Origin of the sequence: Virgibacillus oceani, assembly GCF_041521345.1 — a bacterium.
GTDB lineage: Bacteria > Bacillota > Bacilli > Bacillales > Amphibacillaceae > Virgibacillus_N > Virgibacillus_N oceani_A.
On record NZ_JBGOHB010000003.1, the window covers coordinates 57,672 to 115,342 of the forward strand.

General features: G+C 39.0%; 59 protein-coding genes, 2 pseudogenes and 1 riboswitch (1 of these 62 only partly in view). Of the genes and pseudogenes, 37 read left to right on the forward strand and 24 right to left on the reverse strand.

The window, feature by feature from the left end:
- Positions 1-178 precede the first annotated feature (178 nt).
- From spx to ACDX78_RS03505, 5 genes are all read left to right on the forward strand, one after another.
- Positions 179-589, forward strand: a complete 411-nt coding sequence (gene spx, locus ACDX78_RS03485) for a transcriptional regulator Spx (protein ID WP_486025398.1) — start codon at positions 179-181, stop codon at positions 587-589.
- A 226-nt stretch (positions 590-815) separates the two neighbouring features.
- A complete protein-coding gene (locus ACDX78_RS03490; protein WP_486025399.1) occupies positions 816-1,394 on the forward strand; it encodes an NADPH-dependent FMN reductase in 579 nt (192 codons plus the stop codon).
- Between the two features lie 598 nt (positions 1,395-1,992).
- Positions 1,993-2,898, forward strand: a complete 906-nt coding sequence (locus ACDX78_RS03495) for a hydroxymethylglutaryl-CoA lyase (RefSeq protein WP_486025401.1) — start codon at positions 1,993-1,995, stop codon at positions 2,896-2,898.
- 221 nt (positions 2,899-3,119) lie between these two features.
- On the forward strand, positions 3,120-3,509 hold the full coding sequence (locus ACDX78_RS03500; RefSeq protein ID WP_486025402.1) for an SDR family oxidoreductase: 390 nt from the start codon (positions 3,120-3,122) through the stop codon (positions 3,507-3,509).
- A gap of 213 nt (positions 3,510-3,722) precedes the next feature.
- Entirely contained in the window at positions 3,723-4,256 is a 534-nt protein-coding gene (locus ACDX78_RS03505) for a helix-turn-helix domain-containing protein (protein ID WP_486025619.1), read from the forward strand.
- Between the two features lie 297 nt (positions 4,257-4,553).
- Here ACDX78_RS03505 and ACDX78_RS03510 read toward each other — a convergent pair whose 3' ends face one another.
- Positions 4,554-6,401: a serine hydrolase domain-containing protein gene (locus ACDX78_RS03510; protein WP_486025404.1), complete on the reverse strand. Its 1,848-nt coding sequence runs from the start codon at positions 6,399-6,401 to the stop codon at positions 4,554-4,556.
- A 448-nt stretch (positions 6,402-6,849) separates the two neighbouring features.
- On the opposite strand from ACDX78_RS03510, the gene ACDX78_RS03515 reads away from it, so the two are divergent.
- The 6 genes from ACDX78_RS03515 to ACDX78_RS03540 all read left to right on the forward strand — a co-directional run bounded on the left by ACDX78_RS03515 (position 6,850) and on the right by ACDX78_RS03540 (position 13,811).
- Positions 6,850-7,497 (forward strand): hypothetical protein, encoded by a 648-nt coding sequence (locus ACDX78_RS03515; protein WP_486025406.1) that lies wholly within the window; start codon positions 6,850-6,852, stop codon positions 7,495-7,497.
- A gap of 5 nt (positions 7,498-7,502) precedes the next feature.
- Positions 7,503-8,216 (forward strand): ABC transporter ATP-binding protein, encoded by a 714-nt coding sequence (locus tag ACDX78_RS03520; RefSeq protein WP_486025407.1) that lies wholly within the window; start codon positions 7,503-7,505, stop codon positions 8,214-8,216.
- On the forward strand, positions 8,185-10,653 hold the full coding sequence (locus ACDX78_RS03525) for an ABC transporter permease (protein ID WP_486025409.1): 2,469 nt from the start codon (positions 8,185-8,187) through the stop codon (positions 10,651-10,653). The genes ACDX78_RS03520 and ACDX78_RS03525 overlap by 32 nt, the downstream gene beginning before the upstream one ends.
- 12 nt (positions 10,654-10,665) lie before the next feature.
- Positions 10,666-11,163, forward strand: coding sequence for a PadR family transcriptional regulator (locus ACDX78_RS03530; protein ID WP_486025410.1), 498 nt, complete (start codon positions 10,666-10,668; stop codon positions 11,161-11,163).
- Between the two features lie 247 nt (positions 11,164-11,410).
- On the forward strand, positions 11,411-12,394 hold the full coding sequence (locus ACDX78_RS03535) for an alpha/beta fold hydrolase (RefSeq protein ID WP_486025411.1): 984 nt from the start codon (positions 11,411-11,413) through the stop codon (positions 12,392-12,394).
- A gap of 55 nt (positions 12,395-12,449) precedes the next feature.
- On the forward strand, positions 12,450-13,811 hold the full coding sequence (locus ACDX78_RS03540) for a serine hydrolase domain-containing protein (RefSeq protein WP_486025413.1): 1,362 nt from the start codon (positions 12,450-12,452) through the stop codon (positions 13,809-13,811).
- Positions 13,812-14,046: 235 nt separating this feature from the next.
- Here the strand turns inward: ACDX78_RS03540 and ACDX78_RS03545 are convergent, their stop codons facing one another.
- Positions 14,047-14,334 carry a hypothetical protein gene (locus tag ACDX78_RS03545; RefSeq protein WP_486025415.1) on the reverse strand — a complete coding sequence of 96 codons (288 nt, stop codon included), beginning with the start codon at positions 14,332-14,334 and terminating at the stop codon, positions 14,047-14,049.
- 47 nt (positions 14,335-14,381) lie between these two features.
- Between ACDX78_RS03545 and ACDX78_RS03550 the strand changes: the two genes are divergently transcribed.
- The gene (locus tag ACDX78_RS03550) at positions 14,382-14,567 is read left to right on the forward strand and encodes a hypothetical protein (RefSeq protein WP_486025416.1); all 186 of its coding nucleotides are present in this window, start codon (positions 14,382-14,384) and stop codon (positions 14,565-14,567) included.
- A gap of 106 nt (positions 14,568-14,673) precedes the next feature.
- On the forward strand, positions 14,674-15,285 hold the full coding sequence (locus ACDX78_RS03555; protein ID WP_486025417.1) for a hypothetical protein: 612 nt from the start codon (positions 14,674-14,676) through the stop codon (positions 15,283-15,285).
- A gap of 467 nt (positions 15,286-15,752) precedes the next feature.
- On the opposite strand, the gene ACDX78_RS03560 is transcribed toward ACDX78_RS03555, so the two are convergent.
- Complete coding sequence (locus tag ACDX78_RS03560; RefSeq protein ID WP_486025419.1) at positions 15,753-16,142, reverse strand: hypothetical protein; 390 nt, start codon at positions 16,140-16,142, stop codon at positions 15,753-15,755.
- A 158-nt stretch (positions 16,143-16,300) separates the two neighbouring features.
- Between ACDX78_RS03560 and ACDX78_RS03565 the strand changes: the two genes are divergently transcribed.
- Positions 16,301-17,995, forward strand: coding sequence for a transglutaminase domain-containing protein (locus tag ACDX78_RS03565; RefSeq protein WP_486025421.1), 1,695 nt, complete (start codon positions 16,301-16,303; stop codon positions 17,993-17,995).
- Between the two features lie 349 nt (positions 17,996-18,344).
- Here ACDX78_RS03565 and ACDX78_RS03570 read toward each other — a convergent pair whose 3' ends face one another.
- Positions 18,345-18,998: a lysoplasmalogenase gene (locus ACDX78_RS03570; RefSeq protein ID WP_486025423.1), complete on the reverse strand. Its 654-nt coding sequence runs from the start codon at positions 18,996-18,998 to the stop codon at positions 18,345-18,347.
- Positions 18,999-19,053: 55 nt separating this feature from the next.
- Positions 19,054-19,668 carry a hypothetical protein gene (locus tag ACDX78_RS03575; protein WP_486025424.1) on the reverse strand — a complete coding sequence of 205 codons (615 nt, stop codon included), beginning with the start codon at positions 19,666-19,668 and terminating at the stop codon, positions 19,054-19,056.
- Between the two features lie 125 nt (positions 19,669-19,793).
- Between ACDX78_RS03575 and ACDX78_RS03580 the strand changes: the two genes are divergently transcribed.
- A complete protein-coding gene (locus tag ACDX78_RS03580; RefSeq protein ID WP_486025426.1) occupies positions 19,794-20,474 on the forward strand; it encodes a phosphoribosylaminoimidazolesuccinocarboxamide synthase in 681 nt (226 codons plus the stop codon).
- Between the two features lie 198 nt (positions 20,475-20,672).
- Positions 20,673-22,088: a YfcC family protein gene (locus tag ACDX78_RS03585; protein ID WP_486025427.1), complete on the forward strand. Its 1,416-nt coding sequence runs from the start codon at positions 20,673-20,675 to the stop codon at positions 22,086-22,088.
- A 333-nt stretch (positions 22,089-22,421) separates the two neighbouring features.
- On the opposite strand, the gene ACDX78_RS03590 is transcribed toward ACDX78_RS03585, so the two are convergent.
- Together ACDX78_RS03590 and ACDX78_RS03595 are read right to left on the reverse strand one after the other, a co-directional pair.
- Entirely contained in the window at positions 22,422-22,880 is a 459-nt protein-coding gene (locus tag ACDX78_RS03590; protein ID WP_486025429.1) for an SRPBCC family protein, read from the reverse strand.
- A gap of 83 nt (positions 22,881-22,963) precedes the next feature.
- The gene (locus tag ACDX78_RS03595) at positions 22,964-23,395 is read right to left on the reverse strand and encodes a DinB family protein (protein WP_486025431.1); all 432 of its coding nucleotides are present in this window, start codon (positions 23,393-23,395) and stop codon (positions 22,964-22,966) included.
- A gap of 289 nt (positions 23,396-23,684) precedes the next feature.
- A riboswitch (SAM riboswitch) is annotated at positions 23,685-23,787 on the forward strand.
- Between the two features lie 76 nt (positions 23,788-23,863).
- On the opposite strand from ACDX78_RS03595, the gene metA reads away from it, so the two are divergent.
- Complete coding sequence (metA, locus tag ACDX78_RS03600; protein WP_486025433.1) at positions 23,864-24,772, forward strand: homoserine O-acetyltransferase MetA; 909 nt, start codon at positions 23,864-23,866, stop codon at positions 24,770-24,772.
- Positions 24,773-25,080: 308 nt separating this feature from the next.
- Entirely contained in the window at positions 25,081-25,461 is a 381-nt protein-coding gene (locus ACDX78_RS03605; protein WP_486025434.1) for a VOC family protein, read from the forward strand.
- A 225-nt stretch (positions 25,462-25,686) separates the two neighbouring features.
- Here the strand turns inward: ACDX78_RS03605 and ACDX78_RS03610 are convergent.
- The 5 genes and pseudogenes from ACDX78_RS03610 to ACDX78_RS03630 form a co-directional block, all read right to left on the reverse strand.
- Positions 25,687-26,572: pseudogene (locus ACDX78_RS03610) on the reverse strand (ISL3 family transposase); the annotation flags it as partial.
- Positions 26,573-27,013: 441 nt separating this feature from the next.
- A complete protein-coding gene (locus ACDX78_RS03615; protein ID WP_486025436.1) occupies positions 27,014-27,997 on the reverse strand; it encodes a BtrH N-terminal domain-containing protein in 984 nt (327 codons plus the stop codon).
- Positions 27,991-28,563 carry a PadR family transcriptional regulator gene (locus ACDX78_RS03620; RefSeq protein WP_486025437.1) on the reverse strand — a complete coding sequence of 191 codons (573 nt, stop codon included), beginning with the start codon at positions 28,561-28,563 and terminating at the stop codon, positions 27,991-27,993. The genes ACDX78_RS03615 and ACDX78_RS03620 overlap by 7 nt, the downstream gene beginning before the upstream one ends.
- Positions 28,564-28,855: 292 nt before the next feature.
- Positions 28,856-29,392 (reverse strand): DUF6944 family repetitive protein, encoded by a 537-nt coding sequence (locus ACDX78_RS03625; protein WP_486025439.1) that lies wholly within the window; start codon positions 29,390-29,392, stop codon positions 28,856-28,858.
- Between the two features lie 223 nt (positions 29,393-29,615).
- Positions 29,616-30,443: an aminoglycoside 6-adenylyltransferase gene (locus ACDX78_RS03630; RefSeq protein ID WP_486025441.1), complete on the reverse strand. Its 828-nt coding sequence runs from the start codon at positions 30,441-30,443 to the stop codon at positions 29,616-29,618.
- A gap of 226 nt (positions 30,444-30,669) precedes the next feature.
- On the opposite strand from ACDX78_RS03630, the gene ACDX78_RS03635 reads away from it, so the two are divergent.
- The 8 genes from ACDX78_RS03635 (at position 30,670) to ACDX78_RS03670 (ending at position 39,955) form a co-directional block, all read left to right on the forward strand.
- Complete coding sequence (locus ACDX78_RS03635) at positions 30,670-31,491, forward strand: CPBP family intramembrane glutamic endopeptidase (RefSeq protein ID WP_486025442.1); 822 nt, start codon at positions 30,670-30,672, stop codon at positions 31,489-31,491.
- A gap of 645 nt (positions 31,492-32,136) precedes the next feature.
- A complete protein-coding gene (locus ACDX78_RS03640; protein ID WP_486025621.1) occupies positions 32,137-32,616 on the forward strand; it encodes an rRNA adenine N-6-methyltransferase family protein in 480 nt (159 codons plus the stop codon).
- Between the two features lie 322 nt (positions 32,617-32,938).
- A complete protein-coding gene (locus ACDX78_RS03645; protein ID WP_486025444.1) occupies positions 32,939-33,346 on the forward strand; it encodes a VOC family protein in 408 nt (135 codons plus the stop codon).
- A gap of 33 nt (positions 33,347-33,379) precedes the next feature.
- On the forward strand, positions 33,380-33,934 hold the full coding sequence (locus ACDX78_RS03650; protein WP_486025445.1) for a dihydrofolate reductase family protein: 555 nt from the start codon (positions 33,380-33,382) through the stop codon (positions 33,932-33,934).
- 261 nt (positions 33,935-34,195) lie between these two features.
- Positions 34,196-34,804 carry a dihydrofolate reductase family protein gene (locus tag ACDX78_RS03655; RefSeq protein ID WP_486025446.1) on the forward strand — a complete coding sequence of 203 codons (609 nt, stop codon included), beginning with the start codon at positions 34,196-34,198 and terminating at the stop codon, positions 34,802-34,804.
- A gap of 245 nt (positions 34,805-35,049) precedes the next feature.
- Positions 35,050-36,438 (forward strand): RNA-guided endonuclease InsQ/TnpB family protein, encoded by a 1,389-nt coding sequence (locus ACDX78_RS03660; RefSeq protein WP_486025448.1) that lies wholly within the window; start codon positions 35,050-35,052, stop codon positions 36,436-36,438.
- Between the two features lie 1,046 nt (positions 36,439-37,484).
- Positions 37,485-38,195 carry a DNA alkylation repair protein gene (locus tag ACDX78_RS03665; protein WP_486025449.1) on the forward strand — a complete coding sequence of 237 codons (711 nt, stop codon included), beginning with the start codon at positions 37,485-37,487 and terminating at the stop codon, positions 38,193-38,195.
- 824 nt (positions 38,196-39,019) lie between these two features.
- Complete coding sequence (locus ACDX78_RS03670) at positions 39,020-39,955, forward strand: DUF4349 domain-containing protein (protein WP_486025451.1); 936 nt, start codon at positions 39,020-39,022, stop codon at positions 39,953-39,955.
- Positions 39,956-40,003: 48 nt separating this feature from the next.
- Here the strand turns inward: ACDX78_RS03670 and ACDX78_RS03675 are convergent, their stop codons facing one another.
- Complete coding sequence (locus tag ACDX78_RS03675; protein ID WP_486025453.1) at positions 40,004-41,254, reverse strand: TraB/GumN family protein; 1,251 nt, start codon at positions 41,252-41,254, stop codon at positions 40,004-40,006.
- Between the two features lie 175 nt (positions 41,255-41,429).
- Between ACDX78_RS03675 and ACDX78_RS03680 the strand changes: the two genes are divergently transcribed.
- Positions 41,430-42,461 (forward strand): S66 family peptidase, encoded by a 1,032-nt coding sequence (locus ACDX78_RS03680; protein ID WP_486025454.1) that lies wholly within the window; start codon positions 41,430-41,432, stop codon positions 42,459-42,461.
- 43 nt (positions 42,462-42,504) lie between these two features.
- Here ACDX78_RS03680 and ACDX78_RS03685 read toward each other — a convergent pair whose 3' ends face one another.
- Positions 42,505-42,828 carry a Uma2 family endonuclease gene (locus ACDX78_RS03685; protein WP_486025622.1) on the reverse strand — a complete coding sequence of 108 codons (324 nt, stop codon included), beginning with the start codon at positions 42,826-42,828 and terminating at the stop codon, positions 42,505-42,507.
- The gene (locus ACDX78_RS03690; protein WP_486025456.1) at positions 42,795-43,019 is read right to left on the reverse strand and encodes a hypothetical protein; all 225 of its coding nucleotides are present in this window, start codon (positions 43,017-43,019) and stop codon (positions 42,795-42,797) included. The genes ACDX78_RS03685 and ACDX78_RS03690 overlap by 34 nt, the downstream gene beginning before the upstream one ends.
- A 234-nt stretch (positions 43,020-43,253) precedes the next feature.
- On the opposite strand from ACDX78_RS03690, the gene ACDX78_RS03695 reads away from it, so the two are divergent.
- Positions 43,254-44,240 (forward strand): ring-cleaving dioxygenase, encoded by a 987-nt coding sequence (locus ACDX78_RS03695; protein WP_486025457.1) that lies wholly within the window; start codon positions 43,254-43,256, stop codon positions 44,238-44,240.
- Between the two features lie 70 nt (positions 44,241-44,310).
- On the opposite strand, the gene ACDX78_RS03700 is transcribed toward ACDX78_RS03695, so the two are convergent.
- From ACDX78_RS03700 to ACDX78_RS03715, 4 genes are read right to left on the reverse strand one after another with little or no spacing between them, the layout of a single operon-like run.
- Positions 44,311-44,475 (reverse strand): hypothetical protein, encoded by a 165-nt coding sequence (locus ACDX78_RS03700; protein ID WP_486025459.1) that lies wholly within the window; start codon positions 44,473-44,475, stop codon positions 44,311-44,313.
- Between the two features lie 12 nt (positions 44,476-44,487).
- Positions 44,488-45,510, reverse strand: a complete 1,023-nt coding sequence (locus tag ACDX78_RS03705; RefSeq protein WP_486025460.1) for a TolB family protein — start codon at positions 45,508-45,510, stop codon at positions 44,488-44,490.
- Positions 45,511-45,540: 30 nt separating this feature from the next.
- Positions 45,541-46,407: a permease prefix domain 1-containing protein gene (locus ACDX78_RS03710; RefSeq protein ID WP_486025462.1), complete on the reverse strand. Its 867-nt coding sequence runs from the start codon at positions 46,405-46,407 to the stop codon at positions 45,541-45,543.
- The gene (locus ACDX78_RS03715; protein ID WP_486025464.1) at positions 46,404-46,727 is read right to left on the reverse strand and encodes a PadR family transcriptional regulator; all 324 of its coding nucleotides are present in this window, start codon (positions 46,725-46,727) and stop codon (positions 46,404-46,406) included. The genes ACDX78_RS03710 and ACDX78_RS03715 overlap by 4 nt, the downstream gene beginning before the upstream one ends.
- Before the next feature lie 391 nt (positions 46,728-47,118).
- Here ACDX78_RS03715 and ACDX78_RS03720 point away from each other — a divergent pair, with 391 nt between their 5' ends.
- The 4 genes from ACDX78_RS03720 (at position 47,119) to ACDX78_RS03735 (ending at position 49,149) form a co-directional block, all read left to right on the forward strand.
- The gene (locus ACDX78_RS03720; protein WP_486025624.1) at positions 47,119-47,529 is read left to right on the forward strand and encodes an RNA polymerase sigma factor; all 411 of its coding nucleotides are present in this window, start codon (positions 47,119-47,121) and stop codon (positions 47,527-47,529) included.
- A 10-nt stretch (positions 47,530-47,539) separates the two neighbouring features.
- Positions 47,540-48,031, forward strand: a complete 492-nt coding sequence (locus tag ACDX78_RS03725; protein ID WP_486025466.1) for a hypothetical protein — start codon at positions 47,540-47,542, stop codon at positions 48,029-48,031.
- 16 nt (positions 48,032-48,047) lie between these two features.
- A complete protein-coding gene (locus ACDX78_RS03730) occupies positions 48,048-48,716 on the forward strand; it encodes a hypothetical protein (RefSeq protein ID WP_486025467.1) in 669 nt (222 codons plus the stop codon).
- A 130-nt stretch (positions 48,717-48,846) separates the two neighbouring features.
- Positions 48,847-49,149, forward strand: a complete 303-nt coding sequence (locus tag ACDX78_RS03735) for a hypothetical protein (protein ID WP_486025468.1) — start codon at positions 48,847-48,849, stop codon at positions 49,147-49,149.
- Between the two features lie 289 nt (positions 49,150-49,438).
- Here ACDX78_RS03735 and ACDX78_RS03740 read toward each other — a convergent pair whose 3' ends face one another.
- The 3 genes from ACDX78_RS03740 to ACDX78_RS03750 form a co-directional block, all read right to left on the reverse strand.
- Entirely contained in the window at positions 49,439-50,053 is a 615-nt protein-coding gene (locus ACDX78_RS03740; RefSeq protein ID WP_486025469.1) for a class I SAM-dependent methyltransferase, read from the reverse strand.
- A gap of 327 nt (positions 50,054-50,380) precedes the next feature.
- Positions 50,381-51,307 (reverse strand): heme o synthase, encoded by a 927-nt coding sequence (gene cyoE / locus ACDX78_RS03745; protein ID WP_486025471.1) that lies wholly within the window; start codon positions 51,305-51,307, stop codon positions 50,381-50,383.
- Between the two features lie 198 nt (positions 51,308-51,505).
- Positions 51,506-52,069 (reverse strand): hypothetical protein, encoded by a 564-nt coding sequence (locus tag ACDX78_RS03750; RefSeq protein ID WP_486025473.1) that lies wholly within the window; start codon positions 52,067-52,069, stop codon positions 51,506-51,508.
- 439 nt (positions 52,070-52,508) lie between these two features.
- Here ACDX78_RS03750 and ACDX78_RS03755 point away from each other — a divergent pair, with 439 nt between their 5' ends.
- A complete protein-coding gene (locus tag ACDX78_RS03755; protein WP_486025474.1) occupies positions 52,509-52,892 on the forward strand; it encodes an RDD family protein in 384 nt (127 codons plus the stop codon).
- Between the two features lie 127 nt (positions 52,893-53,019).
- On the opposite strand, the gene ACDX78_RS03760 is transcribed toward ACDX78_RS03755, so the two are convergent.
- The gene (locus ACDX78_RS03760; RefSeq protein WP_486025476.1) at positions 53,020-54,495 is read right to left on the reverse strand and encodes a flavin monoamine oxidase family protein; all 1,476 of its coding nucleotides are present in this window, start codon (positions 54,493-54,495) and stop codon (positions 53,020-53,022) included.
- A 146-nt stretch (positions 54,496-54,641) separates the two neighbouring features.
- Here ACDX78_RS03760 and ACDX78_RS03765 point away from each other — a divergent pair, with 146 nt between their 5' ends.
- A complete protein-coding gene (locus ACDX78_RS03765; RefSeq protein ID WP_486025477.1) occupies positions 54,642-54,857 on the forward strand; it encodes a CDGSH iron-sulfur domain-containing protein in 216 nt (71 codons plus the stop codon).
- Positions 54,858-54,937: 80 nt separating this feature from the next.
- Here the strand turns inward: ACDX78_RS03765 and ACDX78_RS03770 are convergent, their stop codons facing one another.
- Positions 54,938-55,738, reverse strand: a complete 801-nt coding sequence (locus ACDX78_RS03770) for an N-acetylmuramoyl-L-alanine amidase (RefSeq protein WP_486025479.1) — start codon at positions 55,736-55,738, stop codon at positions 54,938-54,940.
- Between the two features lie 229 nt (positions 55,739-55,967).
- Here ACDX78_RS03770 and ACDX78_RS03775 point away from each other — a divergent pair, with 229 nt between their 5' ends.
- From ACDX78_RS03775 to ACDX78_RS03785, 3 genes and pseudogenes are all read left to right on the forward strand, one after another.
- Positions 55,968-56,810 (forward strand): DUF1028 domain-containing protein, encoded by an 843-nt coding sequence (locus ACDX78_RS03775; RefSeq protein ID WP_486025480.1) that lies wholly within the window; start codon positions 55,968-55,970, stop codon positions 56,808-56,810.
- A 164-nt stretch (positions 56,811-56,974) separates the two neighbouring features.
- Positions 56,975-57,481 (forward strand): annotated as a pseudogene (locus tag ACDX78_RS03780) (GNAT family N-acetyltransferase); the annotation flags it as partial.
- Between the two features lie 110 nt (positions 57,482-57,591).
- Positions 57,592-57,671 carry the start of a hypothetical protein gene (locus ACDX78_RS03785; protein WP_486025626.1) on the forward strand. Its footprint extends 232 nt past the window's final position, so the window shows 80 of its 312 coding nt (coding positions 1-80); the start codon lies at positions 57,592-57,594; its stop codon lies off the right edge, out of view.

Genomic DNA, 57,671 nt, shown 5'->3' on the forward strand with positions numbered 1-57,671 from the left:
GAGACTGTAAAGGAAAAGAGGGGCATGTTTTTAGCAGATAATCATCTGCATAAGTACAGCAAGTATTTGCTGCAGCGGCCTTTAGACAGGCTGGTTTTTTCAATAAAATCGTATGTGAAAAATGTACAAAACATTGGAAAGCCTGGTAAGAAAAATAAATAGAGACGAGGTATGATACATGACAGTGAGGTTATTTGGAACACCATGTTCATCAACGAGAAAGGCAAAAGAATGGCTGGATCAGCACGGAATCAGCTATATGGAACGTAATATTCTCAGGCAGCCTTTAACCATTGGGGAACTTCATTCGATTCTACGAATGACCTTGGAAGGGACAGATGAAATTATTGCAACAAGATCAAAAGTGTACAAAGATCTTAATATTGATCTTGACTCACTTCCGCTGAAAGAATTACTCAACATTATACAACTACACCCCAGTCTTATGCGCAGTCCCATTATCATAGATGAGAAACGAATTCAGGTTGGTTATCATGAGGACGATATCCGTCAGTTTGTCCCAAGAAAAGAACGTAAGAATCAATGGCTTCAGTGGCAAATGAATAATGTACAAATAGCAAAAGGGTAGATTAATCCGCAATAAAAGAATATGCTTCTCAGGTGGAAGGCCTGCTTTGCGATAAGAAGCGGGTCTTTAAATATCTCATTAGTTACTTTTTATAACTGAGTGAAAATTAATAAGCGGTTTCTATTGCATATTATTTTTTAAGGTGTTATCATATGTATTGTTGAAAAAATGAATTCAAAAATGATGAATTCAGTATAACAACAGACTGCGAGGAGGAATTTTTCACATGTTAAAGATCGGGATTGTTTTAGGAAGTGTACGTAAAGGACGTAACGGAGAGGCTGTAACAAACTGGGTGTATGATTTTGCGACGAAACGTAATGACAAAGATGTGTCCTACGAAATCGTAGACCTTGCTGATTATAAATTGCCAATGCTGGGAGAAGCACTTCCGGAAGAGGCTCAGGCAGAAGCAGACCAAACCATCAAAGCTTGGTCAGAAAAAATGGATTCTTTCGATGGCTATATCATCGTAGCCCCGGAATATAACCACGCTGTAGGGGGTGCGCTCAAAAACGCACTTGACTTCTTGAAGCCGGAAGTTGCAAACAAAGCAGCAGGTCTGGTTGGATACGGAAGTTTAGGCGGAACCCGTGCACATGAAAACCTTCGTTTAATCTTTGGAGAGCTTCAAGTTGCAGATGTTCAAACAGCAGTTACATTCTCACTGATGACCGACTTTGTTGACTTTACCGAGTTCAAACCAGCTGATTTCCATGCAAACAATGCAAATGGCATGCTGGATCAAGTTATTGCATGGAGCACAGCGCTGAAGACAGTAAGAAAAGAAAAAACATTGAACTAAATAGATGATTGAGAAGCAATATCAGGAAATGCGTCTTTCCAGGTATTGCTTTTTTGTTGTGGAAATACAGATCTATCAAGGTTTCATACAATAGGGTACTTGAGAAGTGTTGCCAATGTCTTTTGCATGAAGCATTCCTCCAAAAATGTAATCGAGGAGCGTTATCAGAGCCCCCATCCTCAAAATTTCGCTCAAAAAGGTACTCGAGAACCGCTGTCGAACATTTCATTATTGCATTTTCTAACAACTGTTGATGTAAAAGGTGCTGTTTGAAAAAAACATGCGTAAGTTCCGTGATCCACCTTCGAACCTATACTTTATGCATATCTTAATAAATTAAGCTGACGTCACAATCACCCAATTAATTACAAATCAACAAAATAACATTTGCATATTCCGAAAATTTATTATATAGTATATTCAACAAGGTTGAATATAAATAAACGTGAGTGAATATAATTGTTATAAAGTAGAGTGAAAAGGGAATTAGTAAAGAGGAGTCTTACGTAAATATCAAGTAAACCAGTAACAAATGAGCTGAAAGCGCATTCAATATAATATGAAATTTTACAGTAATAAAACCCTGGGAGGGATAAAAATGGGACGATGGCCGGAATTTGTACAGATTAAAGAAGTTGGACCACGGGATGGTTTGCAAAATGAGAAGAAGCGGATATCAACAGCCGACAAAGTGAATTGGATCAATATGCTTTCTGACTCCGGTGTGAAGGAAATTGAATATTCTTCGTTTGTTCACCCGAAATGGATACCAGCACTTGCAGATGCGCATGAGGTTGGTAAAAAAATAAAGCGTAACCCGGATGTTCGTTACTCAGCGCTCGTGCCAAACATAAAGGGTCTGGATTTGGCGCTGGAAACCGGTATTGACGGAGCGTCTGTATTTATGTCGGCAAGTGAGGCGCACAACAAGAGAAATATCAACAAATCGATCGATGAAACATTTCCGGTTTTGGGAGAAGTGATCCAGGAAGCAAAGAAAGCGGGAAAGCATGTCACCGGATATGTATCCACTGTCTTTGACTGTCCGTATGAAGGAAAGATTTCCCCTGAAGCGGTCATTCGTGTTAGTGATCAGCTGCTGGAATATGGCGTAGATGACCTGTCGCTTGGAGATACCATTGGCACGGCGGTTCCTTCCCAGGTAGAAGAGCTGCTTGAATCCATGATGGAACGATATTCCAAGGATCAGCTCATCATGCATTTCCATGATACAAGAGGCATGGCTATCGCCAATATCATGACATCGATGGAATATGGCATTACTAGATTTGATAGCGCAGTTGGTGGACTTGGAGGTTGCCCCTATGCGCCCGGTGCCGCAGGAAATGTGGCTACCAACGATATTTTATATCTCATGCATGGTCTCGGGATTAAAACAGGAATTTGTGAGAAAAAACTTCAGGAAGCAGCGCTTTATATCCAGAATAAGCTAGATAAGAATCTGCCCAGCAAATCGGTAGCTTATGCTGCTGCCCAGCAATAAAAAAGAGATTAAACCGCCACTTTATTTGTTCCTGAAAAAATGAAGGGGCGGTTTTTTGCTGTTTGCACTCCTCTCAAAATGAAATAGTTGGTATCGTGCTTTTAAAAATGGAATGGAGACAGTAAAATATACAGTGTTTATGATAATCTCAAAGTTAAAAAAGGAGTTAAAATCAATGAAAACACACCCAATATTAGATGGAAAAGTAGCCGTTATAACAGGTGCTGCAATGGGGTGGCGGATACATTATTAATATTTTTTCTGTGAACGGGTTCCGGCTCCAGCCAAAAACGTCTGCATATGTAGCTGCAAAACATGGGGTGGTAGGTTTAACAACAAATGGCCCCTTGGAATATGGCAAACATAATATTCGCATTAACTCCGATGCTCCTGGAGGGGTAGATACACCGATGTTACGAGGTGTTTTAGAGCTGTTTGGTTTTGATCCGGTTAAATATGCGAAACAACTTAGTGTGCTGGAAAGGTTTGCACAGCTAGAGGTTTCCCAAGCTACCGTGTGGTTAGCTTCTGATTATTCTTCCTATGTAACTGGGAAAACCATCCATGTAGATAAAGAGGTTATACAAGTATGTAATGTATTCAAAAAATGAACCTCCTATAAAGTATAGGGGGTTTTTGTGTTTATTGGATATTTACATGAAGTGTCATTATATTTTTTTCAAAAAGAAAAGGATCACCTGACCTAGAACTGACTTACTTCCCTTTTCCCTCTGCAATCCTGCTTTTCTGTGATATAATGACCTTTAATGATTTCCGTCTGAAAGGGGAGAATCCCGATAGATTTACATAATATTGGCAGAAAAATAAAACAAGCCCGGCTGGGGAATAAAAAAACGCAGCAGCAAATTGCAGATGAATGTGGTATATCTAAGAGTTTACTTTCGAAAATCGAGAATGGTCAAACAGCATCTGCCGTAGCAACATTATCCAAAATCAGTGATGCGCTGGGGGTTTCCTTGCCCTGGGTACTTGACAACCATCCGGAAACCGATCTTATGCTGCTCCCAAAATCGGAGAGACAGTTAAAAGTAGGCGATGAAAACATGGGATATTCTTTTGAACTATTGGCAAACCGAACGAAATTTTCCAGCATTGAACCAACGATCGTGCATGTAACACCAAAAGATACGAACTTGAGGCACGAACCTTACACCCACTCACAGGATGAGTTTATTTATATTTTGGAAGGCACAATTGAACTGCTTTATGATGATGAAAAATACAAGATGGAACAAGGTGACACTGCTTATTTTAAGGGGAAAAAGACGCATCTCTTCGTTCCTGTTGACAACAATGGCGCAAAGGTTCTTACTATTTTTATCGATACAGATGAATGAAAATAAAAAGCTGCTGTATAATCTGATAATGAATACAGCAGCTTTTTCATTTTCAAATAGTTAATTCTACTTTCAAGGATCTACAGAAACCATTTAAAATTGCCATAAAGCTTATGTTTGTATCTTTCGAGTCGTTTGATTTTCCTGAAAGTTAAAATGGAACATAACCAAACAAATACAAACAACCATTCGTGACTCTCTCTTTCATTATCAATAATATTGTTCATGGTCATCCCTCCCGGTATAAATGAGATTTTGAAACTTAATTTAGCCCCTCTTAGAATCCCTGCTCAACCCTTATGAATACAATTGCCAAATAACCAGCCAAACAATTAAAATAATACTGCTGACAACGGATAGCAGGTGCCCGAACTTCTGCACTTTGGATAATCGTGATTTTTTCCAAGTAACAATGATCATGACAAGGAAAACAAGGCTGGTCGCCGTAAAAATATAATTCAATACGGAATGGAATAAGAGTTCCGAATAAGACCGAGTTGGATTCATCAACATCCGAATCGCTAAGACAAAAACATTCAGCACAATCGCTGCTCCCGAAAGATTCAATAGCCAATTCCACTTTGTTATTGATGCCATTTTTTTCTTTCTTCTCCACGTCAGGAATGCACGCACCATTAAGACAAACGGTGAAATGAGAAAATATACAGCGCACCAGATAAACAGTCCCATGGTGATATAAAGAAAGGCTTTACTTTTTTCCATGGGCAAATAATCGGAATAAGAAGTAGAAATTTGTTCAACTGCTCCGTCTGTCACTTGGAAATACATCACATTGTTCGGGATAAAAGCATTGTGTCCGCTTGTCATTTTATAAACATAAGGACTTGTTTGTACATAATTGGCTGTAAGTCCCGAAACACTGACTTCAATCTCATTATCATTTATGGATTTGATATTCAAAGGAATAAGATAATAATAATACAGATTCATAAATCCGCTGTGCATGCTGCGGGCTGTTAAATAACTCCCTTCTGTAACTGATGAATTTGGCAGCTTTTCCTCTACTGTTTTATCCCCATCTCCAACCAATTCATGAATCAAGTCAAATGAAAGATCTATTTCGTCTGCTTGATTGGTTAATACAATCACTGCAAAATTATCCTCTGGGACAATATGAAAATTACTGGAAAAAGCACCGGTACTTCCTGAATGCGTTAATCCTTTATACTGGCCATCATATTCCCAAAATCCATGGGCAACCCCAGGGACACCCTCATGGACAGAATAACTTGATGAAAGCAGTTCTGATAATGTTTTATCTGCCCTTAATAAAGGAGATGTTTCATCGTTTGCAGGCATTAGTGCGGTTGCAAACTTTGCTAAGTCTACAGCTGTTCCGTTGATTCCACCGCTGGGATACAGGGAAATATAAAAAGGGTCGGATTCCCTGAATTTGGTTGGTTCATCTAATATGTATCCTTTTGTTTTATTTTGACGAATTTCCTCATTGTCCTCCACAGGAAGATGTATCGTTGAATGATTCATTCCCAATTTTGAAAAAATATTATCGGACACATAGTCGTAAAATTCCTGGCCTGTAATTTGTTCAATAATAAAAGCAGCCAATGATGTAGCGTAATTGGAGTAAGCTACCACTTCCCCGGGTTTATAAACTTGTTCTGGTTCCGTCAATTTCAAAGCTTCTTCTAAGATGGTCAAATGTTCCGGAGAGTTATAAAGCAAATCATGGATGTTTTCTTCAAAACCGGCATTGTGATTCATTAGGTTTAGCATTGAAATGGGATAATCATAGTTTAACTTTGTTAGAAATCCTTCAGGTAAATAGGTCCGTATGTCTTCGTTTAAGTCAATTCTGTCCTGTTCTGCCAGCTGCATCACAGCAACCCAAACAAACAATTTGGTTATAGAACCCCATTCAAGAACAGAAGTGCTTGCATCCATTGGAATTTGGGCTTCCATATCTGCATAACCATACCCTTTTGATAAGATGATGCTGTCGTCTTTAACAACGACAATACTTGCACCTGGCACAGTCTTTCCAATGTAGTCTTCCGAGTAATCATCCAGAAAATCTTCCAATTCTGTAAGTGGAATACCAGAAGGCGTGGTATTTTCATCTGCAAATAAAGGAATTGGAAAAAAGGAATAACACAGTAGAAACATAAATACGAAAGCAACAACTCTTTTAATCTTAAATCCTCTCCCTGAAAAATCGTTTATATATGTATTGTATCGACTATGTGTGCTGCAGTATGAAATCTTATTCTTTTGGTGACCGAGAAAGTATTTGGAGGGAATGATAAAAATCTTCCCTGGCTATAATGACAACAGATTTGTAAGCCAAAGTCAGGCAGAGGAGGATATCCAAAAAGGATAAATCAAGTTTATCACATACAAAGTGTAATTACATGTGCCATATTGAATATTGTGTTATCCCTGAATATAGACGGAGCATCCATATAAAAAAATTCAGGAAGAGGTTCGGGAAATAATTAGAGAACTATATTCCTCTCCCAATTATTATTTCAAAAAACCTATTGACTTACATACCCAGCATCTATATACTCAGTAAATAGATACTCAGTATATATTGATGGGAGCTATAAACATAATGATGGATACACTGCTCACATACCAGTGGGAAATTTTCATAACAGCTGAAATATTGTCACTGGCTGCATTGCTCCTTTTTGGGGCAGTTCGTTACATTTTCGGGAAACGTAGATTCAGTCTGCTGTTTCTTGCAATCTTTGTCGTGTTATTGATTCTTGAAGCAGCACTTGCTATATTGATTTATCAGGAAACCGGGGAGATTTCCAACTTCCAGATTATTATTACCATCTTTGTGATTTATGCCTGCACGTTTGGAATATTTGATTTTATGAAACTGGATCGCTGGATGCGTAAAAAAGTTGGAGACTGGCGTGGAGTTGACCTGCTGTCAGATAAAGATAGAAAGATCATGCGCAGGCAAAAAGATCCTAAATATGTGGCAAGGAAATATCGCTTGTCTTCAATTGTACATCTTACCGTATTTAGTATTATTCAATTAATCTTTTGGACGTATGGAACGAGCGGAATCGATGAGATGACCGCTTATATAACGGATTTTTCATGGATAGGGGCAGAAAATGCGGAAGGAACGCCATATGCCAATGATACTATTTATGGTATTTCCATGGTTTGGGGTATTGTTTTCGTTGTTGACTTTATTTATTCATGGTCGTATACCATCTCTCCATCAAAATCGAAAGGGTGAATTTTATGATTAATGTTGCCGGTTTAAAAAAAGATTATAAGACAGGGAAAGAAACGGTGCCTGTCCTAAAAGGGGTTGATCTCACTATAGAAGAAGGGGAATTCGTTTGTATTATTGGACCAAGTGGTTCGGGCAAAACAACCTTGCTTCATTTACTGGGAGGCTTAGATACGCCTGCGTCAGGAGCTATTCATTTAAATGGTTCGGAATTAACGTCTAAAAGTGAAAAACAGCGTACGATAATAAGACGGAATCAAATTGGGTTAGTCTTTCAAAATTATCAGCTGCTCCCGACGTTAACGGTCTATGAAAATATTATTTTTCCACTCCATGCTGATGGGAAGAAAGCAACGCACAACGAGGTTCAGGTGCTTCTAGATGCTGTGGGTTTAGATGGGTTTCAGAAAAGATTTCCCCACGAGTTGAGTGGTGGTCAGCAGCAGCGTGTGGCAATTGCCAGAGCGTTAATTCACGAGCCTGCAATTCTGTTAGCTGATGAACCAACAGGGAACTTGGATCGTCAGCGTTCAAGTGACATATTGGATTTACTGGAAAAGTTTCATCAAGAACGGAAACAAACCATCGTCATGGTGACCCATGATATGTTTGCGGCTGGATATGCAGATCGAATTATTTTATTTAAAGATGGTGTCATTGAAGCAGAAGTGAAAAGAGAGGATGACGATTATGCTAAGTTCCTTGCTCGTTTCATGGCGTAATATTACACGTCATAAAAAGCGTTTCTTTTTCACGCTGGCTGCCCTTGTTCTTGGTGTCGCTGTGATGACGAGCATGCTCATTTCAAAGTCTACGTTCTCTAATATAATCGATGAGCAGGAACAGTTAAATGCAGGTGATGCCGACTTTTGGATTCAAAGTAATGATGATGCTTTTTTGGAAATTGACCTGGCGTGGTTACAAGAACAAGCAGAAGTAGAAGAGAAGGTGACGTTATTCAACCAAACAGGCTTTGCGGAGATGGAAACAGATCATCCATCCCAATCCTCTGTCCGATTCACAGGGATTTCTGATTTTGATAATCGTCTTATCGAATTATCTGTAAGCGAGGGAGATGTCACAAAAGAAGGACTCATTATAACGGAAAATACAGCAGCGCTTTTCGAAAAAGAAATTGGAGATCAAATTTCTTTTCAGGATATGGGAAGTTTAGAGATTACAGCTATAGTTCAAGAAGGAGGTATGTTAAATAGTCCAGAAACTGGGGAGGCTGCAATGTTTCAGGATGCTCAAGTGATGATCCCATTAGACACACTTCAACAATGGACCGGTATGGAAGATCGGATTTCCAATGTAAGATTTAAAGTAAATGAAGACACAGATGAGGACCAGGTTTTAGCAAACTATCAATCAGAATTGGAAGGGTCAAATTTATTTGTTCAGCCAATTGTTACGGATAGTCAGCAAAATAATGATTTGTCAGGTCTTTATTATGTATTCGACCTCATTGCTATACTGGCCATCTTCATCAGCTCATTTATCGCTTTTAATATGATCAATACGAGTATTATTGAACGAAAGAGAGAAATCGGGGTCATGAAAAGCCTCGGGTACACAGGTGGAAATGTAGTAAGGCTTATTGGAAAAGAATTGACTTTTCTGGCTGTGATTGGAACTGGTGTGGGTTTGGGACTTGGAATCTGGTTCGGATTATATTTTCAGGAAATATTGGTTTCGTCAATTGTCACTCAAAATATTGACTATGATGTCGTCATCTCGGGACCAGTGATTATATCTGCCATTGTCGGAATCCTATTCCCGTTTTTAGCAGCGGCGTGGCCCATGTACAAAGCAGGAAAAACGCCGATTTTACAAGCGATGTTTGATACAGGTGCAACGCACAATCGGTTTAACCAACTCAGTAAATGGAGAATCATTTTAGGGATTATTTTTACTGGAATTGGACTCATCGATAATATTTGGGCATTTTTGTTTTTATTCGTCGGGCTTGTGCTGTTGTTCCCATTGTGGGTGAGAGGTGTGCAAATCATTGTTCGCCCTGTGTTGACATTCTTATTCCGTTTCTCGGGAAAGCAAGCACTCCGTTCCATCAAACAATTTGAAAAAAGAAATGCAAATACGGCAGCAATGCTCGCGATTGGTGTGAGTTTGGCCCTGTTTATGAGTGCTGCATTGGCATCATTACCCGATGGCATGGAGGATGAAGTTGAAGCAACCTTTGGCGGGGATATCATTGTTGAAAAAGAAACACCATGGATGGATGCTGATCTGGAAATTGCAAGAGGGATGGAAGGTGTAGAGTCTGTAAATCCGTATACAGTAATCCCTAATGTGACATGGTATACAAAATCGGGGGGACTGCGGGAGTTTTCCATCATGTCTTTTTCCGATATAGACAGTGCAGATACCTTTGCAGTAGCAGAAGAAGCGGACGGAGATAGTGATGACCCTTATATTTACATCGGGGAGCGAGCCCTTATGGAATGGGGTGGCGATGTAGGAGATACCTTTACGCTGAATACCCCGGCAGGTGCGCAAGGCTTTTTCGTCAAAGGCAGCGTCCAAACCTCCCATAACACAAGTTATATTGCCTTTGCAGAGGAAACTGTAGTGAAAAATGAACTCAACTGGCCGCATGACTATCATCTTGCGCTGGATGCAGTGGATGAGGCGGCAATTTCAGATGTGGCATTTGCTTTGGAAAGTACTTTTGGCGAGGAAATCAGCAATCTAAATACGATTACTTTAACCAAAGAACAATATACTAGTGGGGTAACAGAAATGGAAGAGTTGATGCAAGGCTTGTTATTATTAATTATTGCCATTTCAGCCATTGGGATTAGCAACACATTATTTATGAATACGATGGAACGAGTAAAAGAAATAGGAACAATGAGGGCGATTGGTTTTACAAGAAGGCAAGTCCAATTTATGATTATAGCAGAAGGTTTATTTATCGGTATTGCTGGAGTGATTGTTGGGGTGCTGTATGGAATTTTAGTTATTTTTCTGAATTCTATTTCAGATGATGCAATGGGATTATTAGACTTTGTCATTCCTTGGAATAGTTTACTCTTAGCCATTGCAGGCGGAATTTTGTTTGCACTGATTGCATCATGGCTGCCAAGCAATTCAGCATCACGTATATCTATTAAAGAGGCGATCAATTATGAGTAAGTGGGGATATTCATGTCAGTAAAACATTCATTGCTCGCCTTATTATACGAAAAATCCAGACACGGCTATGAGTTAAAAACCGGATTTGAAGAACTCGTTCAAGGAATGTGGCCATTAAATGCCGGTCAAGTATATACGACCCTAGACCGTTTGGAACGGGATTTATTAATAGAATCGCCCGGTCATGACAAGAAGGACAGAAAGCTATATACGATTACGCAAGTGGGTAAAGAGGAACTTTGGTCCTGGTTGGAAAAGCCCGTGGAAAGATCCTTGTTGAAGGATGAATTTTACTTTAAGTTTCTTTGTGCCAGTCATGTATCCTACGAAAACAAGCTGAACATGATTAAAAACCAGAAGGAAACAATGTTAAAAGACATTTTGCACCTGACACAATTAAGAAAACAAATGAACCAGTCGGGAAATGAGACAATGAAAATGTTGGTGGAAGGTGCTTTGCTGCATTTGGAGGCGGATATTAAGTGGCTGGATATGATTGTGGAGGAATAAAATAGGTATTGGTTTTTCAAAAAAAGTTGTTTTGCAGTTTTACAATAAAATTATTTGAATTGTCCGTAGTGTTTTTCAACAAAAAATCCTAGCGGAATGAAACCTTATGCAAGAATTATCGTAAGTAAATAGAGAACTGTGCCTGAATTACATTATGAAACTATATTGAAGAAGATAAAATAAATCAAGGACTACACAGTTATTCGAAAAAGCATTGATTAATCATTATTTCCTAGGAGGAAGACCAATGTTTAAAAGCTGGACTCCCCCAATCCGAGATGAAGAAGGAAAGGTTATGGAAAATAGTATCGCTGCACTGGAATCTGTTTGGATAGGAGAGATCAAACAATGGGTTCTCATTCGTGGAGTAAATAAAAACCATCCTGTGCTACTTTTTCTTCATGGAGGACCGGGCTCTGCGCAAATCGGTTTTATTCGGAAATATGAACAAGAGCTGGAAAAACATTTTATTGTAGTCAATTGGGATCAGCGAGGAGCTGGTAAATCAGGAAGGAAGGTCGATTCATCGACCATGAATTTAACGCAATTTGTCGAGGATACCCACGAGTTAATTACCTATTTGCTGTCAAGGTTTGGGCAGAAAAAACTATTTCTTACAGGGCATTCATGGGGCAGTATATTAGGCGTACTTACAGCCCAACAGCATCCTAAAAGCATTTATGCCTACCTTGGCATTTCTCAATTGGTTAATATCGAATTGAACGAACAAATTAGTTATGCTTATGCTTTTGAGAAAGCACGGGAAGCCAATCATCAAAAAGCCATGACAGCTCTATCTAAAATTGGTGCTCCTCCTTATCCAAATTTTAAAGCCATGATGGAACAACGAAAATGGCTGCTGAAATTTTTGCCAATGGAACTTTCATCTGACTATTTACTGCGTGCGATCCCATTATCGACGGAATATAGATTGACAGACTGGTTTTTCTTCTTCAAAAATGTTCTGTGGTCAAATAAGGTGCTTTGGGACGAATTCCTGGCGGTTAATCTCTTTGAAAAAGTTCCTGCATTATCCGTGCCTGTCTATTTGTGCGAAGGAAGCCACGATTATCAAGCGCCATTTGAACTTGCGGAGCAATACATCGAGAAATTAAGAGCGCCATTAAAGGAAATCTTTTGGTTCGAACATTCAGGCCACTCACCGCATATTAGTGAATCCAAACGATTTTCCGAGGTTTGTCTGCGAATTAAATATGCTCATGAAACATAGCTAAAGTATTGAGCAAATGAAGTTTCTTATACGTAATTTAAAAGGAGGAGTAAATGTGGAAAAAGAAATCTACGAAGGGTTTGCTGAATCGCTCATAGACACCCATCAAACCCCAGGAGCAATTATTGCATTGAACAACCAACGTTACGAAAAAGGCTTTGGCTATCGGGATCAGGAAAATGAGTTGCCTGTTACAGCTGACACGATCTTTGGCATTGGCAGTATTACAAAGTCAATGACTTGTATGGCGATACTTCAGCTACAAGAGGCTGGTAAACTATCTATCCATGACACTATTAAAACGTATATACCCGAGATTACGTTCAAAGGAAGTGATGATATCACACTTCATCACGTGATGACCCATACATCCGGTATGCCCCCATTGAATACGCTCTTTTACGCGAATAAGCAATCAATGGAGCGGGATGGTTCATTCGACCTGCAGATTAAGCTGGGCGTCCCCCTTGATCGAGAGCAAGATAGCATTGATACTTACGGGGATCTTATCAACTATCTAAATACCACTCAATTAGACCTTCTTGATCAACCTGGAAGATCATTCAGCTATTCGAACGATGGCTATGCACTGCTAGGTATTATTATTGAACGTGTTAGTGGACAGCTGTATGAACGTTATATGGAGGATAACATCTTTCAACCTCTCGGGATGAAAAATAGTTTTTTTCAACTTGATCGCATTGATGAGCGGGCAGCACGCCTGTACAGCGTTGATCCAACTGCCGATAAGCCAGCGGTTGAATACTCACCTGAATGGTGGGATGCTCCTGCAATGTGGGCAGCCGGTTATGTGAAGTCGACGGCCAATGATATGCTTCGTTTTGGAGATGTCTTTTTGAACGACGGAAATGGTATTTTAACTCCAGAAAGCCTTGATGTGTTAACTTCCAAGCATATTGAAATTGAACCCGGTGTGTATTATGGCTACGGGCTCATTGTCATACCTGACTTTTTTGGAACAACGCTTATTGAGCATGGCGGAGGTATTAAAGGCGTGTCGGCACAGTTTGCAGTATTGCCTGAGAAAGACATTGCTGCCATTTGTTTAACGAATATTGCCGGTGCACCTGCTGAAGCTCTTTTAAAAGGGGCTGTACAAAGTGAAATCGGTATTGAACCTGATAAAGCAGCAATTGAATATGACGATTACGAACTTACTGAGGCAGACCGGCATGCAATCATCGGTACTTATCAGTCTAATGAGGGTCAAATAATCAAAGTCTATGAAAAAAATGCTTCCATTTTTGTGGACTACCAAGGAACCGAAATTCCAACCCGTTCAGTGGGCAAAAGAGCTATCACAATTTCAATGCATGGAACCGAGTACTTGCTGCAGTTTACAGATAATCGTCTTCATTTTGGGTTTAGGCAACTCTTAAAAAATAATAATGAGTAAATAACTAAATTTTCCTAGGATACTTAGAAATTGACTTACTCAACAAGTTCAGCACAATTAAATTCATTTGCTTTTAACATCCGAAAGCCGCATTTTTCGATCGAAAAATGCGGCTGTTTTTAAAATAGTTGTTCGTTTTTACACTGTTAATCGAATATTAGTTTCAGATTTGTTATTCAATAATTAGCCCGATAAATGAAAAAGTCTTACACCATGTTAAAAATTCACCAAACAATTAAAACGCAAAAATAAAGTAGAATGACAAATGCAAAATTAAAACCACCATCACGATTCCCAAACCAAAGATACTTAGTGACGGCAAAACATGAACGGAAGCAAAAACATCGGGAATAAAGACAGCATGACCGATATAGAATATCGCGGCAACAAGCAAAATGACTGCCCATTCCGGAAAACGCTCGCTTAAAGTAACTTTGTAATAATCCATGCGAGCAGCGTGGCCACTGATAATGTAAGGGAACCATTGAGAATTGATATCGATAAAGGATTGCAGTGCGTTCATTCATTTCTTCCATGGTCATATCCGCGAGCAGTTGTCCTTTACCAATAATGACAACTCGGTCAGCAACGGCTTTGCAAGACCAGCCAATACTTGAAGAACTGTGCGATGCCTGCTTTATCCACGGAAAAGCTGCAGACATGCAAGTGGAGAAAAGACACACTTACTATGATTTAATGGCAACAGATGTGATTGAAGGTATTTCCTATGTATATCTCAGCATGGATGACATTTAAATTCAATTACAGGAAGGCTGTTAGCAATGAAAAAATTACCTGAACTTAGGTGAAAAAGTGATTGCGACTGTCATGTAAAGCTGTTATTTTAGAGTGGGGTGAGCATATGGGGAAGATACTTATATTATCGATATCAGCCATGATGACATTTGTTTTCAGTGCCTGTGATAGTGATAATTCAGATTCAGGTATGATTACTGAGGCTGACTTGACAGAACGGGAAAACGCAATCCTTTCGATCACTGCAGAGCAATCCTTTGTATTTGATTACAGTACGGACGGGGAGTATGAAGAGCTGACTGTCTGGGTGGAAAAATATGAGTTTGGCGAACTGGTTGATGATCGGCTTAACCTTCTAAATATGGCAATCGAGGAAGATGGCTCCATAATATTGGCAACTTCCGGGGAAACGGATACGGAAAATCAGCTTTCCTTTCACAATGGAATCAGCACGAATGGTAATGTAGGCGTATCGCGGAATGAGACGACACTACCGGATGAAACCTTCGCTGGCATATGGGGCAGTAATCCGCATGAAATGGATCCTGCTGAAGGAGAGCTGGTTTTTGCTAGCATTTTGTATTCTAGTGAGGAAGGTGGCTCGAGTTCACTTCCTATGAATTTCTATGAGGACGTGGATGAGCACATAAATGAGCTTGAAGAATATGATATTGCTTTTCTGTTGAAGGGTGAGTTTAATAGGGTAGAAGGTGAGTAAAATGATTTCTCTTTTTTTATATTTGAAATTGGTACTATGACTGCTGTCTCCAGGGGGCATGGTATATATGAACTTTTAAAATAATGAAACAGTAAAGAAACGAAGCATCAGCCAAATTGCAATGATTGCAGTGAATTTCATAGTTACAGTCGGGATAGCTACTTTTTTGATCTATTATGCAGGCAATTGGATTGCAGGCTTAATTCAATGGGAGTGGGCCGGTTCGGCTGTTTTCTTCCTTATCGTTATAATCGTAATGACCTTTGCTATTTATTCATTTAACAAGTTGACAGGGAAGATAATGAATGGCGTGTTTTGATCTACATAAATTTGTGTGACTTATGCATTATTCGTTTGGTGAGAGATTATTTTACTGAAACTGCTCTACTATCAATGGATAAAATAATACGAGTAAATAAAAACCAGAAAGAGAGCCCTCTCCTTCTGGTTTAAATATAAATCCACTTTCACGCCTCTTTCACCACAATCGCCTGTGTCAATTTCGTATTTTTACAGTCTTCAAAAGGCTCCTTCTCCACCAATCCCAATTTGATGGCTGCTTCCAGCTTTTCCGTATCAGGCGTTTTTTCCACAATAACAAAATCCTTCAAATTTAGCTCTTCCAGTTTTTCTATCGTTTCTTCTTTATTATACTGAACAGAGCTGCGGATCTGTCGGGAAGCCTGGTAAGGGCCAAGTGTTATGCTGCCTTTTTGTTTTTCTCCTGCATGTTCATCAAAATAACCATGAAGTTTCTTTTTCAGTTGATTCATTTCTTTTTCTATCTCTGTTTTTTGCTGACGCAATGTATAATATCTTTCTAAATCCTCTTTTGTGATCTCTATCTGCTTATTCATATGAAATACCTCCACCATCATCCGGATAGTTCATTTTTATGTTGTGGTGGAACAATTATGACAAGAAAAGATGGAGACTGTTCAAAAAGCAAGTAGTGACATGGCGTGCACTCCATAGTATGATAATAATAGAAAATTCGAAATGGGGAAGGGATTGGATGAGATACAGGAAGATCTTTTATTTGCCAGTAATTTTACTGTTAGTCTTTGCCATAACGGGTTGTGCACCGGGTGAAGAACAACCTGATGAGGTGGTCGATGAAGGGGAACAAGTGATAGCGAAAGAAGAACCTAAGGAAGCAGAAATCGAAAATATCCAGCTTACTGACTATGCAGAGGAAGTCGGTTTTTCCCTTACATCACCGGAGCAGGACAATTTCACGGTAAACACAATAATCAGTCTGGAAGGCGCCATCACGGAAGCGAATAATCTGACTAGTGATCATTTATGGGTAGTGCTTACAGGAGAAGAAGCGTTAGAGGAATTTCCCCAGGATGAATTCAATTACTATGTAAAAATAGAAGATGGCACTTTTTCTCACGATCTGAATTTACATCAAGGCGCAGGGGATTATGAGGTGAGTGTCAGGGCACCTAGTAACAATTTAAATGAAGAAGTTTATTACGAAATGGCAAGCTTTCAGGTAACGAATGAAGATGAAGCGATCGCGATGGATGTCCAATATACGGAATACGGTGTGTTCAACGATGTTCAATTGCAAAGCCCTGAATTGGGATGGCAGCAGGGTGTGGAGGAAAGTGTTTTAATCGAAGGGACTGTTCCTGAAGACCATGCTGGAGATATGGTGCTTGTCCAGGTAGAAAAGGATAATGAGGATAGACAAATTATGTTCCCTATTGAGGATAGCGTGTTTCAAGGCAAGGTTCCTTTATATTTTGGCGAGGGAATTCATCATGTGAGCGTACAAAGCTATGATGAAGCGGAAGGCCTCTATTATGAAGCAGCTTCTTTTTATGCTGATAATCAGGCTGCAGCAGAATTTGCTCAAATGGAAAAATTTAATCAGTACATAGATCGTGGTGTAACATTGCATGAACCGGCTTGGGACACAAACACGATGCAATCGAATCAGGAATATCGTATAGCGGGAGAGATTGATCCCGATATGCCTGGTGCAGAAGCAATCACACATATAATCGTGACTGTGAAAAAGCTGGATGCTGAAGATGAAGAAGCAGGGTATGTTATTCCCATAGAAAATTATCAATTTGATGGAATGGCATACTTCCGTTTTGGTTCAGGGAATTATGAAGTTATCGTCAATGTACCCGATCATGAAAGGCAGAATCAATCCATGTTTTACTTTGAAGGTGTCGCGCGAATCCAGCATGAAGTGATCGACATCCCTGATGAAAGGGGCCTCCTGCCGTCACGCGGGATTGAATCTGAGCACCCGACCATTATAGAACAAGCGGAAGAGATTACCTCAGGTCTGACAAGTCAGCGGGAAAAAGCAAAAGCAATCTATCAATTTGTTGCGCAGCACGTAGCCTATGATGTGGAAAAAGCAGAGGCGGATATTTTCAACATTGACGATAGTGCTTTATCCACCCTTGAGTCAGGTGTTGGCATTTGTCAGGATTATGCATTCCTGGCAACCGCTTTATTTCGGGCCATTGGTATGGAAGCACATTATGTGGAAGGCTATGCCGGAGAACGACATGCCTGGGTGGAAGTCATGGTTGATGGAGAATGGCTGGAAATGGACCCGACCTGGGGTGCCGGCTATGTACAGGACGGAGAGTTTCATTTTCATTATAATGAAGACTATTTTGACCCGGATCCGGCATTTCTCGCTGAAACCCATACAAGGGAAGGGATTATGTATTAGGAAAAATGCTGGAGCGTTTCTTGAAGGTCAGAGGTTAGAGACCAGAATTAAGAATTGTGGATATCTTTACGGTGGGACGAGAATTTAGCGTAGTCCCAAATCGGCGGCTGGCTGATTTCATTATGTTAGTCTCTTCATTTAACTAGCAGATGAAAATTATAAAGCGAACGAGGGGAAATAAAGCATCGTCGTTCGATCGTTCATAAGCGGTATATGCGACCGAAAGAAAATAAAGCATCTTCGTTCGGGAGTTCATAAGTCGTACAAGTGACCGAATGGAAATAAAATATCGTCGTTTGGTACTACATAAGCTGTAGGGCAGATGCCACAGGGTGTCTGCCCTTAGTGTTTACCACACAATACGACGCTTCTGTCCACGAATCGTGCCAAGACTATGAGCAATTAAAAATTGTGCCGTATAATAAGGCACCATAACGAGTACTCCGGAATTGGCAATCGGTGAAACAAACATATTCCAGGCCAGAATGGAATCGGAAATAACAAAAAGAACTCCACCCAAAATAGCCCATAAATTGCCTGTCATCACTGCCGCCCAAGCCATGAATGCAATGACAATAATGTACAGAATTACAGGCACCATCAAACCTTCCTCACCGCCGTTGTTTAGTGCAGTGACCATTTCTCTTCCAATTAAAATGGCATATCCCGCAATCGGAATAATCATCGCAAAACGAATCCATGAAAATGTCCAGCGGGCTAGAAACCCTGCAGTATAAAATAAGTGACCAATAAGAAAAGCTATCAGCCCGATAATAAACCAGTGCAATGTAGCATCCCCGATAATGGAAAAGATCAGCCCGGTGATAATTAGCCATTGTGAGATTGATTTTTCTATGAATAGCTGGCGAAATGCATACATAATGATCATGATCATCGGAATGAGTTTGAAAAATAACGTGAAAATAAATGGCTGATCCGGAATGATAAATAAATAAACGACACTCATCACGAGAATAAGCATTGGCAGTCGGTTGGTCGGCATATGGTCACATCCTTTGTATTATCGTATTGAATCGTTTTTTGAAAATATCATTTCATTAACGGAAAATATACCTGAAAAGCGAATCTTTCGTAAACTCCCCTTTAATCCCGGGTTTGGTTAAAAAATAGTCCACAATCTCTTCCTCAGCGAGACCGACTTCTTTTAGCCCGCGCGAAATCATAGATAAATAAGTAGGTGGGGGAGTAGTGAAATCATAGTCCCCCATTGCATTAGAGCTAGTAAATGTAAACATGGGAGCATCTTCTGCTTCTCCCAAATAAAGCACTCTGCCATACCATCCAGCCGTTAAGTCAACGTAGCCCCTCTCAATAATATCTTTCACATTAATATTTAGGGAATCCATATTGTTTTCCTGTTCCACGACTTCCCCGAATTGCTCATCCGTAATCAGGTACTTTCTTGCAAATGTAGTAGCATTATGATCTTTTTGATGACCAATAAAAGCAACCCCGCCTTTGCCCCACTTGCTTTTTTCTCTCATGAAGTATAAAGGGAAGGGGAGCTTGGTTTTTTCTACTCTTTTCGGTGAAGTCTGATTCACGCAGCCCCTCTCCACTTTATTGGAACCTTCAGGTATGCCGCCTTCAATATAACAGGAAAAACGGCTTTCGCTGATGTTGGAACCGTAGCTCACATACCATACATCCAACACTTAACCCCCTTCTACTTAAAATTAAGATTACATCATGTGTTGCTCTTATGATAACATAAAAGATATGACGAATAACGTATCGTACAGTCATGAAAATCAGAAGAAAAAGTGAGGAGTCGGCCATGAAACGTTTGTATGCTGGAAAGACAAAAGACGTATACCAACTGGAAGACGGAAATTACTTATTAAAATTCAAAGATGATGTCACCGGTGAAGATGGTGTCTTTGATCCCGGCGCTAATACAGTCGGTCTTACAATGGAAGGTGCGGGTCGAGCAGGACTAAAAATGACTAAATACTTTTTTGAAAGGTTAAAAGAAAAAGGAGTCCCCACTCATTTCATTGATGCAAATATAGAAGATACGACGATGACCGTCATTCCAGCTTCTGTATTTGGAGAAGGGCTGGAAGTCATCTGCCGTTATCGGGTCGTAGGCAGTTTTTTCCGCCGCTACGGGAAATATGCAGAAGAAGGACAAGCATTGGATGCTTTTGTAGAAGTCACTTTAAAAGATGATGACCGTCAAGACCCCCCAATTAGTGAAGATGCCCTAGATATGCTGGGTATTTTAACAAAAGAAGAATATGAAACGCTTAAAGCATTGACGGTAAAAGTCTCGAACATTATAAAAAAAGCATTTGCTGAAAAAGGAATCGAGCTCTACGACATTAAACTGGAATTTGGCAGGGATAAAAATAATAATATCCTGCTTATCGATGAAATTTCCGGCGGTAATATGAGGGCTTATAAAGGTGGAAAATACATTGAACCATTGAAATTGCAAAAAATAGTAGCGCCGTAAAAGCAATCACTCACAACACAGGACAAAGGGAATGTTCCCTTTGTCCTGTGTTGTGGTTTCATAAAGATGGATAATATCAAAATTAATAATAAAAAAGAAAAGTTTTGAATACATTACTTCATTTATGTTTGACAAAATGAAATTTTTATCTATAATTATAAATATTATTTTTATAAAGAGGGGTTAGGGGGACATGTTATGGCAAAAAAACCAACAAATAAAGAAACGAAAAAGAAACGTTGGTTAAAAGTTCCGCATGTTTTTGTCTTGTTATTTATCATTGTTTTATTTGCAGTGGCTTTAACGTACATTATTCCTGCAGGTGAATTCGAACGGGCGGAGGATCCGGAAACAGGAAGAGAACTCGTTCAGGAAGAATCCTACCAATACGTTGACCAACAGCCGGTTAGCATTTTTGAAATCCCCGGATTATTTATAACGGGGTTGAATGAAGCCGCAGATATTATCCTTTTTATTTTTGTAGTGGGAGGAGCGTTTCAAATAATTACAGCCACAGGCTTATTTGATACGGTGGTTAAAAAGATTGCCGCCTTGCTTGGAAATAAGCAAGTACTCATTATACCTATATTCTTAATTGTTTTTTCCATTGGCGGATTTACAATAGGAATGACTGTGGAAGGTCTGGCGCTGGTCCCTCTTGCAATAGCGCTGGCAAGATCGCTCGGTTATGATTCGATCACTGGTTTATCGATGGTTTTTATTGGGATGTATTCCGGGTTTATAGCCGGGTTAATGAATCCTTTCAACGTGGGGGTTGCCCAGCAGATTGCGGAAGTGCCTATATATTCAGGGATGTGGCTGAGGGCAATACTTCTGATTGTCCTATTAATTGTCGCAAGCATTTATATTATTCGTTATGCAAAGAAAGTAAAGAAGGATCCATCCAATAGTATTGTGTATGATATGGAATTAAATGCAAAAGACGAGCATTATGAATTGGAAGATGTCCAGTTCCAACCAAGACATTATTTTGTCCTTCTTACGGTTATGACAGGGCTTGGTGTGCTGGTTTGGGGCGTCATGACTGAAGCCTGGTATATAAATGACATTGCAGCTCTCTTTCTTGCTATCGGTATTATTGGCGGTCTAGTTGCCAAACTTTCGCCGAGCCGGATTGCAGAGGAATTTATCATCGGAGCAAAAGCATTTACATTAGGTGCGCTAATTGTTGGTGTGGCTAGAGCAATTCCTGTGGCGTTAGAAGACGGCATGATCATTGATTCGGTCATTAACGGACTGGCTAATTTTGTCGTGATTTTGCCGGAGAGCGTACAGGTTTTAGGAGTATATGGCATCCAGACGATTATTAATTTCTTTATTAATTCCGGCTCCGGTCAGGCGGCTGCCACGATGCCGATTATTGCCCCGCTGGGTGATTTGGTTGGCATTACAAGACAAACAGGGGTACTGGCATTTCAATTGGGAGACGGATTTACGAATCTTATCTTTCCTACAGGTACGACACTAATGGCCTACCTTGCAGCATCTGGTGTTCCCTATGAAAAATGGGTGAAATTCATTTGGCCGCTGGTTCTGATTTTTCTTGTTATAGGAGGTATCTTTGTGGTGTTTGCACAAACGATTGGATACTAAAAATGTTTCCTTCCCCCTCTCGGCCTTAAGACGGAACTCTCCCTACTTATAAAGTAGGGTTTTTTTGTGCAGAAAAATCAATCTCCATGCCGAAGTTAAAAAGCTGCAAACAGGGTAAACTTTAAGTAGAAAATAAAACATGAGAGGAATGGTGTTACATGTATAACGATATTTATAGAAGTGCTGCAGCGGATAATGTGAGGGATATGAGGAAAAGAGCCATGGAACATCGGCTTTATTTGAATACAAAAAAAGAAAAAAAGTCTGGCTTCTCAAAGAGATTATTTGGATTTCGAAAAGGAGCGTAATTAAAACAAGAGATAGCAATTCATGCTATCCCTTGTTTTCTTTATTTATCTCTCTGATTCTTTCGGCAACTGCCCTGGTTAAATCCGTCGCTGTTTTTGGAACAAAGGATGTGAGTACAGGGTTAATTACTGGTGCTTTCAAGCCGGTTGCCGTAATATCCAGGTTTCCGGTCATTTTTGTATTCGTTTCGTCCAATGCGACGCCTTCAAAATATCCGCTGCCAGTAAACTTTTCATTTTTTCCTTTTAAATCAAAGGTCACTTTGGTAGGCTCCTCCCAGTTGGTAATCGTGACCTGCAGCTTAATTTTTCGTCTCAGAATACCGATATCCCCGTAAAATTCCCAGTTTGACTGTGTATCATTAAGAATGTCATGATCAATATAACCAGGAACCAAAGGAGCCCAATTATTCATATCGCTTACGAAATCCCAAATATTGTGTATGGAAACGTTTATTTCTTCTTGGTGTGTTCCGCTAGGCATAGTGCATTTCCTCCTCTTTTGCAGTAGTATATATTACTTCGTTCCCTATTTATTTGCTGGCTGAAACTTCACCACAACTAATGTCATCTCAAACCCCAATCCTGCTCCCATTGCCTGGGAAGAGAGAATCCTGCCTGTTTCAAAGCAACATAATACTGCCCCTGATGAATCCCTTCATGCTGGATTGCTGTACCTTGTAATTCGATGATAGACAAATATTCTGTCCCCATTTTTATGTATTCAAAATTTGTCTGTTCAAATGCAGCAGCTAAAGTATCCCTGCTTTTTTCCAATTCAAGCATTATATCTTCTGTCACTGGTAATTTTCCAGGAAATTGGATGGCTCCGGAGATGAGTCCTTCACGGTATACATTCCTTACTCGAATAATATGGATAAACAGTTTCCTCAATGTGCCTAATTCAGGTATAAGTTTATTATTCCACTTGTCTTCCGGGATGTCCTTTGCTAAGGTATTAGTCATGTTGGCGGCATATAAAAAAGCTTTTATATTCATACTTTTCCGCTCCTTTTAAAGAAAGAACATACCATGCATGATTCAATCTTCAGGTCTATTCTATACAGATGTGCTAAAGTTTATGTATATCGTTATATAATGTGTTGAGTCAAAATGGGTTGTCCATTTTGGTTTCCGTGTATCGAACTTTGTTTGTTTTACCAAACGTTTATATTAAGTATAAATCATTGAACTCAAACGGAAAAGATACTTTTTTAAATGGAAGATCCCTATTTTTGTAATCCTCTTTCTTTTTGCCATAATTTCATATATACTGTAACTAATCGAATAGTTATTCAGAGTGACTGAGAGACTTGGCTCAATGACGTCACAGCAACCTACGAATAGTAAGGTGCTAAAACCAACAAAGCGGATGCTTTGGCTGATAAAATGGGAACTCCCTTTTGGCAATCAAAGCTAAAGAGGGATTTTTTTATTTTAGTAAGCAATCTAAAGGAGAGATTTTCTTTGCCAATCAATATACCAAAAACACTCCCTGCAACAGAGGAATTGAAGCAGGAAAAGATATTTGTGATGGATGAGGAGCGGGCGAAAACACAGGATATCCGTGCACTGAATATCCTTATGCTCAACCTGATGCCGGAAAAAGAAAGAACCGAGCTGCAGCTGCTGCGTGTATTGGGAAATACCCCATTGCAGGTGAATGTCACCTTTCTGCGTATGGCATCACATGAATCGAAAAATGCCAGTAAATCACACCTGGATACATTTTATACGACCTTTGATCAAATCAAAGACCGCCGTTTTGACGGAATGATTATCACCGGCGCCCCGATTGAACATTTGCCATTTGAAGAAGTGGATTATTGGGAAGAACTAACGAAAATCATGGACTGGACAAAAGAGCATGTGACTTCTGTGATGCATATTTGCTGGGGAGCACAGGCTGCTTTGTATCACCATTACGGAATTGGTAAACACGAACTACAGAAAAAATGTTTTGGCATTTTCGACCATCAACTTACCGATCCAACGGTAAAACTGGTGCGTGGTTTTGATGAAGCGTACCGTGCTCCACATTCACGCTATACCTCCGTGTCGATGGAGGAAGTGAAGAATCATCCTGATCTCACGTTGCTCTCGTTATCGGAGGAAGCAGGCGTATTTATGGTCATGTCCAAGGACGAAAAGCATATTATGCTCACAGGACACCTGGAATATGATGCGACAACACTGGCTGAAGAATACCAGCGAGATATCGAGAAAGGTGTAGATATAGAAATTCCACAGCATTATTTTCCGGGTGGTGATGCAAACAGGCGTCCGCTCAACACATGGCGTTCCCATACACATTTGCTGTTCTCAAATTGGCTGAATTATTATGTGTATCAGGAAACACCTTATGAGTGGGATTGACTTTTATTGTAGGGGTCTTTAGATTTAGTCTCGATAAACAACGTTTTCTCCAATATTTATAACGATCTCTGCCCTCGTTTGGGTTAGCTGTGTCCCATATTCAGTAAAATTCTTCTTTGAGTTCATGTGTTAGGTTACAATAAAGTCCTTTACTGAACAATAATGTTTACTTTACAAAAAGGTTCTTTACTCAGGCTGTTATTATGAGATAATCATTATCTCTATTTATACTTTTAGCAATCTAGAAGAAGTCCGATCAGATATATGTGATAATCTTAAGATAATCTAATCTCAGAGGAGTGTTTTCAATGAAAAATCAAGCAACACCATATTTTCTGTTCGATGGAAATGCTAGGGAAGCATTAGAATTTTATAAGGAAGTATTTGAGGGAGACGTGTCAGATATTCAAACTTTCGGTGAGGCTGACTACCCGACCCCTCCAGAAGCGAATGACAGAATTATTCATGCCCGATTTAAAAAAGACGATTTATTCATAATGTTGTCCGACACATTTCCAGGCCAGGAGGTCAAGACGGGCAATCATATTTCATTAGCTCTAGAATTAGAAAGTGAAGAAGAAATTCAAAAATTATATAATGCACTGAGTCAAAAAGGTTCAGTGTTAATGGAGTTACAGGATACTTTTTGGGGGGCGAAATACGCTAAATTAAAGATAGCTTCGGGGTGATTTGGGATCTGAATTACACACAATCCTAATCTGACACATGAATTGTGTAGGTGGATATATGAAGCAGATCAAAACAATAACGGTGGAAAAAGTAAATATCTTTTTTGTCATTAATTTGGTGTGAGATCTTCAGGTTAAAGTCAAAAGTAAACAACTATTTTTTGAAACAGCCGCATTTTTCAACGGAAGAATGCGGCTTTCGGCTGTTGAAAGCAAACAACTTTATTTGTTCCGAACATCATGAGCTTCCTTTAGTTCAGGGATATTACCTAACCAACAAGTTTCCAAAAGGAATGCGTCTCGTTCATTCAAGACATGTTTACGTTTGAGAAGAATATATCTCTCACGCATTAGAGTACGCCTTTCTTTGGCAGTCATATTGCTTTAAGTGATTTTCTAACGTTGTCTACGGATTGATTAGCCATACGAACTACATGAAATTTATCTATAACTACTTTAGCCTGTGGTAAGACAGTATTTACTGCATCTTTGTAAGGCTTCCACATATCCATTTTGACGTATTCAACGTAATGCGTATCACTAATTTCTGAAAGTCGTTGTATTACAGTTTCTTTCTTACGGTTAGGCTTAATATCAAAAATAGTTTTTTGTTCAACATTGGTCAGTACAAGACGGGGTTTACGGATAATATGTATTTCATCTATTCCAAACCATTTAGGAGTATCAAATCGTTATTCTCGTTCTTTGAATGCCACATGATCTTTAAAAACGTTTCTAACGGTCTTCTCATCTACTCCAACGCTTTCGGCTACTTCCACAAAGATCTTAGACATGGATTGTTCTTCAATGGACTATAACAACCTTTTAGTTATACTACGCTTTTCATCAATGGATATAAGTCTTTCCCAAAATGTGGAACCACACTCACAACATTTGTAACGTCTACGATTTACTTGTAAGCCTACTGCTTTAAACGAATAGGCAAGTCCATGATCAGTTGTTTTCGTGAACTGTGTTTGTACAGTTTGTTAAAACCGCATTCAGGACAATGTTCAGGTGTGGTTTGATGGCTTCCACTTAAACATCATGTCGGTTTCATTTTCGGTGGTTCTATTGTTTTAAAGTCTGGTAGGAATAATAGGTCTGACAAATTGTTCATCCTTTACTACTCTGTGGTGTTAAGGTATCAAGTATTGATTTGATTTCGAAATCAGTATTGTTAAATATTTATTGTGACCACAATTTGCTCTTAGAACATCCCATAAACCAAACCATTTATATAATGGCTGATCGGAAAATAGTGCGGAAATGTTCCTTTTGTAGACTTTGCTTAACTAATGCAACCCGTTAATTGAACGTGAAAGTGATACTTATTCAACAATCGCGCGCCGTTTGTATAAACGTTTAGTAAAAGAAGTTGCAGTTATTTTCTCTCCGTATAAACGGATCAATATAACTAAAAAATTGTTGCTGTGAAATTTCTTTAAATTGAGTGTGAGAATCAACTCCTCTATATTTCCGCTACGTTTATTAGCTCACCAGTTATCATGAATCCAATTTTCTAAAAACTCATTTTTTGAAAGCATTGCAGTCAACTGATTTTTGATAGTTGATTCATTGCTTCATATTCTTTGTTTGATAACTCTAAAAGAATATCAGAAGCCTGATTTAGGAATAGTAATTCATGAGTCTCTCCAGCCTTTTTGATAAGCTTGGATACCTCCTCCCACATAGGTGCGATTTCAGTAAATAGATTATATCCATTTTGTAAAGGAGCATGATCAACTATACTCAAACATTCTTTTAAGAAATCTCTGTACATATTTCTAAATAGGGAACCTCCAGTTCCTCCCCGCTCCATTAGTGTGGCTGCTAACACTAAGTCATCCTCAATATTTTCACTTCTCTCAAACCACTTCTTAATCTCTACACTTGTTTTCTTAATACCTTTATAGCCCAAATTTTTGATAGGAGGATTCATATAATCTAAAGCGTTATTTTTGATTGCTTTTATAATCACATCCTTTAAATTTGGTATATCCTCTTTTTTCTTAATGGTATAAGATAGATTTTTTGAAGACATTGGACCTTTTTCGTTTCTTGCCAATGCCAAATTTTCAAGACTTGTTTTTACCATACCACCCTGTTGCTTTGTATCAACCAGGTAGGCAAAACTATCGTCATATCTATACATAGCCACATAATGACCAGCAAAATGTACCTTATTAGTGAAATAATCCAAGTAATAACTGTCAAGCTTTAATCCTACAATCATTCCTTTATCTATGTTCTGTTTAACATTTTCCCAAGCTTTATTTTTGGAAGAAGTCTCTTTTACCTCCATTTGAAGGTTTAAATTATTTACAATGTTACGGGTAAGAAGATCTGGTTTCACTCTTCCTCCAATAAACGGAAAGTCCATATTTTTCATATCCCAATATATATAACCTAATCCTTCACCAATGCCAAACAACATCGCTTCAGACATTTCAATCCCTAAACTTTTCAACAAACTTCCGGTAGCGGTAGTTTCACAATGTTGGCCAGTAAAAGGCGAGAAATTTTTTATTAACATTTATCCATCTCCTTATCATTATTTTTTTCCAATAAATCTTTTATTAAGATGTCCATAAACTCCATTTCATTTTTAATTAATAAAAGAGGGTGCCTGAATAATGCTTGCACGTGAAAAGGTAGACTTATTCCGCCTTGTGTCTCAAATTTTTTATTAATGTTTTTTGCCACTTCAGAAAGGAAATCTTTTCTTTTTTGGAGTGCTTCCAAAACTTCCTCTGTGGTTAAGAAGGGCATACTCGCAAGAGCTAAATCGAATCTGTTATCTCTTTCTCGTGTAGATGATAGAAATTCTAAAGTATTCTTTTTTAGTAATTTTGCACCTGTATCTGTTACTTCAAATTTCCTTGGCGTTGGTCCTCTACCTTGTTTTGATGTATCTAAATAGGAATTTACAAGGTGCTTTTTACTTAATTTTTTTAAACCAACATAAATAGATGTAGACCCAATATCTCCCCACTCCCTATAACCTCGCTCTATTATTAACTGATTAATTTCATAACCAGAAACCTTCTTCTGTTCAGAGATAATCTGTAAAAGCATAAACTCAACGTTAGTGATTTCCATAAAATATCCTTTCTTATATTATACTATGACGTAATATTACACCTGTGTAATATTAAAGTCAATGAAAATTTGTTAATGAAAATGACAATCCCTTAGCGCAAGATTATATTTAAAAGTATCACTCGTATTTGATTGATACTATTGATTGACACAACATTCCACCAGATAATCCTCCGAAATTTAATTGATATTTACATTATACTATAGGGATTCATATTTAGTTGACATATCAGGTTTTAACGTTTTTAGTCAAGAAGTCTCCCACTTCAAGCGTAGCTAAGTGGCGAGTAGTTCACTTTTTACTTTGAACCAGAGCTTGAATTAAGGCGCCAATGGCTTGTATCCAGCTGCCAACAAAATTAATATTTTGTCCCTGTTTACCTTTCAGCTGGATAATGCCTGATAAACCTTGCAAAGCATTTCCAATCGATTGAAGCAAGGCGCCGTAAATGTTATATAGCGTATTCATAGAGATCTCATTTGTATCCAATAAATCTGGAAGGGACATGCCGCTTCCGACAGATTGGAGCAAATTTCCTTTTATCGTTAATTCTGCCTTCGTTTCTTCATTAAATTGAATTAATATTCCGCTAACAACGGTGGAATTTCCAATAGCTTGCAGCTGGTTACCGAGTTTATTTAAAGTAATATTTTTTTCGCTGTCGGCAGCTAAAGCACTGCCTGTGGCTTGCATTACATTTCCTAATAAATCTAAATTAGTCTGCATCGTTTCATTAAATCTGGAAGCAGGGGTACTTGCTATAGCGGAAAGAATGGTACCTATGGCTGAATCCCATGAGCCAAATAATGCTTTAAGATTATTATCCATGTTAACGCCCTGCCTTAAGATATTTAATAATAATCTATTCTAATGAGCGCGATTTGTAACCGCTAATGACTATCGCCGCACCTTCCGATGATTTTGTGTTTCCTTAAATATCTTGTTCTTAGTCCATTTGCTTTGGATCATGGCAGAGAATCAGCATGCCATCAAATTTTCAGGGTGAAATTAATATATTTTATCTGCATCCAATGGTAATGTTTGAACATGTTCAAGGTGCTTCGTCATCTTCTATTGGATAGGTGAAACTCAGCTCTTCAGCAATTTCCATTGCAATCGCCCTAAACAACTCACAGGCCATGAATATGGATTCCCAAAAACCTCCATATTCATGATTTGCGTAGGTTTTTTCATACATATGCCAATATTCCTCAGGAAGATACTGTTTAAAATACTTACCCATTTTTCCAACAGAAACCTGAAAATCATGTTTGTTTCCAACCCACCAGGAGACCACCTCATCCAATCTTTTTCTAACAGCACAATCAAACATTTGCTTTGCATATGGCAGTTCATCCCGCCATATTCCTTTTGCCACGTTTTGCAGGCACCACCAAAAGTCATTGCATGAGCTTGAGAATTCTGCTTTTGTTGGCATTGGGACATGGTAATCAATATCCGTGGGAGGGGGAATGAACTGCAAAATACCATCTTTATCCAATAAAGGAGCTGTCAGCTTTTCACTAACATAGTTTTCCTTCACAGCCTCTCTTGTTTCAATATGCAGGTCAATTCGGTTTCCGTCTGTAAAAAGCATTAAGTAACCATAAGATTGATCAAAATTCACTGGTTTATCGAGTAACTGGTCATTTTTATCCGGTTCCTGGATCATCAGCAAATCCCCAAAAATGTTTATCCAATTCCTATCTCTGATAAAGGGTGCTGTCTCCGTTACCACATAAACAATATCATAGTCCTGAAAAATATCTTTTGGCACATCAGGATTTGTCCTCGAACCATTCATGTATACCGCCCGAATTCGCTCGTCATCGTTCGCGGTATTGATGATCAGGTCCATCATTTCTTTTTCTGTTCTCATTACATTCCCCTCCGAAAATTAGTTGCGTGGACGGCAGTTTAGTGTGTTTTTCCATCCATCTTGTTCCATACCTGTGTAAAAGATTATTTTCATTTTAACATAGGCTTGCCTGATAACTGAACTAGTGCTAATGAAGGATAGAATTTCATCCTGTGGTCTGAAGATTAGGGGCTCCAAGAATAATATAATTCATTACAAACGAATAACTGAAAAGGAATGGATTATTTTGAAAGAGAAAAAAGCATTAAAGAGCCCATTGGTCAGTTTTATTATCACTAGTTATGTAATATTTCTTGTACTTTTTATGATAATCGGCATAAGTATGGTTTTAGGTGCGTCTGAGAGCATGACAAGCATGTTGCAAATTATTTCTGCATGGTCATCAACCTTTGCATTTGTTTTTTTATTTAAAAAGATCTATCCGGGGGTACGATTAAGGGATTTTGTGAAAGGTCAATTTGCTGAAAGAATAAGCTTTTCGGTTCTCGGCACCGCAGTGATTATTCAAATTATCATTATTGCTGTGACTATATTTCTGCTATCTATTGATACTCAAAACTTATCATTATCATTTACTAGTGTCGGACTATTGATTATTGCATTCCTGGATAATTTAGTAAGAGGGCCTTTAGGTGAAGAATTGGGTTGGAGAGGATATGCATTAAATGAACTTCAAAAAAAGTACTCCCCTTTGAAGTCAGCCCTCATAGTAGGTGTCTTATGGGGATTTTGGCACACGCCACTTTGGTTTGCCTCGGGCTATACGGGATTGGATTTAATTAAGTACATCGTGCTTTTTATGATTGGAATTATATCATTTTCGATTATCGTAACGCTGTTTTATAACCTTAATAAAAACCTTATGGTACCGATTATTATTCACCAGCTATTTAATTTTTCTCTGGTGTTGATTCAAGGAGATTTATTAGACATTTTGGTATATGTTATGCTTTCTTATTTTGTTGTCTCTATGATTTTAATTGTTATCAATCCAAAGGAAGTTCTATATAAAAAAGGTACATATACAGCATTTGACTTTCATAAATGAACAGTATATAAAGTACTTTGAAATTTGTTAATGGAGGGGATTATAAAAATGCAATCAAACAGACTTCATTTCGTAATATTGAACACGCGTAATAAAATACGTTCAATGACTCTGTAAGCGATCAGAGTAAACGGGATAAGTTTGTCCATTTTTAATAATTCTCAATAAGTGTATAGATAAGGAGAAAGGTGGATCATTCTGTCTTTCTCTTTTTTATTGGTATAGGAAATTATAACTTTTAGGGTCTGTGGATATTTTTTTATAGGAATAGCCACGTCCAGCTCCAGCGCCCAGCGACTAGCTGACTTCCTTCACCTCCGTGCGATAAGTCAACATCGGCTCCTTTGAGGTAAAGGAAGGCCGACTAAATACGGCCTTGCCGGCCAACGTCGGCATACCCCCGATGCGGGGGCATGTTTCCTTTATCTCCTCCGGCTCAGTCCAGTCCGTACGTCGCTAAACGGGCGCTTGCGCCTTTGTTCTTCACGAAATATGGTATAGGGGTTATTTATGCCTTATTGCGGTTTGTTTTTATATTTTCAGTCTTCCCCTTTCCTTTGATCACGAACAGAATGTCGTGATTTTTTAATGTAAAGGGAGGAAAATGAAAATGAGAAAAACGAAGCATAGGTCATTACAACACCTATATTAAAAATGCTGTTAAGTAATCCTAAAAGTAGTTTCCAGCGTGGGGTGATTGTAATGGAAAGAGGTGATGCAAAAAGGTTTACTGCAAAACGCTTTAAAGATCCTTATGTATTGGCATGGCGGATGTGGTTTGATCTACGACTGGAAAAAGGTGTGCCAAAGGAAAATCTTTCACCTCCAGCGAAAGTAGATTCAGCTATACTAAGTATAAAACGGAAGAATGAGCCAATGATCGCTTACAAAGATGCATTGCTTTTTCAAAACTTGACAAGCCATATCTTGAAATATCCACAGGCGCCATTAGGTATGGCATTACGAAGAATATTTACCGTGCCACAGTTAAAACTTTTAATAAAAAATCTGGGTGTGAATAATGAATTTACCGTAGGGAGTTTAAATGAAAAGCAGTGGGTAATTGTTTTCAAAACGATGATTCGTTATATTCCACAATCATCCTGGCCAAAAAGAAAAAAATAATAAGAAAGGTGCACACGAGCCTGTGGTTTCTTGAGTTTTATTATTTAGTTCTTCAATAAGATTGTTGAAGAACATGGTTATCCTTTATATAAAACCAAACAATAATCTACTGAGAAAGAATCCATTTTGATCAAAAATTTTCAAGGTGGATTTTTTTGTATGTTTTTGTTGTAGTAGCTTTAGTTAATATCGGAAAGAGTGCTTATTCAAAAAAGTGTTTGAGTCCAAGAAGAGATCCTAATACAGCAATCGATAAGAAATGATATAGAGATGGCCATGATATGATGAAGTAGTAAATTGAATCGAAAGGGAGGAAAAAACAATGACAGTACAAGTTACCCCGTATTTAATGATGGATGGAAATGCAAAGGAAGCAATTCAGTTTTATGAACAAACATTAGATGCTCAAATTCTCACAATCATTACATACGGAGAAATGCCTGATCTTCCGTCTGAAGATTTAGAGGGTTTAGTAGCGCATGCGAAATTAAAGATTGGAGAATCAGAATTAATGTTCTCTGATAGTCCCAGTTCTATGCCTGTTGTACAGGGAAATCAGGTGACTATTTGCATTACGACCCAGGATATGGAAAAGTCAAAGAGATTCTTTGAGGCGTTAGCACATGAAGGAGTAGTCAAAATGCCGTTCCAAGAAACTTCATTTAGTGCTGCTTATGGAAGCTTAACAGACAAATTTGGTGTAACATTTCTCATTGATACGGAAAGTTAGAACTGAAGCAGCAAAGGAATGGAGGGAAAAATAATGAGGAAGATCATTAGTCAAATGATGATATCGCTTGATGGTTTCATCGAAGGAGCGAATCAGGAGTTGGACTGGCATCATGTTGAGGAGGAATATCATAATTATGCGGGAGAGTTACTTCATTCTGTTGATGCTATTTTGTACGGGAGAAAGACTTATCAACACATGAAAGGCTTTTGGCCTACTGACTTTGCAAACGAGAAATTTCCGGTTATCGCTGAAAGAATGAACTATTTGCCTAAAATCGTGTTTTCAAGCACGTTGCATGATGTTGATTGGAAAGACACAACCCTCATCAAGGAGAAAGTGGAGGATTATATTATGGAACTTAAGCATCAGTCGGGGAAAGATTTGATCATCTTAGGCAGCTCAGACCTCGTATCCTTTTTAACAAACATTGGTTTGGTTGATGAATACCATGTAATAGTCAATCCGGTCATATTAGGTGGAGGCAAGTCCTATTTCCATAACATCAAGGATCGAAAGCCATTAAATTTGGTGAGAACTAAGGTGTTCCAATCCGGTAATGTCTTACTGAACTATGAATTGGCATGAATTATATGAAAGGCGGCATGAAATTCGAAACTAAGAATCGGAATTAGTGCTTTTTGACAGTCCTAAAATGATGCTTGTTGAACAGAAAAATTTAGTTACTGTTTGTGTTTCAATCAAAGATTAATGATTAAAAGATACATTGAGGCTTTAGGACATGAAGGCACAGCAGTCAAATTTGGTGTAACTTTTCTCACTGATACGGAAAGTCATAATGAAGCAGCAAAAGGTGTTTTACCACAATTATTAAGGAGGAGATATTAAATGGGGAAAGTTATTCTCGATATTTCTATGTCACTTGATGGTTTTATTACAGGTCCAAATGATAACAGGAAGCAGCCACTCGGAGAAGGGGGCATGGCGATTCAAAACTGGTTGTTTAGTGGGGATCAGCCGAGTCGATATAATGATTTTTTCAGGTTATCCAGTACAAACAGAGAACTGTTTGATAGTACTATTCCAAATACAGGAGCCATGATTGTAGGCAGAAGAACGTTTGACATTGTAAATGGATGGGAGGGCAATCATCCAATTAAAGATGTACCAGTTTTTGTGGTCACACATGAACCACCAGAAAGTTATATTGAAGGGAATACCAAGTTTGTTTTTGTAACAGGCGGAATTGAAAATGCTGTTAAGCAAGCAAAAGAAGCTGCAAACGGTAAAAATGTAAGTATCGGAACTGCCAGTATCGCTCAACAGTGTATTAAGGTGGGTGTGCTTGAGGAAATGCATCTTCATGTAGCACCTACTCTCATTGGAAAAGGAATTCGCTTGTTTGATCATATAGGAACGGAACAAATAAAATTAGAAAGTCAACAAGTCACAGACGGTACCGATGTGACACATCTTAAATATAGGCTCTTATACTAAAGGTGGTTCTATCAACCCCAGTCGAGAGTACCCCATCCTCAAGGAACCATGTGAGTAGGGTGGGGGTGAATCGACTTCGGATCAGGGTTGGTTTATGCCAATTCAAATGATCCGACTTCCCGATCGAGAACGTCTGTGCTATAATAAAAAGAACATATATTTTTTGTGGGAGGTGAAGTCTCATCAAAAAGAATCAAACGTTTTATTATAAAACGGACCAAATCTGGATCAAGCCGGGTCATCGCATGCACCCATACTTGAACCAAATGTGCCAAAATGCAAAAAATATGTATAATGCAGTAAACTTTTATATCAGACAGGTTTTTACGGGATTAAAAGGTGAAAACACACTGCATCCCTTACAACAAGAAGTTTTGGAAACCATCCGTCAAAACTTAGAGCCAATGAACGAAAAACAGCAACAAGCTTATCAGCGCAGGCTGGAAAAAGAAAGTAAAAAGCCTGTTGAAAAGCAAAAAGAAGTCACATGCAACCTATTTGAAGCACCAACAAAAGAAAAACCATATCTTCATTATAACTTTCTAAACAGCTTATTTCATGTAATTAAACAACCAGATTATCTTTCCCTACCAATACAGAGCAGTCAATGGGTAATGAAAGCCGTTTTTCAAAATTGGAAAAGTTTTTATGCCAGTTTAAGAGATTACAAAGATCACCCGGTAAAGTACAACGCCAGACCTCGCATCCCAGGCTACTCCCGCACCTCAGCGAAAGATATTATTTTCACCAACCAGGACTGCTGCATCAAAGAACAGAAATATTTAAAGTTCCCGAAGACAAAACTAAAACTTAACATTGGCAAATTGGGAATGGCAGAAGGAAAATTAATGCAAGTGCGCATCATTCCCAAGTATGGTCACTATGTGGTGGAATTAGTAAGAAAAGTAGAATATGACGCGATAAAACCAACGGATAGCAATAGATGTATGGCACTGGATTTGGGTATAAATAACCTTGTTTCCGGTGTGACAAATACGGGTACATCTCCCTTTATAATAAAAGGCGGAAATGTAAAATCGATCAATCAATATTACAACAAACAAAAAGCGCATTTATTGGGGGTTCTTCGTCATGGTAAGACATCAAATGAAGGACCTTTCACATCAAAACGATTGGAACGGCTTCATCAGGTTAGGCACCGAAAGCTAAAGGACATCTTTCATAAAGCCAGCCATAAAATTGTGAATCTTGCCTTGGAAGAAAAGGTAGACACAATTATTATCGGAAAAAACGAAGGCTGGAAGCAAAAAATAAATATTGGTAAAACGAGTAATCAATCATTTGTCAGCATTCCGCATGCCATGCTGATCAACATGATTACATACAAGGCGGAAAAAGGTGGGATTCGTGTCATCACGATAGAAGAATCGTACACATCAAAAGCGAGTTATATAGATGGGGATGATATCCCTGTATATAATGACACGAAGGGTACTCCTGTGTTCACTGGAAAACGAGTGAAACGTGGGCTTTATCGTACTTGTAAAGGATCACTGTTAAATGCCGATATTAACGGAGCGGCGAACATATTTAGAAAATTTGTGGGCAAGTCACCAAAAAAACAAGTGCTGACTGCGGACTCCGTAAATGTTTGGCAACCCAGAATTATTTAAAAGAAGTACCAAAGGCGAGACCGATGGTATAGAGGGGCTGGGTGTAAATAGTTCACCAATGTGACAGCTCCACTGACGTTAAGCGGGAATGTGTCGATACGTTAGAAACCCCCACTTCAAATTTTTGAATAGAAAATTAAGTGGTGGGAATATTCATCCATTTGGCCTTGCTGATATACTTAAAGCGTTAATTATAGTCGATGGAGGGCATTGCTCCACTTTATACACCATTTTCCGGTGCTATGTTACGATGTTAAAAAGTACTACATACTTAAATGAGTATTGTGCCCCTTCTTTGCCAATAGTATCTTTAATTGTGTGAAATTACGATACTTCAGAAACGGACAACTTATCCGATAACATAAGGATCATTACAAAAATTAAAATATTATTGGTAAACGAGTACATGAAGGTTTGCAGAGTAAAAAACCGAATATTCCGATTGCCTTAAATATCTAGATGAAAAAGAATTTAACGAAAACCAATAGAGCAGCAAGACTGGGATTTTCTTTATAGTACTCTTTGGAATAAAGAAGGAAGAAGACTGACAGGTACTCAAACGGTATTTAGTCGTTTAGGAGTTCAAAAATGGTTTGAGGAAATATCATGGTATACTAACAGGATCAATCTACTTAAATGTTTTCAGGAAAATAATCAGATGTTACAGTTCCTCAAGAGGATGAAGATCATGAAGTCAGGGCTATGAAGCTGCCCGGTCTTGGATCAGAAGATGACGACCGTTCCGCAATTAAAACACCCGACCTGTTTCTCTGTCTTTCTACAGGACAGAACTTTTATTCCATAACGAGAACTTATATCTTCATGGTTTATTGGAAAAGACTCCAGTTGCATCCTCAAATTGGTTTACTCGCCTTTTAATAAGCATATTGTTATAGAAACCGAACAGCCTGAGGAAATCAAGCAACAATTGATGCTTCTTTGTCAGCATCTGAAAGCTGCTTATCTCTAGACTTTGTCTGAGGCTGCCATGCTAAAATATGATAATAAAAAAGTGCACTTTCGCACATAGAAACGGGGTTTAACAAATGACAAATTATACTGCTGAACGTTTTATTCAGGAGTTGAAGCAACATCAAAATGAAGCGGGAATAGAAAATATGAAGAAGTTTTTCAAGGACTCGGATAAAAACACGAAATGTTTTGGCCTGAAAATGCGCACCGTGTTCCAAACTGCAAAACAATTTATGAATATGCCTTTAACGGAAATCGAACTGCTTTTAGAAAGTGATTATTATGAAGTGAGGATGGGAGCAGTAAGCATTATGGATTTTCAAGCAAAGGCAAAGAAGCTCTCCGATGATCATAAGCAGGCATTGTACGAACTGTATATACGAAGACACGACAGAATCAACAATTGGGACTTCGTTGATCGTGCAGCTCCTTCTGTTGTCGGGTCATTTTTGCTTGATAAACCGAAAGAAGCGCTCTATGAGATGGCGAGGTCACTCAATATTTGGGAAAGGAGAACAGCCATGGTAAGCACCTTGAGCTTTATCAAAGCGGGCAATACGGAGGATACATTTGCAATCGCTGAGATACTGGTGAATGATTCTGAGGAATTAATCAACAAGGCTGTTGGCAGTCTTATACGTGAAGCGGGCAAAAAAGATGAAGATAAGCTGAGATCCTTCCTGAATAAACACGCTCGCACCATGCCTAGAATTACCTTAAGATACGCTTTAGAGAAGTTGGATAAAAGTAAAAGGGAATACTATTTAAATTTAAAAAAAAGTTAGCGATAGCATAAAGAAGCGGCAAATGATGAAAACTTTATGCTGATAGAGGAACTTCTGGCTCAGAAAGAGGCATCACAATTGTAACTGGCTGTTTACGTGGGAGAAACGTTCGGAAAGGATAGCCTCATTTATTAGCAATAATAGATTTCTGTATTTAGAAATCTCATGACTTTAGTCATATGAGGAACAATCATGAGACAGGCGCTTAAATGGCGTCTTTTTTCATTTTTATGCTTTATTGAATCAATATCATAATGAAAAACCAGTATTGAAATGCGAACAAAGTTGATTTCCCCTAAAGGCGGACGTTTTCCGCGGGCGATGCCTCATCCTTCTCGCTTTGCTGCGGGGTCTACGGCAATCGCTGTACCCACAAATCTTTACGGTGGGGCGAGCATTTAGCGCAGTCCCAGAAGTCGCCGCCCCTCCCTTTGATCAGAATTAGCGCGATATGAACGAATGATTCAATGTATTTCCATATGAATGTTCGGATATTTAATTGGAATAAACAATGATGAAATTAGCTCATATTACGGAAAAAATCATTCTCAAAGGAAGTGTAAAAATGATAAACCAAATGCATACCAATGTAAATACTAGTACGTAAGCAACAGTGCCAAGTATTTACCTTAATCTGTCAGACAAGAATACTAGCTGTTTTCATTTTCATACGGAAGATAACTTTGTTTAACTTTTCTCTGTATGTAGCTCTTTTAAATTATTTTAGTTTTGTATATCTATATTAATTTGAAAAATCGGCCATCATGTAACTTTTTTTGAGTAATTTCGTCTATATCAAATGAGGGAAGTAAGGGGTGGTCAATTTGAAAAAAATAATAACGGTACTGATACTTATTTTTGGTATTGGTATGCTATTGGTATCCTGCAGTAACGAGGATGAAGATCAGACAGCTGATTATAATGTATCTACAGAGAGCTATGAAAAAAGTGTGCAGGACGATGGGGCTACTTCAGGAACAGAGGAAGTAGAAATAGCTGATGTGGGGCAGGAGGATGAGGATTCAGGTGAAAGCAGTGATCTGCCTGAAGATGCAGAGGCAGGTCAACAGGACAGGAAAATCATTTATACGGCGGATATGCGGATTGAAGTCAGCGATTATCAGGAATCACTCCATAGTCTCCAGTCGAGTATTTCCGAATACGCCGGTTATCTCGTGGAATCCTCGATGTATGAAGAAAACGAAAACAGTTTAACAAGTGGTTTTATAACTGCACGTATCCCACAGGAGCATTTTGATGAATTTATTGAAGTAGTAGAGGATGGCAGTGACAGGGTGGTGGATAGTACTGTTTCCGGGCAGGATGTAACAGAGGAATACATTGATTTGGAGTCGCGGCTGAACTCAAAAGAAGTGGTGGAGGAGCGTCTGCTTTCTTTCATGGAACAAGCGGAAGAAACAGAGGATCTTTTAGCAATTTCCGATGACTTGGCAAATATTCAGGAAGAAATAGAAGAGATTACCGGACGGATGAATTACTTGCAGGATAAAACGGATCTGGCCACCGTGACAATACATATTGAGGAGAGAGATGTAAGGATATCCGGGGTTGGTGAAAATGATTTAAACACATGGGAAAAGACACAGGAGCAGTTTATGAAGAGCATTAATTTTCTGATCTCCGCTTTTTCCGGTTTGTTTGTTTTCTTGGTTGGCAACCTGCCGCTAATATTGCTGCTCGGGGTAATCGGGCTGATTGCATTTTTGATAGTAAGAAAACGAATGAAACGTGATGCGTAACTAAACAGGACGAGGAACATCCTTCCTCGTCCTGTTTAATTTCCACCACTAATGTATATGCTCTGCCTCGTACCCATCTTCTTCCAAAATAGATATGATGTGGGGTTCTTCAATTAAATGCAGGGTTCCAACGATAACAAAGTAGGTTAGATCATTTTCTTCTTCCAAAAATTCGGAGATTGTTTCTGCCATACCGTAGTTACGGTCATCATTTATTGCTTTCATAAATGCTTCATCTTCTTCCGACATTTCTACACCTTCATCAATAGTTGTGAGAGCAAGAAGTGCTTCAATGTCTCCTTCTGCATAAGCAGAAAGCAATGCCTGCATCTCCTCGTCATAGTCTTCCAGATCGATGAAAATATCTTTCAGCATCTCTATCTGATATTCATCTGATGTATCAGCAAAAATACTTAGCTGTCCCTCGGCGGTCTCAAGGTCGATAATGTCTTTTCCATCCTCACTTGCCCTTGTGAGAAAATATTCATCTACCCCATATAAATAGCCGAGCTGTTCTGTCATGAACTGCTGAATGGTAGATGACAAAATCCATGGTTTATACATTTCCGCAAGTTCATATGGAAAACCAAGTTCCTCAAGCGTGGATACCAGTTCTGCATGTACATCTTCAGGAATATGATCCTCAATCGTCGTTCCATCCTGATAAGTGCCTAGCTCCATCATCGTTTCCTGCATTTCAAATGGGTTAATGGATGTGATATCAATCTCCGGAACAACAACATCGGATTCTGCATAAGCATTTTCAATTTCTGTATGCATTGGATAAAATTCTTCCGGGCCTACATGCACCGTTCCTTGCAAGTACACGGTTGTTTCCTCATTTTCCACTTTCCATAAAAACCCACCAGGACCATCATCTCTTCCAACGACTTCCGTTTCTTCTGTTTGGTGAACGACAACTCCCTGTTCGGATAGCTGATCCAGTATTTCCAGCTGTTCATCTGATTCAATGGGATTTTCTTCCACATTTACTTCATTCAAATTTTCAAGCTTCTGAAGTGGGGTGATATCGGTAATTTCATTATGTTCCAGCGAAAGTACTTGTAAATTATGTATTATGACTAAATCGCTGATGTCTGAAATATTATTTCCCGATAAATCCAGCTCCTCGATTTCCTCAAAATCTTCTTCGTATAAATCGCCTTCTTCTTTCTCGATCTCTTGCCGTAATGCTTCTTCAAGCTGCTCATCTCCGATTGTCACTGGCTCACCCGTTTGGCACGCTGCCAGGAAAAGCATTAGGAGAATCATGGTTAATCCAAATTTAACTTGTTTCATCTATAAAACACCTACTTTATAAAATTCCGGGGCAGCGGGTATCTAGCAATCTGCCCCAAAGATCAAAGTATGTTTATAGTAACATTTTATGTGGACAGTGTGTATTTTTTGTTGGAAGAAATAGTGAAATAGGTTGGTTTATCGTGTATACTGATTAAAAAAGTTGGTGTTAGAAATGTGGAGAAAACCGAAAAAACTGCAGCCTGGAGATAAAATTGCAACAGTCAGTCCCTCCTCGGGGGCTGCCGGAGAACCAGAGCTCAGGTGGCGGTATGAACAGGGTGTGAAAAGGCTGGAAGAGGTATTTGAACTAGAGGTGGTAGCGATGCCGAACAGTCTTAAAGGGGTAGACTATCTTTATAGACATCCAGAAGCCCGGGCACAGGATTTGATGGATGCGTTTAAAGATGAAAGCATTAAAGGAATTTTTGCAACGATTGGCGGGGATGACAGTATCCGGTTATTGCCGCATATTGACTTTGATGTCATACGGCAAAATCCGAAAGTATTTATGGGCTACTCTGATATCACAATTTCCCACCTGTTTTGTCATAAAGCAGGTCTATCCTCTTTTTACGGACCGGCGATCATGACAGACTTTGCCGAAAATGTGGAAATGATACCCTATACAGTGGATATGGTGAAACGGACGTTGTTTTCCAATGAAGCAATTGGAGAAATTAAACCTGCAGAAGCATGGACGAGTGAGTTTCTCGAATGGGCAGAAGGAAATAAAAATAAACAACGGACAATGCAGATGAATAAGGGATATGAAATTTTGCAAGGGAAGGGAGTTGTCGAAGGCCGTTTGATCGGCGGATGTATCGAAGTGCTGGAGTTTGCTAAAAGCACCGTGTTGTGGCCGGAAGAAAAGTACTGGGAAAATAGTATATTATTTTTTGAAACTTCCGAGGAAAAGCCTGCACCGGGAATGCTGAAGTACTGGCTCAGGAATTATGCAGCTCAAGGTATTCTTCATAAAGCAAATGGAATGGTTTTCGGAAAATCGCAGGACGAGGAATATTATGAGGAATACAAAGAGGAAATTCTAACGGTGATGAAAGAGTATGGTCTGGAAGATTTGCCAATTCTTTATAATGCAAACTTTGGTCACACGGAACCTAAATTTATTTTGCCTTATGGAGCGAACGCTGAAATTGATTGTGAGAATAGGAGCTTCTCGATTTTGGAAAGTGGAGTGGAGTAAGTTTGGAAAGACGCTGTTTGTATGGGTGGCGTCTTTGTTTACTTTACTCTTTTATGTCTGGAATATTTTCTGCGATTTCTGCCATCGTGAAGTTAACGCAGTGGATGTTAGGTGAAGTGATGGATTCATTTTGTTGAAAGATATTATGAAGTTCATACTGGCCATTTACCAAAACAAATTGCTCTAAAATAAAGGATTCCGGGTCAACAATCCAATATTCCGGTACAGCATAATTTGCATATGTTTTTCGTTTGTCAATTTTATCTCTTTTTAAAGTAGATGGGGAAAGGATTTCAACGACAAGGTCAGGAACACCAGTGATCCCTCGTTTTTTTATAATACCTTTTCTGTCACGTCTTCTTCGCAGCTTTTTGTTAGATTTTTTTGAATTTCAAAGTGTATCATTTGATGATTGGATGATGGTCCAGGACTCATCAGTTCCAATTGACCTTGTACCAGTTCATAGCGATTCCCGTCATCGATTGCGGCATAGTCATCATAGGTCAGTGAACTCTCTTTTACTTCGTGGGTTTTTTTAGATTTATTATTGCTGTTCATTTGGCTTCACCCCCCTCTATAATTTCATTTATTATATCATAGTTTGCATAAGCTCTCATCATGGATGGATAATATTCAAACTTAAGAAGATAAGTGGTATGAGTAAGCCAATATCGGGAATAAGAAAACCAAACTTTCTTTTTTGACAACCTTACTTGCAGATGATAAACTGAATTCATAATATCGTAATTAAAATAATGAATGAGCTAAACCTATAAAACTGGAGGCTATGACATGAACGAACTAAAAGGTATTCACCACGTAACCGCGATTACAAGCAGTGCGGAAAAGAACTATGAATTTTTCACGTATGTACTGGGGATGCGTCTGGTGAAGAAAACAGTAAATCAGGATGACATACAGACTTACCACTTATTTTTTGCCGATGATACTGGCAGCCCGGGAACAGATATGACATTCTTTGATTTTCCGGGGATTCCGAAAGGCTCGCATGGAACGAATGAGATTTTTAAAACATCCTTCCGTGTGCCAAGCGATGCAGCTATTGATTATTGGGTAAAGCGGTTCGACAGACTGGAAGTAAAACATAACGGTGTAAAAGAGCAATTTGGCAAAAAGACCCTTTCCTTCATCGACTTTGATGATCAGCAGTATCAATTAATTTCAGATGAGAATAATGAAGGCGTGGCATCCGGTACACCATGGCAGGATGGACCAATCCCGCTTGAATACGCCATTACAGGGCTTGGGCCGTTGTTTGTACGCATCTCTGACTTTGACTATTTTAAACAAATGATGGAGAAGGTGCTGCTGTTTAAAGAAATTGACCAGGATGGCTCTTTCCATTTGTTTGAAGTAGGGGAAGGCGGAAACGGAGCGCAGGTTGTCGTGGAATACAATGCCGTGCTGCCAAATGCCATGCAGGGATATGGAACGGTGCATCATGCGGCTTTCCGTGTAGAAGACCGCTCCGTTCTGGAAGAATGGCAAAAGCATTTGGAAGGGATAGGCTTACAGACGTCCGGTTTTGTTGATCGTTTCTTCTTTGGATCCCTGTACTCCAGAGTGGCACCGCAAATTTTATTTGAATTTGCCACGGATGGGCCAGGATTCATGGGAGATGAGCCGTATGAAACACTTGGGGAAAAACTGTCCCTGCCACCATTCCTTGAACCAAAACGGGATAGGATTGAAGAGATGGTGCGACCGATTGATACGGTGAGAAGTACGAAGGATATTGAAAAAGAGTATGAAGTTTAAAGGGTAAAAACAGGCGATTTTCGGCTTTCTGCTGAAAATCGCCTGTTTTATTGCATGTAACCAGGTAAGGTTATTTTTTCTTGCTTTTCAGCATATTCACTCCAATGTAAGCAATCACACCGCCCAGCAGCAATGAACCCCACATCACCCAATCGAACGCTCCTCTCACAGCACTCACAATCAAAAATGTAAAAGTAAATCCCAATAAAGTACTAATGAATGCAGAAAATCTCATTCTCGCAGCCTCCTATGATTCCTCGTTCTCAGGCATTTCGATATGCAGTCGCTTTTGCTCCTGCCCATCTATATTTATTTCCCAGTATTGGTAATCAGTCTCCTTTTGTGCAAACTGTTTATCCAATGTCACAATCAGCTTATCGCCTTCATGAAAAAATACTGGTTCCGTCACATGCTCACGGAAGTTGGTAATTGGTTCCGCCTGGTAATTATTTAAATCCATCAGAAAAGCTTCGTATATAAAAGTGCCGTTTTCATCTGTTGCAGTAACATCTGAAAAAGCGATTTGCTCCCCGTCTGGTGATAAGGCCGGTGAAGAAATGATCGGCGCTTCTGATGCAAAATCACCGATCGGAACGGGGGAGGTCTCTGCGTTGTTTTCAAGGGATATAAAAATGATACGATCACTCTGATCATAACTTTTAAACATAAGCTGCTCTCCATCCGGTGTCACTGCCAGCGCAGACATGTCATAAGCATCTTTATTCGTGATCTGCTGCGTTTCTTTTGTGTTCAGATCCATTTGATAAATATCGAAACCATGTGGCCTTTCCTGAGCAATGGGGGAATAATTTTCAAACACCCCGGCTTGAAGAAAGTATATGACATCTCCATCAGGAGAAAACACCGCTTCCGTTACTAAACCGCCACCTGAAGTCAGCTCTTCAACCTCGTTGGTTGCAAGGTCCATAAGCATGACCTCGCCATGTGGACCTTCCTCTTCCTCCCATTGTCTGACAAAAGTGATTGCCTCCCCGTCCGGAGAAAACTTAGGATTGATATAGGAATCGCCTTCATCGGGCTGTGCGAGTAGTTCCGCCTTTCCACCGGTGACAGGGACTGTATACAATGCGGCCTCCCCTTCATGGTAGTAGGAAAAAACAAGTGTTTCATCATTTGGTGAAATATCTGTTGCGGCGCCGTAGCCTGTAAACCCGTCGGGAACATCTGCAAATAAGGTGGCACTCCATAAAAGGAGAAATAAAACGAGCATTCCCGATATAAAAAATATATTTTTCTTTTTCAAAGTCATAGGTAAACCTCCTGAAAGCACAGTCAAAAATTAAATAATGATAAGGATAGCATAAGGCACCATGATGGCAAGTATTGAAAACAAAAGTCCGCTAACTATCGAAATAACCGGTTTTTTTGCAATAAATTTCATCTGATATTTATAAAATACAAACCAAGCCACGATGGGAATGAGCGGGTAAAGCGCCATTGTAGTCCATCCTGTAAATAACAAACTCCCCCAAAGGAAAAACAAGGCAATGGCAATCACCATGATCCCAAAGAGTAAATTTAGCGTGTAGCCTATTTTTATTTCGAGTCTCTTGCGGGATTCCCCTTCTTTTGGCGTGGCTGTGGAATAATACGAATTCCTGAATATAAACACAAGCCCTAAACCAATTAGCAGGATTAAATAAATGAGTAATAAAAATACCTGCTGCATAGGCATACCCTGGACTAAAATAAATGTGATTGCGTGCCAGATAAGATGAGCCATCACCACAACATGCAGAAAATAAGGATGCCTTCCAGCAAAAGCAATGTTGATCGCAGCCAATGTTACGAACGTTCCTGCGATCAGTTGAATAGCCAGCCAAGCAACGGAAGGATCCTGCAAAACAATTAACGTATATAAATGAAACAAGATACCAAATAATATGGATGCAATTCCGATGATGTACAACAATCCGCGTTGCCACGGGTACATCGATTCCTGCAATCCCTGCCCGATCATTTTAGACCCGCCAAATTCTGCTATTGCCTGTTTTTCCGCTTCTTTATCCGAATGTCCCGTTGCCAGAAAATATTCTTTTAAATCCTGCAAATGACTCATTAATTCTTCTTCTATTTCTTTCCGTTCTTCAGCAGCACACTGTGTTTCTTTAAGTACGTGCCGGGTGTATCTTTCCATCGGACTCATGACAATTCCTCCGACGTCTTTTTGATTAAACGATCCACGCTCTTCCATTCGCTGATTTTTGTTTCCAAAACAGTTCTTCCTTCATCGGTGATTTGATAGTATTTTCGTCTGCCTTTTTCTGTTTCTGACCAGTATGAACGAAGCCAAGTTTTCTTCTCCATTCTCTTCAAGGCAGGATATAATGTACCTTCACTCATACTGTACAGCTGATCGCTTTTTTCTTTCAAAATTTTTACCATGTCATAGCCGTACATATCTTTTCCGGCCAGTAAATTGAGCAATAAAATATCGATGCTACCCTTCATGATTTCACGGTCCATGTGTGGATTCCTCCTTTTCAGTGTACATTGTAACACGATGTATGTCGTTATACAATGTATATTAAAAAGTAATTCAGTAAGGTTTTCCTTTCTCCTTAACACAACCCCCAGTTTCAGGGAAGAACACTTATTGAACTAACAAGACAGAGGGGAGCTGTAACATTGATTTGGGCTATATTACTAATCCTTCTAATCCCTATTCACTACTTTATATTAAAGAGTAAATCGAAACGAATACTGAATTATTTTCATTATTATCTGTTACTTAAGAAAAAGCATCATTCTTTACCGTAAGGACCAACTAAGGGATCCCTTTTCATTTTTCATCAATCCATTAGAACGCATTGAAGAAATCTATAAAGCGCATTATGTTTATTTAAGAAATTTCTTAATCGGATTAACGAAAAATGATGAGGTTGGAGATGATATTATTCAGGAGTTATTTGCAAAAATCCTGGTAAATCCATCAAGTATTCTGGAAGTTACTTACATGAAAAGTTGGTTAGTAAGGGGAGCAAAGAACACACTTTTGGATTATTATAAAAAGAAAAAACCGGAACTGCTAAAAGATGAAAATATGATTGAATCTATATTAATCAATAACCAGACAGCGGAAGTAAGGACTTTGGTAAATCAGCAAATTCATACAGTTTTGGAAGGGTTAAATGTTACGGATAGGGCAATCCTACTTGCTAAAGTATATTACGGCTATGATTACCAGAAAATTAGCGAATTGCTCAACATCCCTGTTTCTACTTTAAAATCCAAAGTGTTCAGAATGAGAAAGCAATTGGCTAAATAGAGGTGATTATATGGATGATAATCAAAAGGTTCATCTATTAACCAAAGAGTTGATTCCTGTTATCGATGATTTAGATGATGAGGCAAAACAAGTCGTTTTGAATCATATTCACGACTGTAGGGAATGTCAGCAATTATATACGAATGTAATCGAGCTTGAAGAAAGCTATCCAAAATCAGCAGCATCCGATGAGGTGGAGATAAGGCCATTAAAAAAATTGGTACAGTTCAATCGAGGTCTGAAATCACTTTTAATTTTCATCAGGGCGATGATTTTGTTTTATATTATTTATTCAGGATGGCGTTTTTATGATTGGGAGACCTCTGCACAAGCAGCAATTGAGTATGTTCAGGGATTAACTTTTTTGTTTTATTTCCCGGCTGCTTTATTTTTAATCATATTCACTTTAATTTTTTTCAATAAAAAGTGGCTATGGATCTCTGTAATCATAGATACGATTATTATTTTGTTTATTGGCCGTTTAGTAACGCTTTTTATATAAATCGGAGGTGTGTCTATTGTTTGGATTTTTTGCCAACATTTTCTCTGGATTGTTCTTTGGATTGATTATTTTTGTCTTTACGCTGATAGCTTCTAAGATAAAAGGAAAGTTGTATTTAGCTCCAATAGTTACTTTTTTAGTTTCTATAGGAATAACAGCTTATGGTTTCATTACGGTTGGCGGTTTTGAAGGGATGGCTTATGGCATTGTGGGCGCAGGTATTCTTGGCGCGGCAATACTGGGAACCATACTTCTTCCATTTATAAACAGTAAAATGAAAGAAAAACATTTTAACAAATGGGATAAAGGTATATTAATCACCTCTCCCCTTATTCTTTTTGTGACGATAGGGTTGGTCCTATATACAGATGATGATTATTGGGTAATTGATGAAGGGTTATTACCTAATGACAATCAGGAAAGTTATTATAGTGTATCCACGATTTCAGAGGGCAGGAAGCAAATTGAGATTAATTTAGGAGAAAAATATATAGGGAAAGAGATTGAAGTGGAAAATGTTAAGGCTACAGGGAACACAGAAGTTATGGTGGAAATTGTTGACGGTGGTGAAAGTGATCAAACACCTTATATTCGAATAGGCGTGGATCAAATCGTTGAACCTTTAATAGTAGAATCTACGGAAGGGGAAGTTATCCATTCGGAATTAGAAATGATATCTAAATGACTTTATGTAAATAATTAGTTTTATGCTTTGGCTTTTGTTTCAAATCTGGATGGGAACGAGCTTGGTTTTGTGCAGGCATAAGATTTCTCATTATGAATTACGAGTAACTCTAGTGAAAGGAAGTGCTAACATGGGGTTTGTCATGGCAATTGCGCTTGCCGCCATAGCGGGGAGGATTGCATTATTTGTAATCGGAAGGCTTAAACATAAATATAACCAAGGTAACGTGGGTAATAAAAAATCAAAAAGCGCTCAAGATTTGTTGGGTAGTTTAATACCAATTGGAATGCTTTTTGGTTGTGTTGTCGGAGTCATTTTTGGCATATTTTCACCAGTCTCTCTGGTGCTTACTGTTAGTTTGGGAGCTAATATAGGCTATTTATTTGGATATTTTGCTTATGAATTTTATAGTAAGAAGAAAGCATATTCATAAATCCTAAAATAGCTATCTTCCTAAAACGGGCGCTTTTGCTGAACTAGGTTGTTAAATTGCTGGATTGATAACAGGCATAGAAGTGGTTCTAAACTGGGTTCTCGAATTACAGCAAGTGGAACCCTCTTTTCTAATGTTTTAACCCCAAATGCAACATCAAGAAAATAAATTTCACCTGGCTCAGTTCTGATTGAACTGCAATTTTCAACAAAAAGCATCACATTTTGCAATGCAATTTAATATATATTTTACCTAAAATGAACTCGTTATTATTAGGAGTGATTTTTTATTAAAAACTCCCATTTAGCCGGTAAAAAAGCATCCGCTCATCCGGATTCCGTTCATAATCTTCCAGTTTAATTTCCTTTACCAATTCAAATAATGTATTATTTTCCAGGTGATAAATATAATTGCCATTCGGGTAGTAGAGAATGAGATCTACAGACCGCTCAACCTTTTCGATAGAACGTAGAATATTGCCTACTACTTTCATGAAAATCTCAAGGGAAAATGGGTTGAAAAAGTAAAAGCAATTGTCTTTCGGATCGATTATGTATTCCTCTGCCAAACAGCAAATAAACTCAATTGTATGCGTCTTTTCTTCCGTATAACGATCATAGTTTTTCAGATTACCCAGTGCTCTCCCGAATATGGTTTCATCCATTTCCACGCCAATCACGGAAGACTGGTGGAAATGGTGGATATAAAAAGGAAGCCGCCCTTTCCCGCTGCCAAAATCGATGACCCGGTCGTCCTCGGTAAATTCATAGTGCTGGGATAAGGCTTCCAACGCACTATACGGTGTTGGCTCGTAAGGATTATAATGAAAGGAATCCGCATAAACCAATTTCTTGTCCTGCCCTGTTTTTATATGAAGCAGCTTATCATAATAGTATTCTTTCATCCTGACATCTCCTTGCTTATAACGGGAAAAATATCGGTATGACAATCATCATAACGATAAATATGACTGCCAACAGCGGGACTCCGATTTAAGATTGATTAGTGGCAGGTATTTGACAATATGCAGCTGATAATTTACTGGGAAGTAGTGATGCATGCGATGCCCTGGTTTTATCCAAATTTGTTATGTGTATAAGCAGAATGCTTTTTTTGGTCAATAAAGGCACCTAAAGCTTTAACACAGAACTTAAGAAAGCTCAAGTTGTATCGTTGAAAAGATTGGGATGGACTCCTTTCGAGACTTGCCGAAGAAGTGCATCCCATTTTATTACCCTAATACGAATATACCCATCAAAGAATAGATAATAATCGTGGAAAATACAACAGTCATATAAATCAGGGAAAAAATAAACAGTGCTTTTGCCCATTTTTCCGCGTCTTTCTTTTTATGGTAGCCGTAAATGCTTAATACAAGCCACGCAATACCCATGATCAATGCAACGAGCATAAGTCCAAGACTCAAAGTTCCGAGAAGAAAACTTGTGGCGATAAGTAAGATTAAATAAAAATTTGTCTGGATATATGTCCTTCTGATCCCTTTTACAACCGGAAGCATGGGGATATTTGCTGCTTTGTATTCATCATGCTTTCGGATAGCAATCGCATAAAAATGCGGCATCTGCCAAATGATTAAAATAACAAAAAGCCCAAGAGCGGCAGGATGCGTAATGTCCTGATGAATCGCTGCCCAACCAATCAGGGGGGGCGTCGCACCAGAGAGGCTGCCGATTTCCGTATTGTATACAGTCCGTCGTTTACTCCACATGGTGTATGGAACAACATACAAAAGGAAACCTAAGAGCCCTATTAAAGCAGCCAATGGGGTGGTCATTAAAAGCGCACCCCAGCCGGCAACGACCATAGCAATGACCATCCATAGGACTGCTTTAGGTTTAATCACGCCTGTCACAGTAGGCCTGATTTTTGTCCGTTCCATAATGGCATCAATGTCACGGTCATAATAATTATTAAATGCCCCCGCTGCCCCGATAATAAGTGCTGTTCCGAGGATAGCGAAAAAGATCTCGGACAACCGGTCAAATGGATGGATTCCATACGTATATAAGGCCAGGGTCAACCCTGCAATCATCGGGATAAGATTAGATTTTATGATTCCAGTCTTTACGGTAGCGCCCAAAACCTCTGACAGGGGCGCCTTAGCAGTTGATTGATTTATATTTATTTCTTTTCTCATTGAATATCCATGTTCCTTTACTATAAAAGTTATTATATTTAACCCTAAGTATATCACAAATTGGGTGCCTAGAACTGCGCTAAATGCTCGTCCCACCATAAAGAATTATCACTTCCCCAGAAAGCTCGAATCATGTCGAATACAGTGGCGAGAATATTCATAAATAAAGCCATCTTGCTGTTTGTGGCAATATGGCTCTCAATCACGTTCTGACTTTTTATTGTCAGCTAATGTATCAAGCATTTGTAAATGATCCGTATCATTGACGATTTTATAACCATCGAGATGCGCCTCATTTAATTCAAAATAGAAGCTTCCTGTTTTTAATAAACCTTCTTCCATTTCATGTGTTGTGGTAATGCGAACCCTGTATTCCGGATTTTCGATATAATGATGATCCCTGTCTTTTTTTAGTTCCAGCTCGGAAAACTCCTGTATAAGCTCATTCATCATTTCTTCATCTTCAATTTCGATATCTGCCTCAGGGTCAAATCGTCGATCATCAGGAAGGTAAGTTGTAGAAATCGTAATACTTCTGACAACGGTTTCTTCATTTAGATGATTAGAATAAACGTCGGTGAATGTAGTGTAATAAGAGCGGTCTATGAGATAAACAGATCCGATGACCAAGATACTTACAATAGCATATACGGGTAACTTTTTGTGAAAAAAAATCCGCAGAAAAATGGTAATTCCAACTATGGCCGCTATCAGGAGCAAGAAAGGGAATAAGTTCCATAGAATGTTAAATAAAAGATCCATGCAGCTGCACGCTCCTTCGTAAGTTCTAGGGTAAAACTTATCATACCTGCTGTGATATACCCAGTGCATAAGTGGATTTTCATTATAATAAATCATGAAATAAGATTCAAAAAACATATCACATGTTAGAATGAAATTAACATAAAAAATAAGAGGTGGTACTTTGAATTTTACAGCGATGAATGAAAAAACAGGTACCTCAAGAATGGAACTTTACTTCATGAAATCTTTGCATTACCTGACCTTTAAAAAGTTTGTTTGGTTTGAGCAACAAATATCGAAAATTCATTCAGACTTGGAAGAACTGAAAAATAGGACGATTTATTAAGCGCTCCCAACAAAAATCTATACAACGCTGGACAGTTAGACAAAGCGGAAATTAATTCATTCAGTTTACAGGAGGGACATTATTCAAAACCTCACGCTATTACGCAAACGTTTGCTGGCAAGGCTTTATGACATCTTAATTCTGACTATAGTTCTTATCATATTTATAACCATATTTAACATTGAGACCAGTTTCCCTGCAGATCGAGGTATGTACTGGCAAATTATTTATCTTTCTTACATTATTCTTCTGCCTCTTTTTTGGCATGGATATGTGATGGGGAAGAAGATTGGCAATATAAAAGTTGAGTCTTTACATGGAGAACGGCTAACGTTAAAAAATATGGTTACAAGAGAATTTATTGGGTTTTATCTTATCGGTATCTTGAGCTTAGGGATAGCGTACATGGTGAGCATGATTATGATAGCAGTAAGAGAGGATGGAAAAGGGCTTCATGATCTTATTGGAGGAACATCTGTCACAGAAGTTAATTAGTATAAAGCAAGGGAGAAAGCTAATTCACAGCTTTCTCCCTACTCTATGTTAACACCGTCCATTCGACAATTTTAGCTTTTTCGGGAGTGACAGGCACCCTATCTAAAATTTGGGACTGCCACCCGCCTCAGTCTGAGCGGTGATGGACCTCTACAGCTGCTCGTATCCCCGATTCTACAGCTCCTTCCACCCAGCCATGAAACCAGGAGGTATGTTCTCCGGCAAAATGAAGTCTTCCTTCCGGCTGTTGAATGTAATCCGCGAAGTCTGTTTCCTGTCCCGGTGTGAATAAAGTGAGGCAGCCGCCTGCATACGGGTCTTGTGACCAGTTGATAGAATAGCCTTGTATATATTCATTATAAATGAAATCGCCATAAATCTTCGCCAAATCCCTTAAGACATAATGAATCATCTTATCCTCCTGGACATTATTCCACAACAAAGCATTTTTCCCCCATGTATAGCTTGCCAGCAGCACACCACTTTCATTATTTCCAATGTTATGGCTTGGTGTATACGTAAACCGTGTTGGCAGATCTGTAGTAATATGGCCTATTTCTAAGTGCTCCCAGAAACGGGTTTTGAATTCAATCCCTATTTTGACTGCGGGGATATTTTTAAGCTCTCGAATTGCCTGATGTTTTTTATGTGACACGGAATCATAAGGCACAATATCCACCAGATGAAAGATAGAAAAGGGAAGCGTCGTAATCGCAACATCTCCTGAAAAAATATGCATATGCCCAGTATGGTGATTTTTCGTTTGGATCTTTATCTTATCACTCTTCTGAATAATGGTCTCTACTTTTTCTTCAAGGTAAATGGATTCGGAAAGTTCAGATAAAAAAGATGATGGCAGCTGATCATTTCCACCCGGTATATGGTGAAATTCGTAAAGGTTTAGAGAAATTGGCATAATGAGATTGGTGAAAAAATCAGTAAATGCATATTCCGCCAGTCCCTCCACTCCCAAGTGTACGGATAATTTATTGACGGCACCGGCTGATAACGAGGGGCCGACTGGATTATTACGCAAAAATTCCGTTGTGGAATAGAGGGAATATTTCTTTTTAAGCTGCTGTTTCTCTTCCAATGTACTATGTACATATAAATCCATAAATGGCTGAACAGCACCTAATAAAAGCTCAATGGCTGTCTTGCCTCTTTCGGAAGGTTCCAGTGGAAAACCCAGAATGTCTGGATTTTGTTCATAATGTGAATTTCTGATAAGGGTATTATTTATAAAAACTCTATCATCTGGAGAAATGTTGATAAATGTATCTAGGGGAAGGTTTGCCTGCCGGATATATTCCATCATCAGAATATGATTAGCAGGAAAACGCATGGCTCCGGCTTCCATATAGTTTCCTGGAGCAAATGGCTCCCTGACAGTGTAGATCCTGCCTCCAATTCGATTATTTGCTTCAATGATGAAGACTTCATGTCCTGCTTTTTTTAATAATGATGCAGCTGTCAACCCGGCCATCCCAGCACCTATAATGATGATTCTTTTAGGGGCTGATGTCCGGCTCAGGCCATTTCTTATAATGGAGAGGTAATCCTGAGGATACTGAAGATTGGTTATTGAGGATCGCTTATTCAATTGGATCTCCTCCTTTTTAACAGATTTATGTTTGCAGAAATTGGTATATGTCACTTTGTCTGTCCTTTTTTCTTGAATTTGTAAGCTCATGAAGAAGCAAGCTTTTGCATAGAATAGCATTACAATAATGCCAGGGGGAGGTTTGTATGAATAAAAAAACACAAATCAAGGTGAATGATAACGGATCATTACGAATAACGGGTGAAGTGGAATTAGTAGATAAAGAGGGGAATGTCTATGAAACGAAAAAAAGTTTCTCCCTATGCCGGTGCGGTAATTCTTCCAATAAACCATTTTGTGACGGGACACACAGGAAGATAGGGTTCGAGAGTCAGCCAAGGGCAAATGGAAAAGGTCGTTGACATTTTTCCTTGGCTGAGGTCACTGCCTGCCTATATAAAAAAGCCGGAAATACACGATGTATCCCGGCTCTCTTAATATTTTAAAGGGTCTCTTGCACAATAAAAGCATCCGATATCCCTGCTGATTTTACTTCATTTAACCGTACCTCTGCGTTATCTCTGCTGGAAAAAGCGCCTGATTGTACACGGAACCATTGCTGTCCGGAAAGAGTAATTGTATCGACAAAAGCTTCGATCCCGTTTGAGGAAAGAAAATCTACCCGTGCATCCGCATTTTCCCGTGCTTGAAAGGAGCCTGCGATGACTCTGTAGATAACGTCACTGCCTCCTCCATTTCCCTGTAGGTTAAAGGCTCTTGCCAGCCCATTCACATGTCCCTGTGCAACCCGCTGCCTCCAGGAAGGATCTCCCATTAATGTAGCATCACTTGCATTATCGATAAACCCATTTTCGGTTAAAAGCGCAGGCATTGTTGATTCACGCAATACGTGGAAGTTTGCCTGTTTTTTACCACGGTTGGTAAGCTGATTAACATTCGTAATTTCCTCATGCATGATATTTTGGTAGATAGCAGTTTGGGAAGAACCGGACAGACTGCTATGAATAAAATCCTCATAGCCTCGTGCTGATCCGTTAAAAGCATTACAATGAATGGAAAGAAAATAATCTGCTCCCCACGCATTTGCTTCATTTGTCCGCTGCGCAAGTGTTCTGGAAACATCCGTAGTCCTGCTCATATTCACTTCTACATTCTGAAAATTATTATTGAGTAAGGTGCGAATGCGAAGGGCAATATCCAAATTTAAATCCTTTTCCAACAAACCGTTTCCCGTCGCTCCTGAATCATTACCACCATGACCTGGATCTAAATACAATCTCATAAAAAAGTCCTCCATTCAATTTTTTTTACAGTAACAAAATATGACGTCCGACAAATTTGTATTGGACAAACTGCTTATTTTGTCGGAAATTCCATACTTATCACCTGCCTTTCATCCTAATAATCGAAAAATAGGTGGAGAAGGTGGCATGAGTTATAGGATTGCTGCCCAGTGTTCAAAATAATGTGCTAAAATAGAAAAAACAGTCTGATAAAAAGGAGGAAATATGATGACCTTTTCAATTGTTGGTTTTGATCCGGAAACAAAGGAGCTGGGTATTGCCGTCCAGTCCAAGTTTATCGGCGTAGGTTCGGTCGTTCCGTGGGCAAAGGCAGGAGTAGGGGCTGTGGCAACACAGGCATTTGCAAATCCGGCTTATGGCCCGGATGGTTTGGACTTATTGGCGGAAGGAAAAACGGCAATGGAAGCAGTCGACATACTTACTGCTCAAGACGAGGGAAGTGCGGACAGACAAGTGGGTATTGTTGACGTAAATGGAAATGCAGCAACATTTACCGGAGAAAAATGCTATGACTGGGCAGGTGGTCAAACAGGAAAACACTATGCAGCACAGGGCAATATTTTAGTCAGTCAGGAAACGGTCGACGTGATGGGGGAAGCATTTGAAGAGGCAACTGGAACACTTGCTGATAGACTACTTCACGTACTGGATGCAGGACAGGCTGCAGGTGGTGACAGCAGGGGAAAACAGGCTGCAGCTATTTATGTTGTGAAGGAGAAAGGCGGTTATCTCGGGGTGAATGATCGGTACATTGATTTACGCGTCGATGACCATCCTGATCCGATTATAGAACTAATTCGAATTTATCATTTGCACCAGCTTTACTTCAGCAAACCAAAGGAAGAAAACATTTTGGAGATAAAAGAAGAAATAAAGGATGAGGTTGCAAAACACCTGAAGCGTCTTGGGTATTTGAAGGAAACCGAAGCGGATGATGAAGTATTACATAAAAGCTTACTCGCATTCCTTCACACGGAAAATTTTGAGGAAAGAGAACTGGAAAAAGGAAAACTGGATAAAGAAGTCCTGGATTTTATGAAAGAGAAGTAAGCTGGAGGTTTATATGAAAACAAGCGATATCTTTACGGAAATACCGATATTGGAAACAGAGAATTATATATTAAGAGGATCCAACTTCAACATCGAATACACCACAGTATCATGATACCTTTCCCCATCAAAATCCGTTTGTCTCATGACACGTAACAGGGCAGGATGTCCCTGAGTTGTTTACTTTTTTAGGAGATAAAGAAACAATGAAGTTCATTACGCCGCATCCAGTCAGGAGCGAGGGGGAAATCAGTGAGGCTGTCCAACTTTCACTACAAAATTATCAGGAGCAGAAGGAAATCCTTTGGGTGATTATCGATAAAAAAACAGACAGGCTGATCGGGCAGTTCCGTTTCCATAAACTGAGCTTGTGGCATAGAAAGACAGATATGAATGTTGTCATCAGCAAAAAACACCAGAGCACGGGTGTCATGACCGAGCTAATGGAAACAGTGCTGGAATTCGGCTTTGAGACACTCGGTCTCAACCGCATTGTTGGTGATATTTTTGCAGGTAATGAACGATCGAAAAAGTTACTGGAGAATTACGGCTTTCATAAAGATGGTGTCATGAGACAAACGGATTTTGATGGGGAAAGGTATCATGATACTGTGGTGTATTCGATGTTGAAGTTGGAGTATGATATTATAAGGTCAAAACTTAGCTATTGAGTCTCCATATGAACAATCACATTTGAAGAAAATAACGACCAGTTTTTAAAAAAGGCAGTGTTTCTTTATCAAGTATCAATTATAAGAATTACAGGGGTGATTAAGTGGATATGCAAATTCTCGATCTACTTACAGAAATGAACGCGGAAATGAAAAGCATGAAAACAGACGTACAATCTTTAAATACCGA

Coding starts and splice junctions, on each gene's coding strand:
- spx (WP_486025398.1), top strand. CDS start 179: ATGACAGTGAGGTTATTTGGAACACCATGTTCATCAACGAGAAAGGCA.
- ACDX78_RS03490 (WP_486025399.1), top strand. CDS start 816: ATGTTAAAGATCGGGATTGTTTTAGGAAGTGTACGTAAAGGACGTAAC.
- ACDX78_RS03495 (WP_486025401.1), top strand. CDS start 1,993: ATGGGACGATGGCCGGAATTTGTACAGATTAAAGAAGTTGGACCACGG.
- ACDX78_RS03510 (WP_486025404.1), bottom strand. CDS start 6,401: ATGTTTCTACTGTGTTATTCCTTTTTTCCAATTCCTTTATTTGCAGAT.
- ACDX78_RS03515 (WP_486025406.1), top strand. CDS start 6,850: ATGATGGATACACTGCTCACATACCAGTGGGAAATTTTCATAACAGCT.
- ACDX78_RS03520 (WP_486025407.1), top strand. CDS start 7,503: ATGATTAATGTTGCCGGTTTAAAAAAAGATTATAAGACAGGGAAAGAA.
- ACDX78_RS03525 (WP_486025409.1), top strand. CDS start 8,185: ATGCTAAGTTCCTTGCTCGTTTCATGGCGTAATATTACACGTCATAAA.
- ACDX78_RS03530 (WP_486025410.1), top strand. CDS start 10,666: ATGTCAGTAAAACATTCATTGCTCGCCTTATTATACGAAAAATCCAGA.
- ACDX78_RS03535 (WP_486025411.1), top strand. CDS start 11,411: ATGTTTAAAAGCTGGACTCCCCCAATCCGAGATGAAGAAGGAAAGGTT.
- ACDX78_RS03545 (WP_486025415.1), bottom strand. CDS start 14,334: ATGAACGCACTGCAATCCTTTATCGATATCAATTCTCAATGGTTCCCT.
- ACDX78_RS03550 (WP_486025416.1), top strand. CDS start 14,382: ATGACAACTCGGTCAGCAACGGCTTTGCAAGACCAGCCAATACTTGAA.
- ACDX78_RS03555 (WP_486025417.1), top strand. CDS start 14,674: ATGGGGAAGATACTTATATTATCGATATCAGCCATGATGACATTTGTT.
- ACDX78_RS03560 (WP_486025419.1), bottom strand. CDS start 16,142: ATGAATAAGCAGATAGAGATCACAAAAGAGGATTTAGAAAGATATTAT.
- ACDX78_RS03565 (WP_486025421.1), top strand. CDS start 16,301: ATGAGATACAGGAAGATCTTTTATTTGCCAGTAATTTTACTGTTAGTC.
- ACDX78_RS03570 (WP_486025423.1), bottom strand. CDS start 18,998: ATGCCGACCAACCGACTGCCAATGCTTATTCTCGTGATGAGTGTCGTT.
- ACDX78_RS03580 (WP_486025426.1), top strand. CDS start 19,794: ATGAAACGTTTGTATGCTGGAAAGACAAAAGACGTATACCAACTGGAA.
- ACDX78_RS03585 (WP_486025427.1), top strand. CDS start 20,673: ATGGCAAAAAAACCAACAAATAAAGAAACGAAAAAGAAACGTTGGTTA.
- ACDX78_RS03590 (WP_486025429.1), bottom strand. CDS start 22,880: ATGCCTAGCGGAACACACCAAGAAGAAATAAACGTTTCCATACACAAT.
- ACDX78_RS03595 (WP_486025431.1), bottom strand. CDS start 23,395: ATGAATATAAAAGCTTTTTTATATGCCGCCAACATGACTAATACCTTA.
- ACDX78_RS03605 (WP_486025434.1), top strand. CDS start 25,081: ATGAAAAATCAAGCAACACCATATTTTCTGTTCGATGGAAATGCTAGG.
- ACDX78_RS03615 (WP_486025436.1), bottom strand. CDS start 27,997: ATGTTAATAAAAAATTTCTCGCCTTTTACTGGCCAACATTGTGAAACT.
- ACDX78_RS03620 (WP_486025437.1), bottom strand. CDS start 28,563: ATGGAAATCACTAACGTTGAGTTTATGCTTTTACAGATTATCTCTGAA.
- ACDX78_RS03625 (WP_486025439.1), bottom strand. CDS start 29,392: ATGGATAATAATCTTAAAGCATTATTTGGCTCATGGGATTCAGCCATA.
- ACDX78_RS03630 (WP_486025441.1), bottom strand. CDS start 30,443: ATGAGAACAGAAAAAGAAATGATGGACCTGATCATCAATACCGCGAAC.
- ACDX78_RS03645 (WP_486025444.1), top strand. CDS start 32,939: ATGACAGTACAAGTTACCCCGTATTTAATGATGGATGGAAATGCAAAG.
- ACDX78_RS03650 (WP_486025445.1), top strand. CDS start 33,380: ATGAGGAAGATCATTAGTCAAATGATGATATCGCTTGATGGTTTCATC.
- ACDX78_RS03655 (WP_486025446.1), top strand. CDS start 34,196: ATGGGGAAAGTTATTCTCGATATTTCTATGTCACTTGATGGTTTTATT.
- ACDX78_RS03660 (WP_486025448.1), top strand. CDS start 35,050: ATGCACCCATACTTGAACCAAATGTGCCAAAATGCAAAAAATATGTAT.
- ACDX78_RS03665 (WP_486025449.1), top strand. CDS start 37,485: ATGACAAATTATACTGCTGAACGTTTTATTCAGGAGTTGAAGCAACAT.
- ACDX78_RS03675 (WP_486025453.1), bottom strand. CDS start 41,254: ATGAAACAAGTTAAATTTGGATTAACCATGATTCTCCTAATGCTTTTC.
- ACDX78_RS03680 (WP_486025454.1), top strand. CDS start 41,430: ATGTGGAGAAAACCGAAAAAACTGCAGCCTGGAGATAAAATTGCAACA.
- ACDX78_RS03690 (WP_486025456.1), bottom strand. CDS start 43,019: ATGAACAGCAATAATAAATCTAAAAAAACCCACGAAGTAAAAGAGAGT.
- ACDX78_RS03695 (WP_486025457.1), top strand. CDS start 43,254: ATGAACGAACTAAAAGGTATTCACCACGTAACCGCGATTACAAGCAGT.
- ACDX78_RS03700 (WP_486025459.1), bottom strand. CDS start 44,475: ATGAGATTTTCTGCATTCATTAGTACTTTATTGGGATTTACTTTTACA.
- ACDX78_RS03705 (WP_486025460.1), bottom strand. CDS start 45,510: ATGACTTTGAAAAAGAAAAATATATTTTTTATATCGGGAATGCTCGTT.
- ACDX78_RS03710 (WP_486025462.1), bottom strand. CDS start 46,407: ATGAGTCCGATGGAAAGATACACCCGGCACGTACTTAAAGAAACACAG.
- ACDX78_RS03715 (WP_486025464.1), bottom strand. CDS start 46,727: ATGGACCGTGAAATCATGAAGGGTAGCATCGATATTTTATTGCTCAAT.
- ACDX78_RS03725 (WP_486025466.1), top strand. CDS start 47,540: ATGGATGATAATCAAAAGGTTCATCTATTAACCAAAGAGTTGATTCCT.
- ACDX78_RS03735 (WP_486025468.1), top strand. CDS start 48,847: ATGGGGTTTGTCATGGCAATTGCGCTTGCCGCCATAGCGGGGAGGATT.
- ACDX78_RS03740 (WP_486025469.1), bottom strand. CDS start 50,053: ATGAAAGAATACTATTATGATAAGCTGCTTCATATAAAAACAGGGCAG.
- cyoE (WP_486025471.1), bottom strand. CDS start 51,307: ATGAGAAAAGAAATAAATATAAATCAATCAACTGCTAAGGCGCCCCTG.
- ACDX78_RS03750 (WP_486025473.1), bottom strand. CDS start 52,069: ATGGATCTTTTATTTAACATTCTATGGAACTTATTCCCTTTCTTGCTC.
- ACDX78_RS03765 (WP_486025477.1), top strand. CDS start 54,642: ATGAATAAAAAAACACAAATCAAGGTGAATGATAACGGATCATTACGA.
- ACDX78_RS03770 (WP_486025479.1), bottom strand. CDS start 55,738: ATGAGATTGTATTTAGATCCAGGTCATGGTGGTAATGATTCAGGAGCG.
- ACDX78_RS03775 (WP_486025480.1), top strand. CDS start 55,968: ATGACCTTTTCAATTGTTGGTTTTGATCCGGAAACAAAGGAGCTGGGT.